This is a genomic window from Coprococcus sp. AF102-57 (genome assembly GCF_027686195.1).
GTDB lineage: Bacteria > Bacillota > Clostridia > Lachnospirales > Lachnospiraceae > Allocoprococcus > Allocoprococcus comes.
In genome coordinates, this window is record NZ_JAQCSY010000018.1 from 1 (window position 1) to 57,671 (window position 57,671).

Annotated in this window: 58 protein-coding genes (1 of these 58 running past the window's edge); 2 read left to right on the top strand and 56 right to left on the bottom strand. The window is 38.3% G+C overall.

Annotated features, from left to right (window positions below; genetic code table 11):
* Positions 1-191: 191 nt before the first annotated feature.
* The 16 genes from PGZ10_RS11560 to PGZ10_RS11635 all read right to left on the bottom strand — a co-directional run bounded on the left by PGZ10_RS11560 (position 192) and on the right by PGZ10_RS11635 (position 14,351).
* The gene (locus tag PGZ10_RS11560; RefSeq protein WP_158581115.1) at positions 192-2,768 is read right to left on the bottom strand and encodes an ABC transporter permease; all 2,577 of its coding nucleotides are present in this window, start codon (positions 2,766-2,768) and stop codon (positions 192-194) included.
* Between the two features lie 14 nt (positions 2,769-2,782).
* Positions 2,783-3,451: an ABC transporter ATP-binding protein gene (locus tag PGZ10_RS11565; RefSeq protein ID WP_117689869.1), complete on the bottom strand. Its 669-nt coding sequence runs from the start codon at positions 3,449-3,451 to the stop codon at positions 2,783-2,785.
* 85 nt (positions 3,452-3,536) lie between these two features.
* Positions 3,537-4,241, bottom strand: coding sequence for a hypothetical protein (locus tag PGZ10_RS11570; protein WP_117738816.1), 705 nt, complete (start codon positions 4,239-4,241; stop codon positions 3,537-3,539).
* 2 nt (positions 4,242-4,243) lie between these two features.
* On the bottom strand, positions 4,244-5,449 hold the full coding sequence (locus PGZ10_RS11575; RefSeq protein WP_117689867.1) for a radical SAM/SPASM domain-containing protein: 1,206 nt from the start codon (positions 5,447-5,449) through the stop codon (positions 4,244-4,246).
* Between the two features lie 15 nt (positions 5,450-5,464).
* A complete protein-coding gene (locus PGZ10_RS11580; protein WP_147330228.1) occupies positions 5,465-6,091 on the bottom strand; it encodes an ABC transporter ATP-binding protein in 627 nt (208 codons plus the stop codon).
* 5 nt (positions 6,092-6,096) lie between these two features.
* Positions 6,097-7,038 (bottom strand): ABC transporter transmembrane domain-containing protein, encoded by a 942-nt coding sequence (locus PGZ10_RS11585; protein ID WP_117738817.1) that lies wholly within the window; start codon positions 7,036-7,038, stop codon positions 6,097-6,099.
* Positions 6,995-8,038 (bottom strand): S8 family serine peptidase, encoded by a 1,044-nt coding sequence (locus tag PGZ10_RS11590; RefSeq protein WP_158581116.1) that lies wholly within the window; start codon positions 8,036-8,038, stop codon positions 6,995-6,997. The genes PGZ10_RS11585 and PGZ10_RS11590 overlap by 44 nt, the downstream gene beginning before the upstream one ends.
* Positions 8,031-9,065, bottom strand: a complete 1,035-nt coding sequence (locus PGZ10_RS11595; protein WP_117738819.1) for a radical SAM protein — start codon at positions 9,063-9,065, stop codon at positions 8,031-8,033. Before PGZ10_RS11595 ends, PGZ10_RS11590 begins: the two co-directional genes overlap by 8 nt.
* A gap of 175 nt (positions 9,066-9,240) precedes the next feature.
* Positions 9,241-9,378 (bottom strand): hypothetical protein, encoded by a 138-nt coding sequence (locus PGZ10_RS11600; RefSeq protein WP_158581117.1) that lies wholly within the window; start codon positions 9,376-9,378, stop codon positions 9,241-9,243.
* A 16-nt stretch (positions 9,379-9,394) separates the two neighbouring features.
* Positions 9,395-9,532, bottom strand: coding sequence for a hypothetical protein (locus PGZ10_RS11605; RefSeq protein WP_158581118.1), 138 nt, complete (start codon positions 9,530-9,532; stop codon positions 9,395-9,397).
* A 14-nt stretch (positions 9,533-9,546) separates the two neighbouring features.
* Positions 9,547-9,681, bottom strand: coding sequence for a hypothetical protein (locus PGZ10_RS11610; protein WP_264466055.1), 135 nt, complete (start codon positions 9,679-9,681; stop codon positions 9,547-9,549).
* A gap of 64 nt (positions 9,682-9,745) precedes the next feature.
* Positions 9,746-12,337 carry an ABC transporter permease gene (locus tag PGZ10_RS11615; protein ID WP_118697759.1) on the bottom strand — a complete coding sequence of 864 codons (2,592 nt, stop codon included), beginning with the start codon at positions 12,335-12,337 and terminating at the stop codon, positions 9,746-9,748.
* Entirely contained in the window at positions 12,334-12,996 is a 663-nt protein-coding gene (locus tag PGZ10_RS11620; protein WP_117982747.1) for an ABC transporter ATP-binding protein, read from the bottom strand. The genes PGZ10_RS11615 and PGZ10_RS11620 overlap by 4 nt, the downstream gene beginning before the upstream one ends.
* 149 nt (positions 12,997-13,145) lie before the next feature.
* Complete coding sequence (locus tag PGZ10_RS11625; protein WP_181977179.1) at positions 13,146-13,298, bottom strand: hypothetical protein; 153 nt, start codon at positions 13,296-13,298, stop codon at positions 13,146-13,148.
* 9 nt (positions 13,299-13,307) lie between these two features.
* Positions 13,308-13,442, bottom strand: coding sequence for a hypothetical protein (locus PGZ10_RS11630; protein ID WP_264466054.1), 135 nt, complete (start codon positions 13,440-13,442; stop codon positions 13,308-13,310).
* Between the two features lie 66 nt (positions 13,443-13,508).
* A complete protein-coding gene (locus tag PGZ10_RS11635) occupies positions 13,509-14,351 on the bottom strand; it encodes a zinc dependent phospholipase C family protein (RefSeq protein ID WP_117738822.1) in 843 nt (280 codons plus the stop codon).
* Positions 14,352-14,556: 205 nt separating this feature from the next.
* Here PGZ10_RS11635 and PGZ10_RS11640 point away from each other — a divergent pair, with 205 nt between their 5' ends.
* Positions 14,557-15,231 (top strand): response regulator transcription factor, encoded by a 675-nt coding sequence (locus PGZ10_RS11640; protein ID WP_117738823.1) that lies wholly within the window; start codon positions 14,557-14,559, stop codon positions 15,229-15,231.
* 1 nt (position 15,232) lies between these two features.
* Positions 15,233-16,273 (top strand): sensor histidine kinase, encoded by a 1,041-nt coding sequence (locus PGZ10_RS11645; RefSeq protein WP_117738824.1) that lies wholly within the window; start codon positions 15,233-15,235, stop codon positions 16,271-16,273.
* Positions 16,274-16,323: 50 nt separating this feature from the next.
* Here the strand turns inward: PGZ10_RS11645 and PGZ10_RS11650 are convergent, their stop codons facing one another.
* From PGZ10_RS11650 to dcm, 40 genes are all read right to left on the bottom strand, one after another.
* Positions 16,324-17,313: an alpha/beta hydrolase gene (locus tag PGZ10_RS11650; RefSeq protein WP_243108934.1), complete on the bottom strand. Its 990-nt coding sequence runs from the start codon at positions 17,311-17,313 to the stop codon at positions 16,324-16,326.
* Positions 17,297-17,740 (bottom strand): hypothetical protein, encoded by a 444-nt coding sequence (locus PGZ10_RS11655; RefSeq protein ID WP_117738825.1) that lies wholly within the window; start codon positions 17,738-17,740, stop codon positions 17,297-17,299. Before PGZ10_RS11655 ends, PGZ10_RS11650 begins: the two co-directional genes overlap by 17 nt.
* Before the next feature lie 3 nt (positions 17,741-17,743).
* Positions 17,744-18,487, bottom strand: a complete 744-nt coding sequence (locus PGZ10_RS11660; protein WP_147330229.1) for a hypothetical protein — start codon at positions 18,485-18,487, stop codon at positions 17,744-17,746.
* Positions 18,468-19,028 carry an RNA polymerase sigma factor gene (locus tag PGZ10_RS11665; protein WP_116441993.1) on the bottom strand — a complete coding sequence of 187 codons (561 nt, stop codon included), beginning with the start codon at positions 19,026-19,028 and terminating at the stop codon, positions 18,468-18,470. The genes PGZ10_RS11660 and PGZ10_RS11665 overlap by 20 nt, the downstream gene beginning before the upstream one ends.
* 246 nt (positions 19,029-19,274) lie before the next feature.
* Positions 19,275-20,585 carry a sensor histidine kinase gene (locus tag PGZ10_RS11670; protein WP_117738827.1) on the bottom strand — a complete coding sequence of 437 codons (1,311 nt, stop codon included), beginning with the start codon at positions 20,583-20,585 and terminating at the stop codon, positions 19,275-19,277.
* Entirely contained in the window at positions 20,582-21,301 is a 720-nt protein-coding gene (locus PGZ10_RS11675) for a LytR/AlgR family response regulator transcription factor (protein WP_117738828.1), read from the bottom strand. Before PGZ10_RS11675 ends, PGZ10_RS11670 begins: the two co-directional genes overlap by 4 nt.
* A 52-nt stretch (positions 21,302-21,353) precedes the next feature.
* The gene (locus PGZ10_RS11680; protein ID WP_117738829.1) at positions 21,354-21,890 is read right to left on the bottom strand and encodes a hypothetical protein; all 537 of its coding nucleotides are present in this window, start codon (positions 21,888-21,890) and stop codon (positions 21,354-21,356) included.
* Between the two features lie 195 nt (positions 21,891-22,085).
* Positions 22,086-22,682 carry an accessory gene regulator ArgB-like protein gene (locus PGZ10_RS11685; RefSeq protein WP_055056099.1) on the bottom strand — a complete coding sequence of 199 codons (597 nt, stop codon included), beginning with the start codon at positions 22,680-22,682 and terminating at the stop codon, positions 22,086-22,088.
* 125 nt (positions 22,683-22,807) lie between these two features.
* Positions 22,808-24,019: a methionine adenosyltransferase gene (gene metK / locus PGZ10_RS11690; RefSeq protein WP_055056100.1), complete on the bottom strand. Its 1,212-nt coding sequence runs from the start codon at positions 24,017-24,019 to the stop codon at positions 22,808-22,810.
* Between the two features lie 13 nt (positions 24,020-24,032).
* Positions 24,033-24,740 carry a metalloprotease family protein gene (locus PGZ10_RS11695; RefSeq protein ID WP_055056101.1) on the bottom strand — a complete coding sequence of 236 codons (708 nt, stop codon included), beginning with the start codon at positions 24,738-24,740 and terminating at the stop codon, positions 24,033-24,035.
* Entirely contained in the window at positions 24,727-25,659 is a 933-nt protein-coding gene (locus tag PGZ10_RS11700) for a radical SAM protein (RefSeq protein WP_055056102.1), read from the bottom strand. The genes PGZ10_RS11695 and PGZ10_RS11700 overlap by 14 nt, the downstream gene beginning before the upstream one ends.
* Complete coding sequence (locus PGZ10_RS11705) at positions 25,649-26,356, bottom strand: hypothetical protein (RefSeq protein ID WP_116441989.1); 708 nt, start codon at positions 26,354-26,356, stop codon at positions 25,649-25,651. Before PGZ10_RS11705 ends, PGZ10_RS11700 begins: the two co-directional genes overlap by 11 nt.
* Before the next feature lies 1 nt (position 26,357).
* Positions 26,358-26,987 (bottom strand): ATP-binding cassette domain-containing protein, encoded by a 630-nt coding sequence (locus tag PGZ10_RS11710; protein ID WP_055221587.1) that lies wholly within the window; start codon positions 26,985-26,987, stop codon positions 26,358-26,360.
* A 106-nt stretch (positions 26,988-27,093) separates the two neighbouring features.
* Positions 27,094-27,243, bottom strand: coding sequence for a hypothetical protein (locus tag PGZ10_RS11715; protein ID WP_155512670.1), 150 nt, complete (start codon positions 27,241-27,243; stop codon positions 27,094-27,096).
* A gap of 33 nt (positions 27,244-27,276) precedes the next feature.
* A complete protein-coding gene (locus PGZ10_RS11720) occupies positions 27,277-27,426 on the bottom strand; it encodes a hypothetical protein (RefSeq protein ID WP_155512671.1) in 150 nt (49 codons plus the stop codon).
* 290 nt (positions 27,427-27,716) lie between these two features.
* A complete protein-coding gene (locus PGZ10_RS11725; protein ID WP_227159868.1) occupies positions 27,717-27,971 on the bottom strand; it encodes a flagellar export protein FliJ in 255 nt (84 codons plus the stop codon).
* Positions 27,972-28,034: 63 nt separating this feature from the next.
* On the bottom strand, positions 28,035-28,643 hold the full coding sequence (locus PGZ10_RS11730) for a septation protein SpoVG family protein (RefSeq protein WP_055056105.1): 609 nt from the start codon (positions 28,641-28,643) through the stop codon (positions 28,035-28,037).
* Between the two features lie 31 nt (positions 28,644-28,674).
* On the bottom strand, positions 28,675-35,562 hold the full coding sequence (locus PGZ10_RS11735) for an N-6 DNA methylase (RefSeq protein WP_242999507.1): 6,888 nt from the start codon (positions 35,560-35,562) through the stop codon (positions 28,675-28,677).
* Positions 35,559-35,765: a DpnD/PcfM family protein gene (locus PGZ10_RS11740; protein ID WP_055056107.1), complete on the bottom strand. Its 207-nt coding sequence runs from the start codon at positions 35,763-35,765 to the stop codon at positions 35,559-35,561. Before PGZ10_RS11740 ends, PGZ10_RS11735 begins: the two co-directional genes overlap by 4 nt.
* 12 nt (positions 35,766-35,777) lie before the next feature.
* Complete coding sequence (locus tag PGZ10_RS11745; RefSeq protein WP_118697761.1) at positions 35,778-37,874, bottom strand: C40 family peptidase; 2,097 nt, start codon at positions 37,872-37,874, stop codon at positions 35,778-35,780.
* Positions 37,864-38,325 (bottom strand): hypothetical protein, encoded by a 462-nt coding sequence (locus PGZ10_RS11750; RefSeq protein WP_118697762.1) that lies wholly within the window; start codon positions 38,323-38,325, stop codon positions 37,864-37,866. The genes PGZ10_RS11745 and PGZ10_RS11750 overlap by 11 nt, the downstream gene beginning before the upstream one ends.
* 63 nt (positions 38,326-38,388) lie before the next feature.
* Positions 38,389-39,246 carry a phosphoadenosine phosphosulfate reductase family protein gene (locus tag PGZ10_RS11755; RefSeq protein WP_118697763.1) on the bottom strand — a complete coding sequence of 286 codons (858 nt, stop codon included), beginning with the start codon at positions 39,244-39,246 and terminating at the stop codon, positions 38,389-38,391.
* A 107-nt stretch (positions 39,247-39,353) separates the two neighbouring features.
* A complete protein-coding gene (locus PGZ10_RS11760; protein WP_117467690.1) occupies positions 39,354-40,694 on the bottom strand; it encodes an LPD25 domain-containing protein in 1,341 nt (446 codons plus the stop codon).
* A gap of 83 nt (positions 40,695-40,777) precedes the next feature.
* Positions 40,778-41,143: a type II toxin-antitoxin system RnlB family antitoxin gene (locus tag PGZ10_RS11765; protein WP_021650936.1), complete on the bottom strand. Its 366-nt coding sequence runs from the start codon at positions 41,141-41,143 to the stop codon at positions 40,778-40,780.
* A gap of 25 nt (positions 41,144-41,168) precedes the next feature.
* Entirely contained in the window at positions 41,169-42,608 is a 1,440-nt protein-coding gene (locus tag PGZ10_RS11770) for a ribonuclease H1 domain-containing protein (protein WP_021650937.1), read from the bottom strand.
* 168 nt (positions 42,609-42,776) lie between these two features.
* On the bottom strand, positions 42,777-43,298 hold the full coding sequence (locus tag PGZ10_RS11775) for a JAB domain-containing protein (RefSeq protein ID WP_055173282.1): 522 nt from the start codon (positions 43,296-43,298) through the stop codon (positions 42,777-42,779).
* Positions 43,282-43,404 carry a hypothetical protein gene (locus tag PGZ10_RS11780; RefSeq protein ID WP_255610470.1) on the bottom strand — a complete coding sequence of 41 codons (123 nt, stop codon included), beginning with the start codon at positions 43,402-43,404 and terminating at the stop codon, positions 43,282-43,284. The genes PGZ10_RS11775 and PGZ10_RS11780 overlap by 17 nt, the downstream gene beginning before the upstream one ends.
* Positions 43,405-43,577: 173 nt before the next feature.
* Complete coding sequence (locus PGZ10_RS11785; RefSeq protein ID WP_055173279.1) at positions 43,578-45,944, bottom strand: VirB4-like conjugal transfer ATPase, CD1110 family; 2,367 nt, start codon at positions 45,942-45,944, stop codon at positions 43,578-43,580.
* 130 nt (positions 45,945-46,074) lie between these two features.
* The gene (locus tag PGZ10_RS11790) at positions 46,075-46,575 is read right to left on the bottom strand and encodes a PrgI family protein (protein ID WP_117689847.1); all 501 of its coding nucleotides are present in this window, start codon (positions 46,573-46,575) and stop codon (positions 46,075-46,077) included.
* Positions 46,576-46,598: 23 nt separating this feature from the next.
* Positions 46,599-47,411, bottom strand: coding sequence for a DUF4313 domain-containing protein (locus PGZ10_RS11795; protein ID WP_117689846.1), 813 nt, complete (start codon positions 47,409-47,411; stop codon positions 46,599-46,601).
* Between the two features lie 17 nt (positions 47,412-47,428).
* Positions 47,429-48,373 carry a DNA-methyltransferase gene (locus PGZ10_RS11800; protein WP_233435077.1) on the bottom strand — a complete coding sequence of 315 codons (945 nt, stop codon included), beginning with the start codon at positions 48,371-48,373 and terminating at the stop codon, positions 47,429-47,431.
* A gap of 12 nt (positions 48,374-48,385) precedes the next feature.
* The gene (locus PGZ10_RS11805; protein ID WP_025577460.1) at positions 48,386-49,222 is read right to left on the bottom strand and encodes a hypothetical protein; all 837 of its coding nucleotides are present in this window, start codon (positions 49,220-49,222) and stop codon (positions 48,386-48,388) included.
* A gap of 47 nt (positions 49,223-49,269) precedes the next feature.
* Positions 49,270-49,608 carry a hypothetical protein gene (locus PGZ10_RS11810; protein WP_021651237.1) on the bottom strand — a complete coding sequence of 113 codons (339 nt, stop codon included), beginning with the start codon at positions 49,606-49,608 and terminating at the stop codon, positions 49,270-49,272.
* A 111-nt stretch (positions 49,609-49,719) separates the two neighbouring features.
* Positions 49,720-51,801, bottom strand: coding sequence for a VirD4-like conjugal transfer protein, CD1115 family (locus tag PGZ10_RS11815; protein ID WP_178105376.1), 2,082 nt, complete (start codon positions 51,799-51,801; stop codon positions 49,720-49,722).
* A 42-nt stretch (positions 51,802-51,843) separates the two neighbouring features.
* Positions 51,844-53,007: a PcfB family protein gene (locus tag PGZ10_RS11820; RefSeq protein ID WP_117689844.1), complete on the bottom strand. Its 1,164-nt coding sequence runs from the start codon at positions 53,005-53,007 to the stop codon at positions 51,844-51,846.
* 10 nt (positions 53,008-53,017) lie between these two features.
* The gene (locus PGZ10_RS11825; RefSeq protein WP_117688068.1) at positions 53,018-53,437 is read right to left on the bottom strand and encodes a hypothetical protein; all 420 of its coding nucleotides are present in this window, start codon (positions 53,435-53,437) and stop codon (positions 53,018-53,020) included.
* Positions 53,438-54,391 carry a hypothetical protein gene (locus PGZ10_RS11830; protein WP_117688067.1) on the bottom strand — a complete coding sequence of 318 codons (954 nt, stop codon included), beginning with the start codon at positions 54,389-54,391 and terminating at the stop codon, positions 53,438-53,440.
* The gene (locus PGZ10_RS11835) at positions 54,392-55,807 is read right to left on the bottom strand and encodes a relaxase/mobilization nuclease domain-containing protein (protein WP_117689843.1); all 1,416 of its coding nucleotides are present in this window, start codon (positions 55,805-55,807) and stop codon (positions 54,392-54,394) included.
* 3 nt (positions 55,808-55,810) lie between these two features.
* A complete protein-coding gene (locus PGZ10_RS11840; protein WP_072448023.1) occupies positions 55,811-56,134 on the bottom strand; it encodes a plasmid mobilization protein in 324 nt (107 codons plus the stop codon).
* A 512-nt stretch (positions 56,135-56,646) separates the two neighbouring features.
* A protein-coding gene (gene dcm, locus PGZ10_RS11845; RefSeq protein WP_117689842.1) for a DNA (cytosine-5-)-methyltransferase crosses the window boundary here: on the bottom strand, positions 56,647-57,671 show its 3' portion. It continues 499 nt past the right edge of the window; only the last 1,025 of its 1,524 coding nucleotides appear in the window; its start codon lies off the right edge, out of view; the stop codon is at positions 56,647-56,649.

The window sequence follows — 57,671 nt, forward strand, 5'->3', positions numbered from 1 at the left end:
TTCTACCTCCAACCGGTAATAATTGCATCGCAGTTATTAGTTCCTGAGTGTATACAATCATGTAGGCACTCGTCTGGATCGCAATACTGCACTTCGATGTCGAATGTTTCTTCCTGTATTACTTGCTCTAAAATCCTCATACTCTTTCGCCTCCTTTCCAAGTAATTTTATATTTAATAAACTTAAATATCCTATCCCTCAATTCTAAGTTTTTCTACAATACTGCCTTTGCTAAATACCTTATATAATAATTTAGGTAAAAATATTGTTAGTATAACAATATTTCCACCTATAAGAATAGCTGGCCATATTACCATATCAAAATGCATAAACCATGTATCTTTACAAATCGGACCAATCAATAAAAATCCCGATACTAACGAACACACTAAGCCTAAAAGAGCTGCATAAACAGAATATAGCAGACTTTCTCCTGTTATCAAAACTTTAATCTGTTTTTTGCTCATTCCCACACTTTCCATTATGGCAAATTCTCTTCTCCGACTCAAAATATTTGCAATTGTTAAATTCAAAAAATTGATAAGACCTGAAATTCCAATAATACAACTAACAACAATTCCCACTGCATAAATTGTATTTTTCATACTTTCCATATCCTGTTTTATCAACTCAGCAGAATTAAATCCAACTTTTCCTTCAAAATTTTCAACGAATACTTCAATCTCCGATGAAATTTGTTTCATATTTTTTTCATCGACATTGAATGTATAATTCATGATTGTTGGATTTTGATATAAATCTACAAATGATTTTGAGGAAAGGTAGAACATCGGTGCATCTCCTCCAACAATATTTATACCTGTCGTCATATTAGGAGCCTCATATTCTGTCGGGCTAACATACGCATGTGCAATAACCGTATAAAGTTTTTCCTCACCATCAACAAAAGCCTTTATTTTATCACCTAAATTGCATTGAAATTCTCTCGTATCTTTTGAAGTACGTGAAACTGGCAATGCTTCTATCAAGAAATTCTCTTGCTCCATTTTATGAAAAATACTATTCTGCTCTATACCTGCAATAGAGTCTACTAAATTCATTCTCTGGTAAACATTTTCATCTATTCCATAGACATTACAAATTGGAAAATTATTATTTCCCAGTATTACACGCCCATTTTCTGTAGCTACCATCTTCACTCCATTTTCAGATATAATTTCATCTTGTATTGGTGCATTATAATCAAATGTAACGTTTAAATCATCTAATGTATTTTTATATATAATCCCTTCCGCATTAATTTTAAAGTTTGCCTTAATGCTATCTATTACTTGGGGTTCTAAACCATCACTATGTCGTGTATAACCTTTTAAATTATTAAATAGATTACCACTTCCGATTTCAATATCCGCAGCACTTTGTAATCCAACCCCTTTTTCTATACTAATACTATTTGCCAGAATAAAAACTGAATTAAAAAACACACAACATAATGCAATAGATATAACAATAAAAATACTTCTTTTTTTGTTTCTTCTAAAATTATCATTTGCCATTTTAATTATGCTAAATTTATGCGTTTTTTTCTTTTTCTTATTTTTTCTTATTCCCGTTTCCTTTATAGCTACCAATGGGGAAATTTTAGATATAGTACGTAATGGTTTACCAATACTTATTTTAACCGTTGCAATCGTAAATATCGTTGCCACAACAAAAATCAACGGATTTGGTGCTATTACTATTTCTGTTTTTAAATATTCACTTGCAATAGTATTCACTGTAAACGGTAAAATAGATTTACCGATAAAATACCCTGTAACTAAACCAACTGGTATTCCTAGCACAAGTAACCACAATGTCTGGATTTTAACAAGTAATGCAATCTGAGATTGTGTCGTACCAATAGTTTTAAGTAGTCCATAATTTTTTATATCCTGCATAGCTGAAATAGAATAAATATTATTAATAAGCAAGTAGCCTGCCAAAATAAATAAAACTATAAAGATAATCACTGCGCCAATCACAGAAAAATCCAATTGTGGATTTGTAATTGAATTCACTGCACCAGATACAACATCTTTTCCTTTTTGCTCGTTAAAACCTTCAATGATCTTATTTATTTGTTGCTCCACGTTCTTTTTAGATTCAAAAATCACCTCTGAGAAATACGTTCCAGCATATTCCATGTCCTCATCGTATGTATAGGGAAACAAAGATTCATTTTTATTCATAAACTCCTCTGACACTAGCAATACACTAACTTGTGAATTTCTAGCTTCCCACCATCCGGAAACTGTCATTTCATAAACATAATGCTCTTCTCTTAAATCAAATTCTATCCTGACCTTTTCTCCTACTTTGGGTGTTACTCCTAAACTTTCTAATGCTTTATCTGTAGTAGCAATTTCATTAGCCTTTTTCGGTGCTTTCCCATGCGTTGGCCTATTAAAAGTTAATTCTTGCTCTATTTGATCCATATAATCAATTTCAACATTATGATTCTTTGTATTACTTGCAAATCCTATCGGTCTTCGACAACCACTAACTTTTATGTTGCTATTTTCCTGCAACTGCTCAAACTCATTTTTTGTTAAATATCTTATATCTCCGTCTGCTTTACTTCCCTTTTGCATCTGCATAGTAGTCTGTATTGATTGATATGTTCCCGTACAGATTGTTAACATAGAAGTAAATAGCATAGTGGTTAGTATAATTGCCAAAATAGTAATTATATTTCGTGTTTTACTTTTTCCAAAATTCTTTTTTGCAAGATTAAAGATACACTTTTTATTTCTAGTCAAATACACCGCATTCCCTCCCATTATGCGTCTATAATTTTCCCGTCCTGAATTCTAATAATTCTATCCGCCATTTGAGCCAAATTCATATTATGCGTAATCATAACAATAGTCTGACAAAATCGCTGACTTGTTTGTTTCAATAAGCCCATTACTTCAAGACTTGATTGTGTGTCAAGATTTCCTGTCGGTTCGTCAGCCAAGATGATAGCCGGTTTTGTAATCAAAGCTCTGGCAATTGCAACCCTCTGTTGTTGCCCACCTGATAGATTTCCAGGAAGATTCTCCAATTTTTTATCAATGCCCAAAATTGTAACAATTTTGTTCAAAAAATCTTTATCTATATCATTTCCGTCTAATTCCACTGGAAAGACAATATTTTCATAAACATTTAATGTTGGAATTAAATTATAATTTTGAAAAACAAAGCCAATGTTCCTTCTGCGAAAAACCGTTAGTTCTTCTTCATTTAATTGTCCTATTTTTTTGCCTTTTACTAAAACACTCCCAGAAGTTGGTATGTCTAATCCACCAATCATATTTAATAATGTAGATTTTCCACTCCCTGAAGCGCCAACAATAGCAACAAATTCACCTTCTTCTATCTCTAAAGAAACCCCATCTAAAGCTTTTGTAATATATTCACCGGAATCATAATATTTTTTCAATTCCTTTGTTTCAAGTATAGTCATGCTATTACTTCCTCCATCCTAGAATTTTTAGTTTTTATAAATCCATAACCATATAGGGTTTAAGATTTCCTTTATATCCATAATCTCACCTTCCTATGCTATTGAAAAACTCCTCTATTTCTACAGAGTCAAAATAAAATTCTGTAATTTTTCCATTCGTAATTCGATATAATGCTGGAACACCTGCAATCAGCATATCTTCATAATTTGTAATAGAAGCATAGTCAATTTCCGGTGTCTGAATATCTGTATAAATATCTCCTACCTGTGACCCAGGAAAAGCAGGAATATCGTCTGGGGTAATGGTCACAAAATTAAAACGCATTCGCTTTCCGTAATCATTCTTCATATTTTGGTATTTTTCTTCCGATTCGCCCGGTAAAAATACCTTGTTTCCATCACTGTCCACATATCCTATCTTTTTGTTATATTTGGAGCGTGTTGCTGTCCAGTTATATTTTTGTAAAGGACGATTTTCTCTTAAAGCATAATCTACAAAATATACATTATCATTTTCTGCCGCAAAATTCAGCATTTTATCTTTTACCTGATTGCAAAACGGGCACTGAACCATATAAAAATAAACGTAGTAATCCTCCTGGTTCTGATTAAACATATCCTTCAAATTGATTTTCGTAACATTTTCGTATGGATCTTCCTCAGAAGCCACAATAGCAGCCTCTTCCCCTGTTGAATAAGCAAGAACACTCTCTGCATTTAAAGATACTGTCATCACTGTAGCCGCTGTTAATAAACCTACTGTTTTTAAAAGTCTTTTTCTATTCTTCATAACTAATTCCCCCATAATAATTTTTCTAAATGTCCTTTTTGTTTTTCACAAAACTTCTGGAAGATTTCCTCGTCGCTCTGCATTCCCAGAGTAAAATTGATACAAGAATGACAGAACAGATTCACATCACAATCCTTACATTTTTCCATTCTCCAAGGTCTTAACTTTTCCAATTCCTCTTTCCATGCCGGGTTCTCAATAATTTCTGTAATTGGTGTTTCCAGCAGATTTCCCATAAAAAGATTTTCCAAATTGCTAAGTGGAGCACAAGGATATACATCTCCGTTTTCACTGATATTTAACTCCTTTTTACCAGGCTGACATAATGCACATCTTAAATGCTGCTTTTCCAATTTTTCTATGTATTCCATTGGTGGAAGCAATTCTCTTTGGTTCTCTTCTCCTCTTCCTGAAGGAGCAAATCTTCGGATCAATGGTTTTACATCTAACTCTTCACATAATTTATAAAAATCCTGATCATGTCCATAGGTATATTTTGTTTCCAGCATGGAAACAGATACTTTTTCCATTCCAGCTTCTTTTAATTTTTTGATCCCAGCAATCACCCGGTCATAAATCCCTTCTCCTCGCACTTTTGTGCAGCTATAGGAATCAAAACCATCAAGACTGACGGAAACACCATCAACATTCTTTTTAATGATTTCCATAAGCCGGTCATTCAGCAGTAACGCATTTGTAGACAAGGTAATTGCACCTTTATAATTTGCCCTTAAATATTCCAGTATCTCGCAGAAATCAGGACGGATTAACGGTTCCCCACCTGTCAGGTTAATCTGTTCTGGATTTAAAACCAACACCTGAACAATCACCTTTTTCCAGTCTTCCGTATTCATGTGATCTACTTCTTCTATACAAGCAGACGCCACACAATGTTTACATCTTAGATTACACCTATTGGTCAAAGAAAGATATACGATCTGATACGGATAGGTTATCTCATTTTTCATCTGTTCTTGCGAAATATAAAAATGAATCCGGCACAGTTTCTGAAATAACTTATAGGCATTTTTCTTTACCACAGTATCTTCTTCCTCAATGGTAAAATCCCCATTGTTCTCTTCCAGATATTTTTCAAGATACTGAAAATAAGCCTCTGAGGTTTTTACAAATCCTCCGTTTCTGGTGTTACACAAAACAACTCTTTCTTCACGTACTAAAACTTTTGCATTTGGACTTCTCATATACATATCTGGTTCCCTCCTTTACAACTCAATGATAAAGTCTGCATTTTTTTCTGCATCCGCTTCATGCGAAAATAAAATAACAATGCTATTCTGTTTCAAGTGTTCTATAATATCATAAAATTCTTTTTTAGAAACACTATCCAGGTTTGATGTAGGTTCATCAAAAATATATACAGAACGTTCTCTACATACTGTCCGGATAATACCAATTTTCTGTGCCTGCCCACCTGAAACGCTTCCAGTATCAATAAGCTCCGACTCTAATGTACGCCCCATTTCTTCCAAATCTTTATAAAATGATAATAAAGAAATATATTTTTCTACCGGAATAGAATCATTAAGAGCAATATTATTTCTTATAGTGTCACGAAAAATCGGCGGCTTTTGAAAACAAATTCCTATTGTTTCTGTAAGTATTTCCCTGGAAAGATTAGTAATGCTTTTCCCATCTAACAATATAGTTCCTGAAAAGTCATTCCAGATTTTTAACAAGATACCAGCCAGTGTACTTTTTCCTGAACCATTTTTCCCTTTAATCAGATAAATAGAGCCCTTCTCAAGATACATATTCAAATTTTTTCTATATACTTTTACATCTTTATAACTGAAATTTACATCTTTTATTTCAATTTTTGATATATCCATTTGCTTCACCCCACAATCTCATTAATTCGGTCCATTGATACTTTTGCCTTTTGGAACTGTCCAATTACAAGCATGATTGAGGACAGCGGATTAAACATTCTTTGTGTGTACATAATAATCACTGTCAGCTCTCCAAACTGTACCTGTCCCTTAATCACCATAACACCACTGATTGCCAGTACAATCAAAAAAGTAGTGGTACTAATGAGCTGCGGTACTGAACGGTTATAGGCCATTAACATATTTTGCTTTAGGATTTCATTTCGCAAAGAAGTTTCGTTCCTGCAAAATTTGTCTATATAGTAATTTCTTCCATTTAACGCCAGATACTCATAAAGGTTGCTTACAAACTCCTTAATCAGACCATTTCCAACATCCATTTTTCCCATTACTTTTCTGGACTGGCTCATGATTTTTTTGTTGAAGAAAATCTGAATAGCAATAAGAATCGGATAAATCAAAAGCATAAACCAAAAGATAACCGGATTAATCTGTATCAGGATTACCGCTGTAATAATCACAGTCACAATTTGTATCAGCAAATCAGAAAGCATACGGGAAGAGAGCATCTCTATATTATTAACATCTGCATTCATGCTGGTCATAAACAGATTTGATTTCTTCTCTATTTCCTTCCCATCAACCTGAAACATTGCTTGTATCAACAATAACTTGATTTTAACAATAAAACCATTTGACATTTTGCAAAACAGATAACTCAATGCCAATGCTACTGTAATAGATACAAGCTGGCATATAGCCATATATGCAACATTGGTAATAACCGCTCCTGGATCTTTTGCCGGAACTGCCTTATCCAGAATATTGGTAATTAACTGAGGATAAATATAAGTCACTATGGCGTCCATAGCTACCAATATAATTCCAAACAGATAACCCCATTTATACTTTCGTATCTGCTCCAAAACAACATTCTTTTTCTTCATAACACATATTCCTTCTTAAATGTTCAACCAGATTATACAGGGTACAAGCATCACCTACTTTTATGGCATGATAATCCGGTTTCGTAATTTTCAATTCCCCATATATCCCGCTGATAAAATCATAAAAATTAAAGAAATTCACTCCTGTAATTTGGGAAAGAAATGGATACCTGCTGATTTCGCCAAGGGAAGATGTGCAGCCAAACTCTAACAATCTCCTGTGTATTTTTTCCAAAATCATCTGTCCCACTTCATCAGTCTGGAGCTTTCCTACACACTCTAAATCAATTTCTTCTAAAGGATCATCTGTCTTTTCCAGTATGTTTAATGCCTCCTGTACGCTTTTTATATTCGGTGCTGTTTGCATAGCTCTGGCCAGAATACCTGCCACATAAGCATTTCCCTTTGAAGTTCCCTTAAAAAAATTATATCGTCCGGATTTTCCTGCAACAAATATCGGTGAAATATCCGCCAGAACCTGAACGTTTGCCGCCCTGTCTACAAGAATTTTTTTCTTTGCATCTGGTAATAATTTCCCCACACCAATCACACTTTTATAAATTGCCGGTATGGTATTCTTTGCATTATTACATTCCGAAGTACAGATAATCTTTCCCTGTTTTTCCAAGTCATTACAAATGTCCCTCAATTCCTTTTCCATAGCAGGATCAAGAATTTGTGTTACGGAAAGGCTCAAACAGATGAGATCCACCTGTAGTTCCCTGCACTTTTTTAATGCGGCAAGCAGTAAAGAACTGGTCGTTTTTCCTAATTCATTTACAATTTTTATAGGATAAAATTGTGTCTGCTCTGCAAATTGTAAGATACAATCAATGCAGTTGGTTCCATGACCAAAAACATCATCAAAATTTCCCTCTTCAACAATTCCATTATCTTCTGCACTTTTTTGAAAAGAGAATCCCTGAATTACATGCTGCATAATTTCCTGATTTTGTGTATCTACACCGGAGTCTACAACTGCCACTTTAGGACTATACATGGAATCCCTCCAATATATATTTATACTTTTTATAAATCCGATAAACAATATCTCTTTCATTGCACTGGAAAGCAGAAACAGTGTAGTAATCTCCGGTATATGCTTTATTAATCAGTTTACATACCTGGCTGGAGCAATTCTGTTTAAATGTACAATCTCCACACCCTGTCACCGGAATTTCGTTAATCTTATGGAGAGCCTCCAGTTTTTCCGGTTGTAATCCTTTCCAAACATCTCCCAGCCAATAATCCACTTTATCCGCAGCTAATGCACATGGGTAAATTCCACCATCCGCAGATATATGGAATGTATTTGTTCCACCGTCACAGCCAGTACGTCTTCTGAAGGTTGCCTCTTTAATATTGAATAATAAATACTGTGCTGCTTTTTTATCTTTTTCTATCATGTATTCCATGATTTTTTCGTAGTTTTCATAATATATCTGCATATCTTGCTGGTTCCATGCAGCCCCGGCATCTAATGCAAAAGTTACTACTCCCATATCCATCTGATCCAGATAAATATAATTTTCAGCCATAGCCGGAAGGGTTTCCTTATTGACAGTCATTCTGACCCGGATGTATTCACCTTGCTCTTTTAAAAACTTTAAGGTTTCCACTACTTTATCAAAGGAAGACTCACCATTTGGATAAATACGGTTTGTATCATTTGTTTTCCTATTTCCATCAATGCTTACAGAAATCTGTACCTTACCCTTTATAAAATCATAAATATCCTTCTCAAACACTGTTCCATTTGTTGTCATTGTAAAAATAATATGACCATCATACCGTTCTTTTAAGGTTTTTATAATATACCGAATAACGTCAAAATTCAGTAATGGCTCACCACCATGTAAAGCCACATTAATCCGTTTTCCTGCAGCAACAGTTGCATCAAATTTATCAGTAAAATATTTAATTGTCTGTTCTGCTGTTTCCAATGTCATTGTTTTTGGCTGCTTATGTACATAGCAGTATTTACAAGCTAAATTGCATCTTTCAGTTACCCAAAATGTAATATTCATTTGGCTTTCCCCCTTTCTTATAGAATTAGTATACTTACAAAATCTTACCAAATTATTACGCTAGAAAAATATGTATAAATACAAAAGTGTCCCTGTAGGAAAATAAATCTGCTCCTAAACCAGAAAAAGATCCTTGCCTTTAAAACAAGAATCTTTTTCTGTAATTTTTCGTTCTTTACCAGATTGTTGTCATATAGGCATCACAGTTATTGACACCTTCATGTTTGCAATCGTGATAACAATCACTTGGATCACAATACTGCACTTCAACATCAAATACAACTTCCTGGATTTTTTTCTCCATTTTTTCCATATAGCATTCCTCCGTCTTACCAGATTGTTGTCATATAGGCATCGCAATTGTTAACGCCTTCACCGTAACAATCGTGATAACAATCACTTGGGTCACAATACTGCACTTCGACATCAAATACAACTTCCTGAACTCTCTTTTCTAAATCTTTCATGGTTACGTACCTCCTTACAATACTGAAGTGAAATGTGTGTTACAATGTCCAGGTGCTGTCAAACAATCATGGGCACAATCATCTGGATCGCAATACTGAACCTCTACATCAAAAGGTTCTTCCTGCATTCTCATTTCAAGTTCTAACATATTATCCGCCTCCTTTCGCTTATATTTTGGTTTATCAGCACTTTTATGCTGTAAATCATCTTATCTACAGATTTCTGAGGCGTTCTGTAATACTTCCTTTTTCCCAAAAATAAATCCCTGCCTCAGAAGCAATAACAGCTATTATTAAATACAACACTATGACGATGGCTGCCGGAAGTAATGTAAATTGGAAAGTAAAAAGCCAAATAGAAGAACAAATACCCATGACTGCTGTCATACCGATTAGTGTTGCAAGTATAAATCCACCAATTGCAGCATAAAAAACATATCCTACACTCTCCCTTATAATCAGTTCACGCAACTGTTTCTTTGTTGCACCTATACTTCTAAATGTTGCTAATTCTCGGTTTCGCACAATTAGGTTTGTAAAAATAATATTCACAAGATTTACAATTCCAATTACACCTAAAATTCCTCCGATTAAGACACATAAAATTCTAATCAGTGTTTTGTAGTTTTCGATTTCGGAGTGCCTTTGCTCTGTAGTTTCAAATCCTACATCAGCAAATTCTTGTGAAATCTGATTCAACATTCTTCGCACAGCAGGAGCATCTTTCTCATCTGCATCAAAAGAATAATTCACTAAATTACCTTTTCCATACAATTCTTTAAATAAACCTTCTCCTAAATAAAGCCAAGGACCTAAAATAGTATCATCACCAGTTACACTACTACCTGATATTTGCTCTGAATCTATTACCAAAATTTGAGATATTACTTCTACTTTTTTTAATGGTTTTCCGTTCTTATAAATCGTTACTGTTTCCCCAATATCCGGTGAATTTTCTAAATTATCACTGCTATAAGTACCTTTTGTAGTTTTGAAAACGGCAACTAAAATATAATCTCCACTTTTTAATTTTTCTTTAATGGTAACAATATTTTTTTCCCCATCTAAAATCTCCATTTTATCAACAAAATTTTCAGAAACACCGCACACATTACATAATGCTTTTTCGTCTTTTGATAATGTTACCTGTCCATAGTTTGTTATTGCTTCATTCGTAATTACTCCATCAACTTCTACATTGGGCATATATTCTTTTATTTCAACGCCTTCACTGCCCCATTCAAAACTTATGTCAGAATTATCTACTGTATTTTTATATAGTCTAGTAGCATTTCGGACTATAGAATTTTTCTCTACTTGCTCTATAGCTTCTTCATTCAATGCTGCCGAAGATCTAACATATCCAACACTCGGATTTAAAGTATCTTTAGATGCAATTAAATAATCCCTCCGCATTTGTGCATTAATATATTTTTCTTCATCAAAACTATTAGAGATAATCCACAAAGAGTTGACAAATATAATACTTAATATAAGAGAAGTAAACACTAAAATCGTTCTCTTTTTGTTTCTTTGCAAATTACTCTTTGCTATGTTCTTAATGGATCGAATATCCTTTTCTGCAGTTTTTTTCTTTATCTCTGTATATTTTGCTGTTTCAATTGCAGAATACTTTGCCGCTTTTTTGGAAGGTCTTCTCATGCTTAAAAATACTGTAATCAATACAAAGATAATTGTTAAAATAAAAATAGCTGGATGCACTGATTGTACAATGGTAATTTCTTCCTCACTATATTCCCAATTTTTCAGAATAACTGGTAACAAAAGTACACCTAGTCCATATCCCAGAAGCAAACCAACTGGAATACCTATAAGAGATAAAAGAAACATCTGTCTTCTCATTAATTGCTTAATCTGTTTACCTGTCATTCCAATCGTTTTCATTATTCCAAATTGCTGGATATCCTGCATAACACCTATATCAAAAATATTATAAATCAGCAAATATCCACATAAAACAAATAAAGCTGCGAAAAAGAATAGTGAAAGAATAGTTCCCGTATTTCCATCTTCTGAATATAATACATAGTTCACTGCTATGTGAATATATTCTCTTCCATTAGAATCCTCTGTTTGTCCTCCAAGGCTTTTCACATACGCTTTAAGGTTCTGCTCAATATCCTTTGTGTTCTTCATGCAAACGCTTGCATAATACGTTCCTGATACTTCTTTATCATCATCATAAGTATTCTCTGTCACTTCAGGATTATGTTCTAAAAATGCTTCTGATACAATTAAAAAATCGACCTTAGAATTACCCGTATACCAACCTGCCAATCGCATATCAAACTTATATTCCTGATTTCTCAGTGTAAAAGATACCGGAACATGACTTCCTATTTCTTTTTCTATCCCCAGTTCTTCCAATGCTTGCTCCGATAATAGCACTTCTTTCTCATCTTCCGGCATCTTCCCCTCTTCCAATGAAAGGTAATACGCTTCCATACCTGTTTTATCCAGATAGTCTATTTCAATAGGCCTCTTTGTTTCTCCTTCCAGAAATGCAATCGGAATCCTTCCTCCGACACTTTCAAATAAATCTGCGTCTTGAACTTTCTGAAACTGTTCTTTATTTAAATATCGAAGCTCTGCATCTGCTTTTAATCCTGAAAGTCTTAACTGTGTTTCCTGGATGGATTGCATACCGCCAAATCCAATTTCCAATACGGATGTAAATAAAATGGTAGTTAACGTAATCGCCAATACAAGAAGAAGATTTCTCTTCCTATGTACTTTCAAATTTCCCTGAACCATTTCTTTGATTATTTTCTTTTCATTACTCATACGATTTTACCATCTCTCATTCTTATAATCCTTGATGCCGTTTCTGCAATTTCTTTACTATGGGTTATCATGATAATCGTCTGATTGTAACGCTCCCCTGACTCCCTAAGCAGCCTAAGAACCTCTTCGCTTGATTCACTATCCAGGTTTCCTGTCGGCTCGTCTGCTAAGACAATATCCGGCTTCGTGATCATTGCCCTGGCAATGGCAACCCTCTGCTGCTGTCCACCTGATAAGGTGTTTGGTAAATTTTTCAGCTTATTTTTAATACCCAGGATTTCTACAATTTCTTCAAAATATACTTCATCAATTTTACTGTTTCCCAGATAAAGCGGTAACAATATATTACTTTTTACATTAAGTGTTTGAAGCAGGTTATAATTCTGAAATACAAATCCGATATGCTTTCTTCGATACACCGTCAGTTCTTCCGATTTCATTTTTGTTATATCTTTTCCATGTATCAGAACGCTTCCCTCTGTCGGATTATCCAATCCGCCCAGCATATTTAATAATGTTGTCTTGCCGCAGCCTGACGGTCCAACAACAGCTATGAACTCGCCTTCTTCAACAGAAAGATTGACATGATCTAATGCCTTTACACAAATCTCTCCATTACGGTAATACTTTTTTAAATCTGATGTTTTCACCAATTCCATGTTTCTCACCTCTCCTTGTTTTATTTCATCATAATATCTAGTTCTTACCCAATTATTACATTGCAAAAAATTTTCAAAGAAAAGAAGGAGACTCCCTACCTTAGTAAAAAGTTTCCTTCTATATAATTCACTAATTAAATTCCTGTTAATTAAAACATGGTTGTAAAATGATAATTGCAGTGATTTGCTGCATCTTGGCAATCAAGATAGCAATCATCTGGATTACAATACTGTACTTCTACATCAAACAATTCTTCCTGAATTCTTCCTGAATTCTTTTCTCCATTTTTTCCATATAACATTCCTCCGTCCTACCAGATCTCCATAATATGCGCATTGCAATAATTTGGTGCTGTTTGGCAATCATGCCAGCAATCATCTGGATCACAATACTGTACTTCTACATCAAAGTTTTCGTTCTGCATTTTCTTTTCCAGTTCTTTCATTGTCCCGTCCTCCTTTCCTTGATATTTTATGATTTTAAAGTGTGACGTCACCACAAATCATCTTATTTAGTAAATACCTACTTCCTTACCAAATTTGTAAATATACTTGCTTACTGTCTTTATTGCATTTTGAACGGACTGATTTCCGGCTGAGCTATAGGTATCTTTATTCTGTGCCAGTCCAGCCAATGCTTTAGCATCTTTTGCAGCACTATAAAGCATATCTCCTACTGCTGTATTCTCAGCACTACTATAAACATTTGTGCCAAAACTATTCCCTGCTATGGTATATTCTGTACGGTGTTTGTCCACATACTTTTCAAAATCTGAGTGATTACTATTTACTGCTGTCAGATTGGAAGCATGATGTGGCTCATTCAAATCTGATACATAATGTGTTCCCTTTCCTAAGTATTCCATAGCCTTATCTGTATATCCATCTTTATATGCTGCAACTGCACTTTGATAATAGGTTTCTGCTCTGGTTCGTGCTGTAGGATTTTTCTGTCCCATCCAGTTTTTTCCGGTATCTGGATCATAGAAATGTCCTGCAAACGTGCCATAATCTGTTTCATTTCCTAATACGTCCGGCCAATCTGTATATTCGCATATCACAGCAGCCTTTGTGTTTAATATACTGGCACCTTTATCGTTATTTAAAATCTTCAAGGCATTCGATACGATATACTGGTGTGTATGATCTACCCCGCCGCTGCTAAAGCGCTCATCCGGATTTTCTACATGCTCAATGGGTGCGCCTGGTCCGTAAATTTCATCTGAACCATTCGAAATATCAAGAACCTGTTGCGGTAAATCCTGGGATTCCGCTGCCGATACCGTCCATGATGGCGATACAGAAACACCTACCAAAACCATTGCCAAAAGTACCCCTAGTTTTTTACATTTCATATCTAGTACCTCCCATTTTTTCTTATCAGTATATCCGTAGATTCTTACCAAATTATTACAATTAGTGCATTTAAAAAAATATTTTATCTGAAAAAATCATTATTTACTTTTGCATTTTTTACAATTATAATACATCTTGAAAACCGTAAACGCTCTTTATGGTATAGAAAAACTTAGAAATTTAGAACAGAAGGAGTGGGAAACTATGCACCGTATCTTAATTATTGAAGATGATTTCTCCTTAAATAATACCCTGGCTTATAACTTGCGGACAGCGGGCTATACTGTTGACTCTGCATATAATGCAAAAGAAGCCTTTAAATATTTAAAACAGTATCATTACATTCTTCTGATTTTGGATATTAACCTTCCTGACGGAAATGGATTTGAATTATATTCAGAGTTGAAAGAAAAATCAAATGCCAGTATTATCTTTTTAACCGCAAATGATTTAGAAAATGACATAGTGAAAGGATTTGACCTGGGTGCTGATGACTATATTACAAAGCCTTTTTCACCTGTCGTCTTACAAAAGAAAATAGCTGTTTTAACAAAATATATCACAGAAAAACAAAAGGAAACCATATATGAAGACGGTAATCTCTGCATCAATTTCTCGCAAATGACTGCGACACTGGACAAAGTTCCCCTGGAATTATCCCCTTTGGAGTACCGTATTCTGCAATATTTTATTGTGAATAAAAAGCATATTTTAAAGCGGGATCAGCTTCTTGAGCATCTCTGGGATTTCTCCGAAAACTTTGTAGGTGATACTTCCCTAAATACTGCTATTAGCAGACTCCGAAAGAAAATCGAAGCCAGCGGGCATCGTTATATAAAAACAATCTATGGAACTGGATATATGTGGATAGGTGACTGATATGAAAAAAACATTTTCTTTAAAAAAAATATATATTATAGTTTCCCTGCTATTTCTATTGATATTTTCAGGAACCTGTATCATATTGCGTACACTTACATCAGATCCTAAAGTATTTTTACTTTTTACCGTTTTCACTTTCCTTCTGCTTATCTGTGTATTTATTCTCTTTTGTACGATTTTCCACAAGCTCACCTTGTTTACTCGTGAACTTCATAAAACATTGGACAGTATGATTGAAGGAACCTATTTTTCCCCTGATGAAAAGTATGACGAAACTTTACTATCACAGATCAATCATCATTTAGGAAGATTGTACAGTATATTGGAAAACACAAAAAACTCTGTAAATGCCGAAAAGGTACAGCTCCAGCAGCTAATTTCTGATATTTCTCATCAGTTAAAAACCCCCATGACTACGCTGTGCCTGACAGAGTCCGCTATGGAAAAAGCCATTACAAAACCGCAGGAACTAAAGACTTTATTTCACACAAATACCGCACATTTGAACAAGCTGGAATTTTTAATCTCTTCCCTTGTAAAAATATCCCGTTTGGAAACAGGTGTGATAAAACTATCCCCAAGTTATCAAACGATTGGTGACACCATTCTCATGGCTCTGGAAAATATCGTCTTAGCGGCTGATCAGAAGAACATTCAAATAACTTTTAATTATTCAGAAGACTTTAAGGCGTATCATGATCCCAAATGGACTTCCGAAGCGCTGTATAATATCCTGGATAATGCTGTAAAATACACGAATGAAAACGGACATATTTCCATAGAACTTTTTACCCTGGAAAACTATACCAAAATAGCAATCACTGATTCCGGTATCGGCATCAAAGAATCGGAAATCCCAAAACTTTTCCAACGCTTCTACCGTTCTCCTTCTGTCAAAAACTTTCCGGGAGTTGGTGTTGGGCTGCATCTGGCACAAGACATTATCAGCCGACAATATGGTTTTATCCATGTGCTTTCTACTCTTCATGTAGGCAGTACCTTTGAAGTTTGGCTTATCAACTCAGACTCTCCTAAATAAAGAAAAATGCCGCTACAGGTTTAGTATCACCCGTAACGGTATTTTTCTGTCTAATTTATAAATTTAGCAACATAATAATTTATTCTTTCCTTCTGCTCAAAATGCAGATAATGTCCCCCTTTTAACATTACCAATCTGTTTTCCTGATTATCACCTAACACACTTCTATGCAACTTCTCCCATCCTGGAAAAATTTCACAATTGTCTTTTGAAACAAAGTTTAGCACTGGCACTTCTTTCGGAAATTTCATGTTCCGCACTATCTTCAGATTATTTTCTACCTGTTTTAATTCATTCATTACAGTCTTGTTATAAGAAGTATCAAGGGAAAGTATCCGAAAAACTTCTAAGTCTTCCTGTGAATAAGAATAATTCTGGTCTGCATAGATAGCCTTTTCCGGATTTCCAATTGAAAATATCCGGCTAATTCCCAACACATTTTTTGTTTTACTTAAATAGGCCATCAGAAGATTTAATTTTGTTGTATCAAAGGGTTCATTCTCATTTTGCTTTGGTACAGAAGAATCTATCCCTATAAAACCACGAACTTCCTCTGGATAAGTATTAGCATAATACAGAGAATACAATCCGCTAATAGAATGAGCCATCAGATAATATCGGTGAACTCCAATCTCCTCTAAACAGGCATGTAATTCCTCTACGATATTCTCTATGCTTCTCTCTGTATCTGCGGGATCAGACAGTCCATAGCCAAAAGGCTCCACTGTAATCACTTTATATGTCTTTCCTAATTCCTCAGCTAAAGGTCTAAACTCTAATACCGGAGAAGGAGATCCCAGTCCTGGGAGTAACACAATAACGGGGGATTCTTCTGCTTGCAAACCAGCAATTTCCACAGTCATCTTTTTCCCATTGACTTTAACTGCATTGCCATAAGCTGCTTGTACCTTTGGTATTTCTCTCTTTTTACAAAAATAATTCCATGTGCTCCCCATGCAGCATAGAATCAGAATTACAATAGCCAACCACTTTATTATTTTAAATATTTTCCTTCTCATAATTTTAGAAACAAATTTCACCTCCCGTTACTTTCACTGTTTTAGATCCACTATTAGTTACATAGAATCTATAGTATCCACTAGACAGTATTGTAAATGATGTTTTATGGGAAGTTCCTGAACCGCTATACTTTTGGGTTCTACTTCCATTCTGATTGATATACCCCATCTTTACAGAGGAAGATACATTCAAGTTTACCCGAAAAGTAACAGTAGTACCTCCACTCACATAAAACATAGAACCATTGGAGTCATAAAAAGATACCGTTTTCCCACTTTCAATACTAATTTGCTGTAGTCCCATTCTATCCTCTATCTGATCTTTATATAAATCTTCTCTACAAATACTATAAGTTGTTATATTTCTTACATTATCGGCTGCTGAAACTGGCATAGCAACCAGGCAAATAAGCCCTAATATTCCCAAAAATATTCTTGTTTTTTTCATCTTTCACTTTCCCCTTTCTACAGTCAATATTCCTTGCGAAATCGTTACTCTGTCACTAGATACATTTTTTAAATATACACCATATTGTCCTGATTTAGGAATATCCAGGATTATCTTATTTTCTGTTTCTGATATAACCTTCTCATCTATCACCTCTCCATTAAAAATATATCCAATCTCTAATGTTCTTGCTTCACCTCTCTCATCACTATCAGACTGTATGAAATCTAATATAAAAACATCCCCTGTTTTCATATCCCAAGTATCTCCATCAAAATCTGTAAGGACAATCATGGTTCCGTTATCCAAATAACACTCTGGCACTGATCCGTTACGCTCTGTTTTTAATTCCATAATATATTTTGCAATAGGAATTCCATCTTTATATAAATTTTCTGGTAAAATGATGTCCGTTTCCACTTCCATTTGTATAGCTCCGCTGTTTTCCTTTTCATATAAAGCAAGTCCGTTCTGATTTTCTAAAACCACTTCCTCATTATTTTTGATTTCACCTGCAGATTTTAAAACTTCATGTGCCCCAACAGTGATTCCTCCAATTCCCATTGCCGCTGCCAAAACAGCTATATATCTCCTGCGATTTCTTTTGGCTTTGGTGTGACCTATCTCAAGAAAAACAATTTCTTTTATTCGCTTCTCACTTTCAATATTTTTATGTTGCATTTCATTTTCAAATAGCTCACAGGAATTATCAAACATTTCACTTATTTTAAACTTCACTGGCATCATATCCCTCCTCCAGAAGAATCCTTTTCAGAGTTTCTCTTCCTCTCCGCAGACGGGTCTTTACTGTTTGAGGATTCATTTTTAATGTTTCTGCAATCTCTTCTATTTTTTTATACCGATAATAATACATAATAAAAATTTTTCTATCCGTCTCTCTTAATTTCTCCAATGTTCTTCCAATGATCAACTGTTGCTCTTTCTGTAAAATCAAGTGCTCTACATCACCATCAATCAAAAGAATATCATCATTAAGTTCCAGAATTTCTCCACGATAAGCTCTTAACCAATCTTTCGCTTTATTTCTTGCAATCATTCCCAGATACGATTTGACACTGCTGTACTTTTTATAATTAATCCTTTCTGCTGTCAGCCATAGGGAAATAAAAGTATCTGCAACCACCTCCTCTATATCTTCCTTGGTACCTTTTTTATGCAGTAATTCCCAGACGATACATGTGATATAGGAACTATATAAATCAATGATTTTTCCCAATGCCCATTCATCTTTCCTCTTCAGTTTTCTCATTAAAATAATTTCATCCATTGTCCAAATCCCATCTGTCTGTTTTTTATCAATACGGAAAGGATTGGAGTTTGGTTTCGTTCTATTTCAAAATATTGAATAAAAAAAAGAATATCGCTTTTGCAACATTCTTTTTTTATTCTCTATATCACCGATTATAAGTGTCCTACTATTCTTTTATAATATAATTAAATGTCTTTAATTTCATTTACTACGTTTTTCCATCAAAACATAAAAATAAGATTGTAATTTCCCACTTTGGCTACTTTAATTTGTATTTTTTTCAAAAAACAACATAATTTTTACTATGAATTGTTTTTCCTCATTTATGCACTTTAGTGTACCATTATATTTTTCAACTGCATCTTTTACACTCGGAAGTCCCCAACCATGAAATTCTCTATTTTTCTTTGTTGTTGAAGGAAAATGTGCAAATGACTCTTTATTTTCTTCACACGCATTAGAAACCTTTATAAGTAAAAAGTGATTAATCCGGCGTATAGTCAACGAAATATTTCCAGGTATTTTCAATTTTTCAGAAGCTTCAATCGCATTATCCAATAAGTTTGCCAATATTGTGCACATATCATGTGGTTTAATATTGGTATTCTGCGGGAATTCCACATTCACATTACAGGTAATTCCTTTTTCCTTCATTTTTCCCAATTTACTATTAATCACTACGTCAACAACGTCTATTCCTGTCCAAGTAGTTTTCGATAATTGCATTATTGGGCGACTTATTTCTGTAATATAATTCTTTGCCTCCAACGTTTTTTCTTCATCTAAAAGCTGATATAATACATTCAAATGGTTATTTAAATCATGGTATAGCTTTGCATTACCTGTATAAATTTCATTAATAGTTTTATAATTTTCTTCGAGCAGTTCATTTCGCATTTCTGCAAAATCTAATTTCATTTTTTCTTCTTTGCTTTCTATTACAAAATAAACTGTAAAAAAAAGTAATGACCAAAGAGCTATAAATACAAACCACACACCTGCCATTGTATAATTAAATGCCTTAAGTGTTTGATTAACTAAGTATACAAATCCCAAAAATCCCGCACAGGATATAATTAAAATTGTATATACATAGTTCTTCTTCAATGAAAAAGAATATAAATATTTCTTTATCATAAAATACAGCAGTATCCATAAAAACTTTATAACACAAATCATTACTACACGTAAAATTCCTCTTGTAGAAACTAGCGCGGTAAATGTATCATAGCCACCATGAAAATTCGATACAAGAGTAAAAATCAAAAAGTCGAAACAGCTTAAACATAATACATAAAAACTTGCGATTGAAAATAGTTCTATATACTTTCTCCTGTAGATAATTTTAGCGGTAATACTCATATATAATACAAATAATATAATCGTAAAATAAGAAAATATTGATACATGATTGCAAATTTGTATTAATACAGTTCCTATTATTGCTAATTCTCTATCTAATATAAAGTTTTGCTTTCCTCGTTGCTTATATAACAAAATACTATATATTTTATATAATACAAATACTTCAACAGAACTTGCTAAAATTTCAATTCCATTATATACAATATTCATATCTGTTCACTCCAGAAGTCACTTAACTTCGTTTTTATTTGTTCCAGTTTTGCCTGGCTTGCTGGCAAACGAATTCCATTCTTCAGTTCTACAATTCCATCTTTTATTCCCATAATATGGGCTAGATTAACAATATCCCCACGATCAACATATACAAAATCATCAGATCGAAATTCTTTAAACACCTGTGTAAGACTCTTTCTTACCTTGGTCACTGAATTATCTAATAATGTTATTACAGAATTTTTTCCTTCTCTTTGAATATACAAAATCTTATGATAAGGTATTTTTTCTACTCTAGTTGGTGTTTTTATTGCATAAAATTCATCTGTCTGTATCTTTATCATATTGATAGCATCCTTCAACGCCTGTGGTAACCTAGAGCCTATTGAGTTTTTGGGTATATATCTAAAGATTGACAATTCAAATGCATCTACGGCATATTTTAAATGTGATGTAATAAATATGATTAGCACTTCCGGTAAATACCTTTTAACATATGCAGCTAAATTTATACCGTCTATATTAGGCATTTCAATGTCACTAAGGATTAGATCATAATATTTCCCTTCCTGAATATCATATTGTAAATTCTCACTCTGAGTATAAACCGTTATGTCTGCAAATTCGTTACTCTTTTTTAAAAATTCCATTACTTTTTTCTTTAATATTTCTACTGTTTTTTCGTTATCATCACATATAGCAATGTAAATCATGATACGCCTCCTTATGAGCAATCACTTTATTATAGCAGATTCTAGTGATTTGTTAAATCATAAATGTATAAAAAATTCCTCTCCTTAAATCATGGAAAAACATTTCTTTTTCATTTATTACCAATTCATACATGTCTTTTGTTACTGCGCATTTATAATAATAAATCCCTGTTTCATGTTGCTTTACTTTTGTTATAATATCTGCTACTACCTCATCTATTTTCATTTCTTGATGCGGAGATGCTGGCCACTTTTTTATCATAGATCGTACCTGAGTTTTATTCAATTTTACCTTTTTTGCAAAGTAAAATTTTTGGGGGAATTTTAACTCTCTTGTAGTTCCTAACTCTTTTAAAACAAGGTCAAAAACATCTTTCCCTTCTTCATACGGAAATCCCATTTCTAAATAAGCCTGTATATGCAAAATTGAAGTTTCTAAATACTTAATATTTTCTGTGTTTTGATAGTATTGATACAACTGAAAAACAGCATCAATAAATGTATCTTTTACGGACATATCTTTATATTGTACACTTCCTGCTGCTAATTTAATTGCTTCAATATATACTCCATTCTCTCTTATCTGCATTTCTATTCCTCCCTATATACTTCATTTAGCATAAAAGATGCCGGAATATCAACACTCTGGCATCTTTTATTTATATACATGTATTAACTTTACCTTATTTCAGACATTCCGGTAATTTAGGCTGATATGAAAGACAAACAGATGCACAATTTGCTCCCCATATTGCACAAGCTTCTATACACATAGCAAGAAATTTCATAGTCCTATAACTCCTTTCTTTGTATACAATAAAAATTTAGGTTTATCAGTAATCAGCATAAATACTGCTACCAAACAAATACTTAATACCATCATACCCATGATCTCTTTATCTACTACTGATAAAAATAATGCAGCAAAGACATTTATGTTCAAAATATTCCTAGCCATAATCTTACACCGACTTTTTTTATTTTCACCAATAGGCTGATTTTCATTAACCACCGGTGCATGGATAGCAATATAGTAACTACTTAATACTAGCAAAATCAACCATATTTCTAATGGAAGCTTTGTATAAATTATATTGTTAAAAAGTAATAAAAATAAATACGAAATGTTACTAATCAAAAAGCATCTAAAATATGTAACTGCATGATATCCACCCGTAAATACTCTCAATGGTGCAAACACCAATAGGAATATTACACCTAATTTAAATTCGTGTAATAAACCTGACACAATCAATATTGAACTTATTCCAATCATTGTTGACAAAATAATTTCTATGCCATAAGTATAAACAGCTTCTTTTCTCCTTTCCGAGCCATCTGCTATTCTTTTTGCAAGTTTACTGGACACTTTATTTAACACTTTTAATCCCTCCCTATGTCATGAATTATAGCAAAACCTTTTGCTTTTTTCTTATTATGTCCATAAATTCAGGGATTTTTGTCCACGAATTCTTTTTCGTCTTCTCCAGCGCATAACAAAAGGCACTAATCAGTGCCTTTTTCTGTATCATTCTTATATTTTTTTAAATCCTCTACCTTATCTAATCTTTCCCATGGTAAATCTAAATCTAATCTTCCAAAATGTCCATATGCTGACACCTGCTTATATATAGGCTGTCTTAAATCAAGCATTTTTATAATACCAGTAGGACTCAAGTCAAAATTATCTCTTATAATATGAATTAACATATCCTCTGGCAATTCACCTGTTCCAAATGTATTAATTCCTATTGAGATTGGCTTTGCTACACCAATCGCATATGAAAGTTGAATTTCACATTTATGTGCCAAATCTGCCGCTACAATATTTTTAGCAATATAACGAGCTGCATATGCTGCTGACCTATCTACTTTTGTACAATCCTTTCCAGAAAAAGCTCCTCCGCCATGATGAGCATATCCTCCATATGTGTCCACAATAATTTTCCGCCCTGTTAAACCACTATCACCATGCGGTCCACCAATTACAAAACGTCCCGTAGGATTTACGTAAAATTTGGTTTCAGAATCTACCATTCTCTGAGGTAAAACACAATCGAAGACATAATGTTTAATGTCTTTTTGTATCTGTTCCTGAGATATTTCAGGATCGTGCTGTGTAGACAAAACCACCGCTTCTAATCGTACAGGTTTCCCTTGCTCATTATACTCTACTGTAACCTGCGTTTTCCCATCTGGTCTAAGATAAGCAAGAGTTCCATTTTTGCGGACTTTCGCAAGCTGTCTAGCTAATTTATGAGCCAACGAAATAGCATACGGCATAAATTCATCTGTTTCATTCGTTGCATAACCGAACATCATCCCCTGATCACCGGCACCTAACATACTTTTTGCATTTTCGCACTCATTCTGCTCTTTTACTTCTAATGCTTCATTTACCCCCTGTGCAATATCCTTAGACTGCTCATCAATACATGTAATAACTCCACAGGTATCAGCATCAAATCCATATTTTCCCCTTGTGTATCCAATGTTACGAAGGGTTTCTCTAACAATCTGAGGAATATCAATATATGCTTGCGTTGTTATCTCCCCCATAACTAATACTAATCCTGTAGTTATACTGGTTTCGCAGGCAACACGACTCATTGGATCTTTTTCAATCAGTGCATCTAATATCGCATCGGAAATTGCATCACAAATTTTATCTGGATGTCCCTCGGTAACTGATTCTGATGTAAATAATATCTTTTCCATATTTTTCTCCTCCCTATTGTGATAACCATGAAAAAATCCCTAAAACGCCAAACATAATTATACCTCTAATAGCATCTTCTAATGTGGTAGCTACTTTGTCTTTTTTTATATTTGTTTTATTGAATAATGTAACAACTGCATAATATCCATCACTTTTTACTATTGGAATGAAATTCACCAGCACATTAGAAATCACCAAATAACAATACGGTAGCTGTTTTGGAAAAAATAATAGTACAAGCAATACATAAATACAATTCATAAAATTTCCAGCCAGATAAATTGCAATCCTTTTGTATTTAGAAACCATATAGCTATATGAAGTATCTACATAAAATGCAGGCCAAATAAACATAAATTTAAACCCTATTTTGACTCGACTTTTAGGATAAAATTTTTTCAAAAATAATACATGTCCAAGTTCATGAATAAATATATTTATTATTAAAACTAAAGTTGCTGGAAGAAAATTTACATCTATAATAGAATACGTTGTAGTTCTAAAATATAAATATAATGTCAGAAGAATCATGAAAATCATTCCCATCATATATAGTATATTATCTTTATCATTTTTTACGAACTCCAGTTTTTCCTTTCCGAACAGTGAATCAAATGTTGCATTATCCAATTTAAAGAAATTATTATTTTTTTCTACAATCGTAAAATCTCTTTTACTGTCCTGAGCTATGGTATATTCTTCATATTTAAATATTTTCAAAATATCCTTCTTCCTTCAGCAATCTTAAAAACCAATCATCTTTAAATAAAAATCCACATAACTCACACGGAGAAGTCAAACTCTGCGGATATTCTATATTCTTTTTCTTTAATAATTCCAAAAATGGTGTAAAACCTTCTGTATAGATTTTATGTAAAACCTTATTATAATCTATAGACTGAATGATTGCACTCAAGCTCTCTTCATGTAAATTTCCCATTAATAAAAGCGTATTTTCTACGACTTGTGAGCAACATGGATATACTTCTAACTTTGCATTAATCAATAATGTTCGATCTAAAAGTCCAATACAGCGCGCTTCATGTTTCTTCAAATCAATAACTTTTATAAACTGGGAATCAGAAAATATCTCTGCTGATCCGGTATTAATAACTGGTTGATATGCATAATTTGTCTTAAAGGCATGTTCCCCCATCTCATTGATAATATCACCTGGCTGAATACCATCTTTTAAGAAGCAACCAACAATTTCCGTACTTACCTCTAAATCATTTGCAATATCTACAATATTTAAGATATTCTGCAAATCAATAAATTCCTTATGAAATTGATCATAACTAAAGGAAATCATTTTTATCTTAGATTTATTTCTTTCAATAAAATTTCTTGCCTTATTGATGTCCTTTCCCCAGAATCCATTAGTTTTAATTGTAATTCCAACTTTTCTACCATAATCAAAATTAATTATATGCTCTACCAAATCAGGATATAGCATAGGTTCACCGCCAGTCACACCAATGAGATCTATAGACGGACATTCCTTAATATTTTTTAGAATCAAATCTAATTCCTCTATTGTAAGAGTTTTACCTCTTACAAGCCCTCTTGAGTCACAACACATTTTACATCTTGCATTACAATTTTCAGTTAATAAAATTCCACATCCTTTAAATTCCATTTTTTTCCCATCTCCTTCTAAAAATAAAAATTATACATAATACAGTAGCAAATAATGCTATTGAATATAAAATATTTTCTTGAATCATCAAATAATCGCTATTTCGTGTATTAAAGTACTGGTTAAACTTTATGAAAACAGGATTTGAAGCGTCATACCTAACCAAAAAGCTCAATTTGGGGTTAGCAATCGAAGCCACCATTGAAAATAACCAAAAAGCAAAATTTACTACATAGGCTCCAATAACACTTTTAAACAAAAATCCCCACATACTTGCCAATAATATTTCATAAATAATTGCACTTTCGAAGTAGAACAAAGTTGCCAAAGTATAAGAGAAATCCTGATACACAATACTTATACCTATAACTCCACCAAAAACAATAATACTCATCCAAGCTAATATCACCGCAATTTTTGTCAAAAAATAGCGAAGCCAATTGTATCCCATAAGTTTATAAAATAGGATATTTTTATTTTTGTAATCTGATACAAAAGACTGAATAATCAATACTGGAAAAATAAGCATTCCAAACTGTGTGATTACCGTATAAATGCTAACGTATAGCTCACTAATTGTCGGATTGGAAATCTTATCCAGACTTACAAGTAGTACATATCCTAGAACAAAACAGATTGCTACAGTAAGTAAATAAAATAAAAAAAAGTGATTTTTTATATTTTTTCTTATTTCCATATTATTCCCCCCTTATATACATAGCTACAATCTCGTCTTTAGAAGCAATTTCTGTAATTTCCAGATTGTTAATATAATAGTATTTCCCTTCCATATATTCTAAATCAGATAAATTATGTGTAATATTGATAATAACCGCTTCATGAGTTTTCTTATATTCCATAAGGAATTCATACAAATCTATAGAACTATTTTTATCCAAAGCATTTGTAAATTCATCTAATATAATCACTTTAGGGTCTGCTGATAAAAACGCCAATAATTTTATTTTTTGCTTCTGACCATCACTCATCTTCTTGATTTGCAAGTTTTTAGATACTTTATTTAATTTTAACAGGTCATATAAACCCATAATTTTCTGTGCTTCAAATTTCTTTTTTAATAATTTTATCACATCATCAAGAGTAAACTCTGCCGGAATATTACTACTGCTTCCAATAAGAATTGCCTCCTGATTTTCTTCAATTTTTCCCTCAAATTCTAACATTCCTACACATGTTTTAGCAAAACTTGATTTTCCAGCGCCATTGCTTCCTAAAATATGGTTTATATATTTCTTATCAAATGAAATGTTTACATTTTCAAGTAGCTTTTTTTTCCCTACTTTCAAACTATAATTAATCAGTTTCATTGCAGTATCCTTTCCAAATAGGTGTTTATAAAATATATGAAGCATTCTATAAACACCTATTTCTCATAAAATATGATAAGTCTACAAATCTCTCGTCTTTTTATATTTAGTGTCCTTTACTACCAACGACAGCTTTAAGGGTAGCGACAATGAAGTACCACATGCTGTTAATATTTTCCAGTTTTAAGGCCTCCATTTTCTGATCCATAACCTCTTTTTTTGTTTCGTTATTTTCTTTAAATTCATTAATTTTCATCTCTAATTCCTCCATTTTAAATCAATTTTTTTATTAGTGTCCCTTACTACCAACAACTGCCTTAAGAGTTGCAACAATGAAATACCACATACTATTGATATTTTCCAGCTTTAAGGCTTCCATCTTTTTCTCCATAACTTCCTTTTTATTTTCATTGTTTTCTTTAAAATCGTTAATTTTCATTTTTATACCCAACCTTTCTTCTTTTCACTAACTATTTTTTACACTTTACAGTGTTTTCAAAATTTCTATTCCCTTTTGCTTAATATATTTTTGTGGGACTTCTTGTTTTCTCTGAAACCATTGATGTATTTCTTACCTCCCTGTGTTTATTCCTAATCCATATGTATTAGATGTTTTGTAGTATAGCACTCAATACAAATAATAGTTATTTTTGTCCACCAAATATTATTTTTATGACCACAAAAAATGCCGCTACAGGTTTATCACCCGTAACGGCATTTTCCTTTATTTTATTCCGCTTTTTCTTCATTACCGGATTTTAAATATGTCATGACCTCTTCCACTGTTTTTCCGGAAGCAAGTAAGGCGCTAAAGATTTCATCTTTCTGTTTATCTTCAATCTTCTTCCTAAGTTCTTTTGCTTTCAAACGCAGTTCTTTTAATTCTGCCTCTGTTGTTTTAATCTCCTGCTCTGTCTTCATAAGCATTTCTTCAAGAGAAAGATTCTCTACTTTTTTACGTCTTGGCATACTGTTTCCTCCCATGCTGATATCTCCTTCATTCTACCATTATTGTTCCAAAAATACCAGTCTTTTTATGAATCGCTCCTATCTCCCTCTTCGCTGCTGTTTCTGGCTTTTGGCATATTCCATCTTTTTATTGTATTCGTCCATGATTGCACTTTCCAGATCTGCCTTAAATTCTGCATTGACTGCATGGGCAATATCCTCCCTCTCTCCTTTTGCAGAATTTTTCTGAGGCATACCTACAAAAGTTTTTCCGTTCCATGCCTGGATCACATGAAGCTGCTGGATTGCCAATACGTCCTGCAGACGAATGGCTACATCTGCCTTAAATGTATCGCTTCCCTGTACCGGATTTACACTCAGATTGTAATACAGCTCTTCCTCTCCCCAACAGCCCTTACAGTCTGTTTTCGTTTCTGTCATATTCTCATAGGCTTCCCTTACGGTATCCAACACTTCCTTTTGAAATTCCTTATCCGTAAACCGGAAAAAAGGAACATACTCCCCTGTTTCATAATCTCTGTAACGGGGCATATCGAGATACAGATTTCCCTTCGAGGACTCTTTAATTGCAAGGCTTTTCACACAGAAGGCCTCATCAAAGGTAATGGTAGCAAATCCTTTCAGGTTATTGATTTTTCCTTCTTCCTGTTTCAATTCCGGTTTATATACTCTGATATTATATTCCATATTGTGATCTCCTTTTCTACTCTATTTTTCGTTACCGAACTGCTGTCTGGCATGGAAGATTTTTAGTTTCCTCCTGCACTTCCACACACTCCTCCTGGTCCTTGATTTCCAGTTCTGCATCAATCTCCATCTGCCGGGTAATATTCTCTTTTAAAAGCTCCTCATACGGGAAGGGCTTTTCATATTCCTGCTTTGCATTTTTTATCTCATTTTCGCAGGTCTTAATTTCTTTTTGAACGTCCTCCACTGCTTTATCAAGGGCATTCAAGCGGTTTTCTATACGGACCATGTTACCGGAGTCACTGCTTTTTAACTCCACACTATACTCCTTCTCTCCCTGAAGGAACAAGATCGGTCCCAGCATATCATTTTGGACAGATACCTGAAACCCCTTATATATACCGACTTCGTGCCTGGTAAAAGCTGTTACCCCTTCTATAATCCCACGCAGAACTTCACCTGCTTCTTTGTGTTTTTCATAAACTTTTCCCTGCAGCGTGATTGCAAACCCCGGCTGTACTTCCATAGCCTGGTTCCTGCGCTCCAAATCCTTTTGAAGTAATTGCAGTTCTCCCTTCAGGCTTTGTATCCTTTTCGGATACTGGAAAGTGACCGCATCTTGCAGGGTAAACCGTTTCCCTTCATGTGCAGCTTTTAGAATTCTCAGACGTGCCACTTCATTATCTACTTGTATTTTTTCCATAATCAGGGGATTTTCAGAAGCTACCGCTTTAATCTCTGCAAAATTTAATACGGTTTCATCTATATCCTCACAGATCCTTGCCAGTTCCCGGCTGGTAAATACCTGGCTGATAAACCGCTGTTTTGTTTCTACAATGCCCCATAAATAAGCATCAAAAGAACCCTTTGTTACATAGCGGTAAATATTGACTTCCTCATTTTCATTCCCCTGGCGGATAATGCGCCCTTCCCGCTGTTCAATATCAGAAGGTTTCCAGGGGCAGTCGATATGATGAGCCGCCACCATTCTGGTCTGGATATTGGTTCCTACCCCCAGTTTTTCGGTACTTCCTATAATAATCCGTTTCCTTCCGGCTCTGACATCGGAAAACATACGGTCCCTCTGTTCATCTGTTTTTGCATCATGGATAAAACAGATTTCTTCCTCTGGAACACCTCTGGTAATCAGTTCCTGTTTTAAATAATCATAGACGGTAAACGCTTTCCCAGGTCCGGGTGTCCCAATATCCGAAAAAACAATCTGGGTTCCTTTCTGTTCCTGGGACTGTACATATTCCTGGTAAATGTTTTCTACTGCTTTATTCAGTTTGGAATCCGAATCTACCGGAGCATAACTGTCCAAAAGCCGGGGATCTGTACCCAAAAGCCTTGCTTCCCCGGTAATCCGGAGCATATTGTCGTCCTTTGGATCTACCACACCTCTATGGATTGCTTCTGCCCTTTCCACCATTTCCTGCATACGTTCTTTGACATAATCAGAGGCTTCCGATACTACAACCTTATATTTTCCGTCCTTTAATTCTGGCCGCTTAATATCTAGCATATCAGGCAGAATAATGTCTGCTACTTCTTTAAACAGGTGTATCAGTTCCGGCAGATTGATAAACTTATTAAACCTGGTCCGCATCCGGTAACCAGTACCTTCCGGTGCCAGTTCCAAAGAGCTGGTAACTTCCCCAAACACAGAAGCCCATGCATCAAAATGGTAAATCCCCTTTTCGTGAAGCCGCCTTTCCTGCAGATATAACTGCATCACATAAAGTTCCACCATTGAGTTTGACAGAGGGGTTCCCGTTGCCATAATGACGCCCCTTCCCTGATTTTTTTCGTTGATATACTGGATTTTCATACGCATATCCATAGCCCTCTGGGAACCGCTGGAACCCAGACCCGCAACATTGTTCATTTTCGTAAAAATTTCCAAGTTCTTGAACAGGTGCGCTTCATCTACAAATAAGGCATCTACGCCTGTTTCTTCAAAGTACATCACATCATCTTTGATTTCTTCATTGTTCAGTTCTTCGATTTTCTGCAACAGTTTTTTCTTTCTGCTTTCCATCTGCTTTATGGACCAGTTCTTTCCCTCTTCTTCCCTTGCCCGGTTAATGGCTTCTACCAGTTGCTCTGCCTGCTCTTCCATCATGGCTCTTTGCCGGTCAGGGGAAATGGCAATTCGTTGGAACTGAGTATGGCCAATAATAATACAGTCATAATCCCCTGTTGCCATTCTGGCAATCATACGCCTGCGGTTTTCCTTCTGAAAATCTTCTTTTCTGGTAATCAGGATCTTCGCATCTGGGTAGGCGCGCAAAAATTCTGCTCCCATCTGGAAGGTCAGGTGGTTCGGAACGGTAAGAAGGGGTTTCGTTGCCAGCCCCAGCCTCCTCATCTCCATACAGATGCAGATCATTTCCAGAGATTTACCAGCGCCTACCGTATGGGCAAGCAAGGTATTTCCTCCACACAGCAATGCCCTTGCCACAGCATTTTTCTGATAAGGACGCAGCTTTAGCAGAGGGTTCAGTCCCGGCAGTTTTAAATAAGAGCCATCATAGCTTCGTTGTCTGTCGCAGTTAAAGGTTTCATTGTAAAAATCCACATATTTTTTTCTGCGCTCCGGCTCCTTAAAAATCCAGTCCCGGAAGGCTTCTTTTATCTGCTCCGCCTTATCCCTGGCAAGCATGGTTTCCTTCCGATTAATCACATAACGCACCTTTTCCCCTTCCTGCACCCGGTCCCTTATGGTCACAATCCGGCTGTTTAACAGTTCCTCTATAATGCTGATCGCATCCATAAATCTTGTGCCATAGGTTTCCCTGGTACGAATGGTTCCTCCAAAAAAATTTCCCCTGTCAATATGGTAAGACATATCTGCATCTAAGCGCTCAATCTTGAGGGCATGGCCACTATGAGCGCAATAGTTTCTCTGGTTGCTCTCCGGGATTTCCAAAAGCTCATAGATAAACTGTTCGTAATCCTCATTTTCAATCCAGGTTGTTCCCAGTTTTACACTGATCTCAGGCGCTGTCAGTTCTTTTGGCTGTACCTTTTCCAGTGCTTCCACGTTGTCTACAAACAAGGGATTATTCTGCGCATAAATCCTAGCAGTACGGAGCTTCTGCCGCACATTGCCGCTTAAATACTCATCTGCGGTTTCCCACCCTGCATTGGGATCTTCTTCTTTTGCCAGTACCGGGTTCTGGTAGATTAACCCTTTTAATTCCTGGAGCATTTCTTTCCTGTTTCCCGGATAAAGAGAGAGCATATAGGGAATATCCACCCGGTTATATTCTGACAGACTGATATGCAATGCTTCCTGGGCATTTTCCACTTTGTCTATCACATCTCTGGGGCGTATGGTCCTTTTGTAAAAAATATCAGCTTTGGTTACATTTTTGTCCTCGTCAACCACTTCCAGGGAAGAAAGCAGGGGATAATCATTGTCCTGCCGGAACGCCATTTTATTTGTCCGGTCACAGAAATATCCATGCGTTTTCACAAAGGCATCATACAAACGGTTTAACTGTTCCTGTGCCTTTTTCAGTTCCTGGTCAGAACAATTTTCCTGCTGTATCTGTAAAATTTCACGCACCAGAAGGCGGATCTTATGCATGGCACGTATCCGACGCTTCACACTTTCCTTTACCTGGCTCCGGTATAAAGACTCCCCTTCCCGGTAATATACTTCGTCCTGTATCACCGTAAACGTATAATTAGGTATCTCTGGAGAAGCAACTAAGACGTCCTGCTCTTCCTTCTTTTTTTCTGCTATGCTTTCTTCATAACAGTTTTTAGGAAGCTCTCCAACTGCGTCCAAAATTCCTTTTTCCAGGTCAAAGTCTTCCGCTTCATTGACCAGGGCTGTATATTTGGAATCTTTCCCGAAAAACTGTTCAAACCAGACCATTTTCCCAAGCATCATTTCCGGGTGTTCCAGATAATACTCATTCACCGGCACCATGTCTTCTGTAAGCCCTGTATAAGTCCAGATCGGCTCCCCAATCGAAGGCTCTGCTTTTTTCTGAAAAAACAAAAGGTCACTGGTAACTGCGGTATTGGCGCTCTTTCCAAAAGAATCTGCCGGAAGCCGGACTGCCCCTAAAAGGTCTGCCTGTTCTGCCAGATTTTTTCTCACAGTGCTGTCATTTTTATCCAACGTTCCTTTTGAAGTTACCACTGCCAAAATGCCTCCTGGCCGAAGGAGGTCCAGGCTTTTCCGGATAAAATAATCATGGACTTTCAGCTTCATCTTTTTATATCGGGGATCATACAAGCGGAAGTCCCCAAAAGGCACGTTTCCCACAATCACATCAAAGCTGTTATCCTCAAATTCCGTTTTTTCAAATCCTTTGATCTGGATACTGGCTGAAGGGTGGAGCTTTTGTGCAATCCTTCCGCTTATGGCATCAATCTCCACACCATAAAGCTGGGATTTTTGCATATTTTCCGGAAGACCATGAAAAAAGTTTCCAATCCCCATAGCCGGTTCCAGAATTTTTCCCTTCTGGAATCCAAACTGCTCCAGGGCTTTATAAACACCCCGCACGACTTCCGGCGGCGTATAAAAAGAACTGTTGACACTGGCCCTTGCCTGGGCGTATTCTTCTGCGGTCAACAGTTCCTTCAATTCCTGATATTCTTTTTTCCACTCCGGGCGTTTACTGTTAAAAGCATTTGGCAACCCGCCCCACCCTACATACCCCGCAAGAATTTCCTGTTCTTCTTTTGTGGCATTTCTCTCTTCCTGCTCCAGTGTTTTTAAGATACGGATCGCCCGGATATTTTTCTGATACCGGCTTTTATCCCCACCGGTAAACTGAAGCCACCCTTCTGGGTAATAATAATCTCCGGCTTCTACCTTACCTTCTGTCTGGACAGAGGTTCTTCCTTCCTGCCAAAGCTCTTCTTTTTTAAGAATTTCGCTATATTCTTCCCATAATGCAGGAAACCAGGGAAGCAGACGGTACATATTCTTCTGCTGCTCTAAGGTTTCTGAATCTTCGGTATAGGCAATCTGGTCCTCCTCTGCCAGATGTGCAGTAAGCCCGCCAAACTGATCCCAGGAAAGTTCCTGCAGAAAATCTTGGCTTTCCGGCAGGGTGATCTTAATCCCATTTTCCTGAATACAAAGCTCATAGCTTCCATGTTCTGTCCGCACCAGATAATAAGGCTGGCCTTCCGGTACTTCCCGAAGCAAAAGCATCTTCAAAAAATGGTCTTTTTCTTCCGGTAGCTGATTAGTCGTATAGACCAGACAGAGCATTTTCTTTAAAATATCCGCCTGGATATTCTGTTTATAAAAGGCTATGCCAATCTCTTCTAATGGGATTGGTTCCTTTTCCTCAATCACTTCCTGCACTTTCTCTGGCTGTAAGGTTTCTTCCTCTGTTTCTTCCCCATTTTCTAAGGCTTCCTCCGATACAGATAACAAAGGAAGATAGGTCCCTTTTTCAATCCGTTTCCCAATTTCCAAAGAAACTTCGTCCCAGTACCAGAACGCCTCCTTCATGGAAGTTCCCTCACTCCAAAGAATATAAAAACCACTGGAACCGCTTTCTGCGGTCAGGATACCGTCTTTTGTATGGGCTTCTCTTTTTACATCTCCATACAATTCATAAAGATAGGCTTCCCGGTCTGTTTCCTCTGGATTGTTCCGGTAAAACTCATAAATTTTATATGGTATCTCCTGCCCTGTCATTTCCAGAAGGATTTTCTCTTTCTGCCAGTTTTCCGGCTGTGCAGGTTCTATCTCCCCAGACAGAAAAGGAACCGCCGAAGCAGTTCCTTTCTCTGTATCCTCTTCTGTTTTTTCCTGTTTTATCCGATCCTGGGGTGAATGATCTCCTCCATAACCTGTTTCTGCGCTTCCATGTCCGCCTGTATCCGAAGGTTGGTCATTTCCAACGTATTGTAAGGGTCGGTCCTGTCCTCTCTGGTCCAGGTCTTCAGAAGACTTTCTGCCAGTTTCTCGTGGTATTCCTCCGCTTCTGTCTGGATTTTCATAAGCCGCTCCATCAGTTTCCCGGACAGGAGCATCATTTCGTATTGTGCCTGGTCCGTTCTCTTCATTTCCTGTGCTGCGATCCTGCCGTAACGGTTCAGGGACGCCAGTATCTTCTCCTCGCTCATCACGCCCTCTAAGACTGGTATCTGTACGCCATTCATTTCCCTGTACTGGATTCCTGCGATCCCTTCCATAATACTGCCTCCTTTCAAGGTCTATGTTCTTCATGGTCCTTGCAATCTGTAACACAATCCGCCCAGATAAATGGGATACTAACCGTCCTGTCCGGTACAGAACCTCCTCATTCTCTGAAAAACCGCAGATAAAAGAAAAATCCAGGGTGTCATCTCGGATACCGCAGCGGCTTTCCACCGCATAACAGACACTGTTTACAAGAAACTCTGTAATCTGGTTTTCTTTTACCTCCTGTCCCTCTCCGGTAAGGACAGCCAGCTTCTGCAAGGATTTTAAAATTTCATATTCCTCTTCTATCATAAACCAAACAATTGTTCTTGTAAAGGCGTCTAAAGAATTTTTAAACTTTTTTTCCTGTTCGTAGATTTCCGGGAACAGCTCCCTTGCCAGCAGTCTGCGGTTTGTCCCATTCACCTGCCAGTTCCAGGGCCGGATTCCCTGTCCCTTTACATCTTGAATATCATAAACATGGGTAACTCCTTCCCCGAAAATTTTGGAAGGAAATACTGCAATTCCTTTACTTCCTCTGGCAACCGGCAAATCCATTTCCAGCCAGGCATCATATCCTGCAAGAACGGACGCATCTGGGCGCTGGGCATATACCATACAGGTATTTAAGAAGTCCAACTGATACAAGCGCCCCATGCAGGAAAGAAAATTTTTCCAGGAATCCTCCGACTCTGAAATCCAGTGTATGGTTTCCTCATACAGTTCCCGTACTTTTGTGATATGCTTCATCTGCTGTTCCTTCTTTCTTTTACAGGTACCAGTTCTTTTGCAGAAATATCACGATAGGAAAAATCATCTGCCCCCAGCACGATTTTTTCTGCATAATAATCTGCTTCTGCTTTTGCAGTTGCCTCCAGTTCATTCCTGCCCCGGTATCTTACTTTTTTCTCCAGGACTTCTGTTATGGTCACTTCATATTCTTTTTCGTCCATGCTTCTCCTTTCTTACTGCAAGCGGCTGGGTCTTCCATACAGCCCAATGTTCGACGGATTGAACGGGTCATTCACTACTCCACGTCTGCTGTTGGCTGCATGTACCATTCTGCCATTACCAACATAAATTGCCACATGGGAAATATTGCGGAACTGCCCATTCTGCTCATAAGAATAAAAAATCAGATCTCCCGGCTCCAGTTCGCCTTCTGTAACTTCCAACCCATGTGTTACCATAAATTCTCCCTGGGTAGAGGCAATCGCCGGAAGGGAAATGCCTACCTCCTGATACAACCGCTGTACCAGGGAACTGCAATCATAATATCCTTCCTCATACCGGTGTTCCTGACTGTATTTGCAGCCTACCTTCGTCAGTGCCAGATTTGCAACGTCACTTCCTACGCCAAAGGAAGGGATCTCATTTCGGAATTCCTCACTCATGACTTCCCTTAAAAGTTCTTCTTCTTTTTCGGTCAGCTTTCCAAGTGCAATATAGTCCTCATAATTCAGGTTCTTGACGTAGCAGCCCTTCTTTGTTACCGTAATCTCATTTTCGTCCCCATCTGCCAGAAACGCTTCAAAAGTCTGATGTCCCCAGGCAGACGCAGTTGCATGATCTGCACAGAAAACATCAAATTGTACCCCATACCGGTCAAATGCTCCGGTATCTTCTACGGTATATTCAATCCCGTTCATAATGATCCTGGTTCCCATAGGGACAAAGGGGTTTTGTGCATCTACTGCAATGGTATGGTCCGGTTTTGGCATGACACCGGAGGCTGTAGGTCCTCCTGCCCACTGTCCACAACAGATACTGCACTGGCAATAACCGCTGGTGACAACATTTCCCAGGCTTTCCCCTGCCTTTATGGTGGTGGTTATGGTCGTGTTTTCAAAACTGTTCATTTCATCAAAGATTTCCTTCAGCTTGTCCTTATGCCGCTGATCCATATCCACACCTATATCCCCGGTTCCATACTTCACCATATAAACCATTAAAGTATCATAGTAATTACTCACATAATTCCCGTTTTTCTCATGGAGATAGGTAACTGCCCCATCTTCCCCATTTTGTCCAAGTTTTGTATTAAAGTCCATGTAGTAACCGCTTAAAACTTCTCGGACGGTAGGGTTCTCCTCAGACGGATTTGGCATGAACGCACCAAGTGGCGAACAGTATAAGAGGAAAAAGATAATCACTACAGGGATTGCCACCACAAGAAGAATACTGAACAGCGGAGCCAAAAGCGCCCCGGCAAACTGGACCACCTTCAGCATAAACACAGAGGCTTTCATCTTTACAATATCTTTTGCCACCTGTGCCAAACTGTCCTGCTGCCCATTTCCGGTGAGCTTATTGATCATATACTGGATTTTTCTCTGCCGGACTGCCTGTTTTTTCTGTTTCTCCATCTGTTTCTTTTTCACTGTTCTTGTTTGTCTGTAAAACTGCTTATTGGTGATCTTCCCATCTGCCTGTTTTACCTTTAATTCCTGCTCTGCCTTTCTATAATTCCGATCCTTCCACAGCTTTTCTGCCGGTTTTGTTGCTGTCCCCATGACATAAAGGGAATCATTGACTTCCTCCCCGCCCTCTAACTGGGTCAATATAGCAGCCTCTCCCCGGCGTACCCCTTTTATGGCAGTCTGCTTCGCCAGGGAAGATTTTTTTGTTTCCGCCAGCTTTGCAGCCTGTTCCCTCCGATACTGTTCCTTCGCCTGGAAACCAGCAGAGGGCTGACTGTTTGGTGCTACCCCCTGTTTCATCTGATCCGGCTGTAAGGTTCCCGGTACAGATACGGTGCTTTTGGCCTTTCCATTTTGTTTTCTATCTTCTGCTGCTCCCCGGATTGCTGCCTCTTTCCCGGCTTGCTTTTTCTTTTCCTTTTGTTTTTCAAACAGCGCTTCTCTGCCCTGCTTCGGCTGTTTCCCTTTTTCTGCCCCTTCTTTTTTCTTTCTCTGCCCTAAAAGATCGGCCACCGGCTTAGAGGTAAAAGCAGCTTTCTTTTCCTTTGCAGATAAAATAGGATTTTTCTTATGCACCGTCACCTGGGCTTCTTTTTTTAATTTCAGCTCCGGCTCTTTTTCTTTTTTTTCCTTAATCTCCAAAGCAGTCCCCCTCTCCGGGGTTTAATTCTTCTGCCTGATACCAGAGCGCCTGAAACAGATACCCCTGTTCCTTTTCTCTGGGTGGTGGACCGTACTCCTTTTCCAATTCCTGAAAGGCTTCCATAAGGTTTCCGGAAAATTCCTGGTAATCATCTTCTGTCAGGATATATTTTTCACTGAACAGTACCTGCTCCAATTCCCCCACTTCTACCAAATGGTCTATGTCTTCCGGGGAAAGTGGCGGTCCCAGTCTGTCATAAGTCTTTTCTTTCAGGTAGGAAAACTGATAAAGTTCCGTCTGCTGCGGTAAAACCTTCTCCTTACTGCCATCAAAGAGCAAAAAAATAGCTTCCGCTTTTAAGAAAACGGAAACCTCAGCTTGCTCACCATATTTTAGTGCCTGCTCCTTAGAAGGAAACTCCAGCCAGTCCGGAATACGGATTTCCAGCATCCAGGCTTCATACTGCAGTCCAAAAGATAATTGATATTTTGCGATAATTCCTCCTCCCTTCCACTACAAATAGTCATAATAAATCTCATTGGTATCTTCATGAAAGGACAATTCATACTGTCCGGGGATACCAGGATCCTCCATCCACCAACGGAAAAAAGCATCTACATCTGACCATAAGCGGGAATTGCACTGCCTTCCTGCAGCTTTCCTTAACTCCAGCATTTTAGCAAAAGCCCGCCGGTAAGCCCTCTCATAGGTCGGGAAGATGCGGAACTCCCGGTATCTTTGTTTTCCTGCCATAGGACAGCCTACACAGCCAACCCAGTGAAATCCCATTTCGTAAAGAGGGTTCATGGGTATTTTCTCTGCCTGGATATACTCCCAGACCTGCTGGTCACTCCAGTCAACAATGGGATTGCATACGTGTTTGCCCCTTGACAGGCATGATTCAAAGAGTCGCCTGGTATCATCATTATCATTATTTAAAATAATGGCACGTTTTTTTCCATTTGGGACAAAGTTTTCATAAATCCCCCTGTTTTTCCTCCGCTTTCGGCTTTCTGCCCACCGGACACCTGTGGTGATAAAACGCCCAGCCCCACCATTTTCTTTTAGAACCTCACAACAATACCGGATAGTCCTGGTAGGAGGGATCATTTTCATGGGGATCAGGCTCCACATAGTTATCCGCTGCCCTTTATAGTAAGGTTTATTGATACTACAAGTTATACCGGCCTGTTCTGCCTTCTGAAACTGTTCCCTCACATAATAAATAGTCTGTGGGGCATCTGCAGTAGTCAGGTTGTGCATCAGTTCAAATGGCACGCCGGAACGCCGTACCAGTTCCCTGCATACGGCGCTGTCTTTTCCTCCACTGTCCGTCACTACCAAAGAAAGCCCATAATGTTGCAGGGACATCTGGCTGGCAGTGCGGATACGTTCTATTGCTGTTTTTTCTAAATCCAATTTTTTTCAGGAGGGAAGATATCTTTTACATGGCCAAAACTCCGCCTCCTTTCCTAATTTTATCTGCCGCCCCTTTTTGGCGGCTCATATCCATTTGCTGCATACGCTTCTACGGTCATACCGTATGACTCTGCTTCCTGTCGTATCTCTTCCATAACCTGTTCTTTGTATGATTTATCCGGACAGGCAGTTGCAAAATCCCGGATATCCGGCATACAAGGCAGCTCCTTCCCTGTATTTAATGCAATCCTGCTTTCCCGGATATAGGCAAGCATGGCTTCCTGATATGCTTTTCGTGATGCGTCCCCCTGCGTCAGTAAAGGGACTTTCTTTTCTATTTCCTGTTCTTCCAGAACCGCTGTTTCCAGTTTTTCCAGGTTGCAGAAATACTGAAGGGTAGGAAGCATCTCCTCCAGTACCCATCTCATTTGCTGTTGTTCATGTTCCCATTCTTCTGTTGTCCTGGCGGTCTGTTTCATAAGCTGCTGCCCTTCTTCTGTATGGAGATAATAATCTGCAAATGCTTTTACATGATCCAGCAGATTTCCTTCCCCGTCACCAAAATCCTGGCGCCCGGTATAAGACATGACTTCCCCCTCTGAGAGAAAACAGATTTCAAAATGTGTTTTGTAATAACCTGCCATATCTTTCTCTTCCACTGCCTGCCGATCCAGCTTTCCGAACAATTCTACCGCTTGATTTAATGGCATGGCTTCTTCCAATGGAATGTCCGGGTGTTCACTGATCCGCACATACACAAAGGGTTTCAAGTCCACCGGCGGAATAAGTTTTACCTGTTCCAGTGTTGTCTTTAGCTTGTCTGCCTGTTCTTTCAACTCTGATTTCTGCTCAAATATCTTGCTTCCCAGCCACCTGCTGTATTCCTCTTTTCCGTCTTGACATAAGGCTTTCCATATAATAGCTTCCTTATGTTCTGCTTCTTTCGGATAAAAGGTATGGTAAAAATCAGGGTCAAGATTTTTTTCCAGTTTAATCATTTCATCTGCAAAAACAGTAGCCTCCAAGGTTTTCTCTGTTAAAAGCCCTTTGGTATCAATGACTTTTGTTTCCGGAAGATAAGCACTCAGTTCCCTGGCAGCTATAAAAACCTCTGGGTATTGGTTTTGATCATAGATATCTCTCAAAAGATCCACATCCAACTCCCCGTTATAAACCAGGGAAAATTCCAATGGAATACCATCTTCTTCCTCCACATGAAGCCCAATTCCTTTTCCTGCATTCAACCTTTCAGAAGGAATACTCTGATAGATCTTTACTGCCTCTTCTGCACTGTGGATATCCTCCCTGTATTCTCCATAGCGGTTAAATTCCATACATTCTGCCACATAATACGTTGTCAAACGTCCGGTGGCATTCTCGCCCATCTCACCTTTTTCCACGTAGCAATACCTCCTTTTTATGCACAAAAAAAGCACTACCGTTTTTAGCGATAATGCTCTTTGTGTTACTTCTTATTTTCTTTTTAAATGATACAGCCATGCTCAATCAGCTTCTGCTGTCTGGTCGTTAAAATAGAATATTCAAGGCTTTCCCTGTCTTGATGCAAGTAAAAACAAACAGGTTCCCTTAATTTGCTCTTTTTCGGAACAAGCTCAAAGGCAAATTGCCCACTGTCAAACCGGGCACCATCAAAGTATCCCTGAATAAACCGTTCTTCCGTATTCCCACTATGTAGCAATTCATCAATCATTACTACACCGATATAGTGTTTTTCCCTTAGCGAAGCCTCAATCTCTGCAAGGTAATCAAAAGGAGGCTCGCTAGTCTTCATAACCACAAGAATATTTTCTTTTTCTTCACTTATCACAATCATATCAAAGTTATTCATCTAACTTACTCCTTTCTCCTAATTTCTAAATCACTTCATAATATTCATCAATAATCGCCAATGCTCTTTTAATCAAATCATGAGCACCTTTTATATCCAGCATCTTTGTAGTATCAATTGGTGCTGTAGGGTCATCCCAATGTTCTATTGGATGGCGATTGCTGTTATAAAACGTATAAATATTTCCAATATACTTTACCTGCTCAGGCTTTGCATTTCCATATCTCTCTGGTTTCAGCTTATATTTTACACCTATTTTATCAAACATATCAAAATGATTTTCTTTGATGTACTGCGCATTTGGTATAATACCACATTCTATTAATGCTATTTTTAATTGTGCTTCTACAACACGAATTGCCGGCTGAGCCAAATATGTTCCATCAAACATATCATCTGTGACCTTTAAATTATACACAGCCTGATGAAGAGATCTTTCCATTTTCTTAGACGGTAGCTTATCATAAGCATTTGGCATATAAAACTGAAATTCAGAGCGAACCTCGTCTTTATCTATGTTAAGATTATATGTGTCATTAAAAATTTTAGGAATTTCTTCTACTTCTATTAATTCAGTAATATATCCAATAATAGTAGAAAATAACACTTCTGGTCTTCCTTGCATTACTACTTTATTATGCTTTTGATAATGTGTCACAACTACTCTATCTTTACTTTTGTTACATTTTAAAGAAACTGCTTTTCCATGAGCAATCTTTTTTTCATCTATAATTAGATTGTCTTTTCCAATTTCATCAACAGCAAGTGCTATAACTGTTGACAAATCTTCATCTGAAATTCCCTCAACTGTAAACCAAAAATCGCCTCTTTTAACTTTAGGAATCCCATTACCTTCTGTTAAAGCAGCTTTGGCTAATTTATCTGCTTCTTCATTATAATGATCTCCAGAATGAGCTTTTACCTTTTGATAAGAAATTTTTAGAATATCTGATTTACTCTTCATAAAATTTGCATATTTCTGAGTAAGTGTATTCTTTGCCTTCCATTCTCCTTGAGCCCACTTTTCAATTCCTTCATAATCATAACGAAGTTCTAAGTTATGATAACCATTCTTAATTGCCCATTGTACTGCATACATAGCACCAAGCATTTCACCAGCAACATTTCTAATTGCTAAAGAGTCCGGTTCATTTCCATTTCCTGATTCTCTAATAGTTTCTCCTCTTGGTGTAAGAATAATACACCCAAAAGCATATTTTCCTATTTTCTCATCAAAACTACCATCTACATATACAACTAACTGGTTTGTTGTGTTCTCTTCTATATCTACTTTTTTAATTTCTTGTATCCTATTCTCTAAATAGTTTTTCGCTTCCTCTTCTGTTTCAAAACCTTTATACTCTGCTCCCGGATATCCACTTACCGACTCTTTACACTCATTCCATGAATAAAACAAACCGGTTTGCTTACCCTTTTTTACAGCATAAACTTTTTTCTTTGCCATGTATACTCCTTCAAGATTTGGGATTATAGCATAATACAACCTGTTCGTCAAGAATTTTATGTTTACACTTTGACGATATTTGTCTATTTAGCTACTTTTATTTTCTGTTTCTTATTTTATTATACATGTTCTGTCAAAACCAGTCAATGTATTTCACTGTTGCAATAATTAATGTACCTTCTCTTTCTCACTCTTTACATAAGGAAGAGATTGCTCTGCTGCTACTTCTTCCATTTGAAAGTATTCTGGCAGTATGTTTTCTTCCCTGAAACTAAAATACCGGTTCTCAGCCACCACGATATGATCCAACACCTCAATCCCCATAAGATTGCCGGCTTCTGCCAATCGCTTTGTCACTTCTATATCATGCCTGCTTGGTTCTGGATCACCGGAAGGGTGGTTATGTGCCAAAATGATACTGCTGGCATTGGATAAAATCGCAGATTTGAATACTTCTCTTGGGTGAACCAGTACACTATTTAACGTTCCCATACCTACTACGTTGACATTAATAACCTGGTTTTTTGTCCGAAGGTTTAAAATACAGAACATTTCCCGGTCACAATCTTTTAAAAAATCCTGAAAGAGTTCTGCCACATCACAGGGATTTTTTAATTCTTTACTACTGTATAGAGGAGGTTCTTCCACCAGGCGTATACTTACCACATCTATTTTATGTGTCTTCTCCATGTTCTTCCTTTCCAAAACAAATCTCCAGCATAATTCCCTCCGGCAGATTTTTTAAAAGTCTTTCCAACTGTTCTAAATTCATTTCTATTTGATATGTTTCAGCCATTCTGCCACCTTTCCCATGATATACAAAAAGAGTGCCTGATAAAAGAACTGCACTCTTTTTGTCCTATCCTTTTTCTACTTTACCGACTTATAATTTTTGCTGTTGCCTAATTTTTTCTCGTCTGTCATACCTTTTCCTTTACAGATAAAAGAAAAAGTTCCTTTCAGATTACATTACTCCTGCTTTGTCTGCAACGCCTTTTCGTGAAGGTTGGTATTGAAAAGCGCATACAGCGGATTGGCTTCTTTTTCCATACGGTTATCAAATGGAATACAGGTATTTCCATACTTAATGATCCCCGTACCGGAAGGAGAATTATCTACATATTTTAATTGTGCTTCTGGAATTCCTGCTGCAGTGGATAATTCCTGACTGTCTACATTGGACTGCTTTAACAGGGCAATAAACTCACTGTTCCCCAGCATGGTCATGGCTGTATAGTTCTGCAGCATATCAACCAAATTTTGGGTGATTCCTGTGCATAGTCCCCCTTGCTTCCTCACTTTTTTCCAGAGGCTGAACAAAAATTTCGCACTATACTCCCGGTCAAGAACCGTATGGAACTCATCTATATAAAGCCAGGTTGCCCTTCCTTTCTTTGCGTTTTCTGCAATCCTGGCACTGATATTTTCCAGCATGACCAGAGTGGAAATGGCTCCCAGCTCTTTCCCCAGGTCCCTGGTACCATAGACAATGAACCTTGCCTGTACATTCACATTGGTATGGTTATTGAAAATATTTAAAGAGCCATTTACAAACAGCTCCAACGATAAAGCAATGTCCTTTGCCTCTTCTTCTGGCTGCTCCAACAATAACTCATAAAATTCTGACATGGTAGGGATATGCTTTTCCCTTGCCTTTGCAATGTCGATATACAGCTTTCGTACACAACGGTCTATAATGGATTTATGGCGGCTGTTTAGATTATCCCCGTAACATTGTTCACACAGCCCCAGCATAAATTCCCCTTTATCTCGGATATATCCCTGGGAATCGTTTAAATCCAGCGCCCAGACATCCATCTCCAAAGGATTGATGTAATTCTTTGTATAGGTAGACAGGTTAATGATTGCCGCCTGGTTTCCCAGGGCTTCTGCAATATCAAAATATTCCAGTGTCGGATCGATACAGATAATATCATCATCTGTTCCTAAGAACACCTGCAGCATTTCCGACTTACTGAAATAGGATTTTCCGGAGCCGGGGACACCGAATACCATTCCATTTCCATTTGCCAGTTTTTTCCGGTTTCCAATGCAAAGGTTATGAGAAACCTGGTTAATGCCATAGCAGACGCCGGACTTTTCGTTTAATTCCTGTACATTAAAGGGAAGAAGGGCTGCAATATCCCTGGTGAGCATGGTCCGCATTGTGCTGATCTGCCGGTTTCCCACTGGAAGTATGGTATTCATAGCTTCCCTCTGCTGATAATAGTGGGTTTCAATCTGGCACATGCGTCCATTGCCGATATTTTTAATGGTTTCGGTTACACTGTCTAACTCCTTCTTGTCCTCTGCCATGATCAAGAAATTAACCCCTGTATAAAACAGGTTCTGGTCATTTTCCCGCACGTCGTCCATAAGATTTACAATCTTCTCCTTCTGGACTTTCTTGATATGAGAAATGTCACTGGAAAAGTCGTTATTTTTATTACGGACTCTCTGCTGCTTTAAAATATCATTTTCAATGCCCAGATATTTCTTCTGAAGAACCTTATTTGCCAGTTCTTTTGGTACTGGTACAATGCAGATTGTAGTGATGCTATGAACCGGAAGACTGGTAATCTCATTTAAAAAGGTATCCGATAAAGAAGACGGATATTTTTTAATGAATAATGCCCTGCATTTTTTCCGTTCCGTTTCAAAATAACCTGGGTAAAACTGCATATACCCTGGTGAAATATCATTTTTAGGATCACCGCCCTTTTTTAACGCCTGTCTGAAATCAAAGGAGAATTGTTCTTCTTCCCCTATACGGTAAAAATTGAAAAGTACCCGCAGCCGCTCTTCTGCATTTAATTCTTCAATGCAGGAACCAAGTTCTCCAAAGTTCTGTTTTAAGGTAGCTTCAAAAGTGGCAAAAAATGCTTTTGCCTGTTCGTAGGATTTCCGTTCTACACATACAGTCAGCAGTTTTTCCTGCTCAATCCCCTGCCTTCCATCTACAATGCGCTTTTCAATAATCTGATTATAACTTCCACGCAGCCAGTTAAAACCATCTCCTTTTTCCTGGAAAAGTACATGCTCCCGGAAATCCTGCATATTTTTATTCCGATTAAAAATGGTAATAAGAAAATATATATCAATGGCATTTACCGTCTTACAATACTGCTTTAAAATCCGCATCTGTTCTTCTGCACCTGCGGTTACATAGTTAATATCCAAAAAACGGTATGTCCTGGAATATATCCCCTTCCCTACTTCAAAAATGCCATTTTCTGCAATTCTCCCAATCCCCATGACTTCCTGAAGATATTTCGGGGATTTTACTGCTTTATCTGCTTTTTTTAACTGGTCAAACTTATCTGAAAAAATTGACAATCTCTAATTTCCTCCTTTCAGGCAGATGGGACCACAAACACAGCAGCTTCCATCTGCCGCTACATGTCTGTGTATCCCTCTCCTGAAATGGAGAGCAGGCGCTATTTCACGCCTTGATTGAATATTCTGGTCAACGGTACATCTTATACCACACCGCTGCTGCCGCACCAAGTACAATCATCACTACCGTTACAATTCCCATACGGATTGCCTTCTTTTTCACCACGTTGACATCACCACCTTTCTTCTCTTTTTTATGTTCCTTTTTCCTTTGCTGTACTTCCCGTTCTTCTTCCTGACGGGTTTCCATATAAATCTGTTTCAGTTCCTGCACCGATTCCGTAGAGCCATACACCAAAGGGCGGTTAAAAAAGGAAAAATAAATCATCTTCCCTGCAAACTGCCAGAATGTCAGCCCATGATAGTTATAAAACCCAGTCAGTGCCAGAGGTACAACAAAAGGGGTTGCCACATAACAGCTCAAAGTAATCCCGATTTTTTCATACAAAAGCAGGACAATCCCAGTTCCTACGCCCAATGCCAATGCCGAAAACAAAAACTGTTTTGCTGTAAGTCCTAGAACCAGGGATTCTTTATAATGCTGTAGGTCCTCACTTAATTCAATCTCCATACATAACCTCCTGTATCTGTTTTTTATCTGCTCTGTCTTCGCTCTTCCTGCATGGTTTTCTGTAATCCATGTTGATTGCAAAAGGCGGCAACCCCAGCCTGGTCAAACTTACGCAGCTCCTCCAGATGAAATTTCACCACCGCGTACTGCCCCATACCGGATTGTGCCTTCCAGGGAAGCAAAGTTCCCAGTCCATGCTCCTGAATAAATTGGATATTTTCCTTACTAAAATCACCGCTGATACAGGCAGTTCCAGGTTCCAGGCAATATCCGGGAAGGTTTACGGTCAAATCTGAAAACGGTTCCCACGCCCCATCTTCCTTACTATACAGTTCCACATAAAGGTTCTGGTTCATTGCGTAATAATCTACCCGCAATGCCAGTTCTTCGGTTTCATACGCCCATTGAAAATCTGCTGTTTTGATTTCCTTTTGAAATTCTGGATTTTTTACTTCTCCCCGTTCCTGGTATGCCTGCTCATAGGCTGCATATCCCTCCGGGTCCAATTTCTTTAAAGTTTCTTCCTGAAATTCAAACAGTGGATATTCCATACAACCAGAACAGCAAATTTCTTCTTTTAACTGTCCAAGCCCGTTTTTTTTGATAAATTCTACGATCTGCTCCAGATCATAGCCTGGGAGCAAAAAGGTCTGGTTCTTTTCCAGCGGAATTCCCATATCTGTGGTCAATTCAAAAAGTTTCCATATCTCTTCCTCTTTTTCCGTAAACACACAAACTTTGATGTTTTTATCAGCCGGATAAGTTGCAACTTCCAGCCAGACCTCATAGATCTCCCCATTGCCAAAATCCAGGCTGAGTTTTTCTTCCTGTTCCATTTACATATCCTCCCTTCTTACCGGCTCCTGCTCTTTGCAGACAGAAGCCTTTCTTTTCCCTTTTCAAAATATTCTTCATTAATTTCAATGCAGATTGCATTCCGTTCATTTAAAAGTGCTGCTTCCCCCAGGGAAAACGAACCTGCAAACTGATCCAGTACCCACTCCTTTTCTTCTGTTACAAATCCAAGGATCTGCTGCAAAAGTTGCACTGGTTTTTCTGCCTGATGAATACGGGAGTTTTTCCCTGGCGGTTCAATGTCAAAGACCGTTGGAAGCATTCCCCTGGCGCCTGACATATAGTGGGATATTCCTGGCTCCGCCTTATCCTTTTTCGCATCTGGGCGTAAATTCCTGGCTTTTCCTTTCGTAAAAAATGCAATCTCTTCCGTATTTTTAGATTTTCTTCCCGTATTGGCAACGAAATTTCCTTTTTTCCAGGCGACTTTTGCATAATATTCAAGTCCTGCTTCTTTCGCCATTTTTTTCATCTGATAGAGGTATTCATAATTTTCCCCATTTTCTTCCGGCATGAACTCTACCAGAAAACACCCTTTTTTCAACACCCGGTATTTTTCATCAAAGTCTTCCTGCGTATATTGAAAACATTCATAGGCGGCAAAATCCCGGTTTCCCCCTTTCAGGCTTTTTTTCAGGTCATAAGCATGGTCTGTAATAATGGCATCTATACTGTTATCTTTTAAAAAGCTCAAATCCCTGCCATTTCCCTGAACCAGCATACAAGTTACCTCTTCTCCGTCCTGTTCTTTGGTAACCGTATAGACTCCTTTGGCTATCCTGGAAAAAAGCCCCTTTTCTATTCCCTCATAAATTCTTGCCCGGATACTGGGTTCTTTTACCTCTTTTACCTGTTCTACACAAGCCACTGCTTCTTTAAGGCTGAAGCATTCTGCGTCCTGAAAATATTCAAATAGTGTCATCTGTATCCCTTTTTCCTGCACAATCCTTTCCTCCTACAATCCCAGTGCCCTGGAAGTCAGGTTCTGCGCTCCTTTTACAGTGCCTACCGTCAGCGCAACCGTAAAGGTCATTTCCCCCAAATAAATCAGGGTTTTGGCCCAGTCCTCATAATCTCCGGTAAAGGTCGGAAGTCCGGAGGAAATAAACTGGTTACACAAAAGAATTGCCAGCGCCATTGTGACTGCCTCAAAAACGACACTGATAAAATATTTCATATAGGCTACAAAGGTATTGCTAAGCCCCCGGTTTCCAGCCAGGGTACTGCTGGCAATCGCCCCAAAAGGTACAATTACCATAATTTTCAAAAAGCGGAAATAAACATTGTACAGCAGGAAGAAACCACAGATAATAACGATTAAAGACAGGAAAACAGCAAGTATCAGGAACACGATACTGGTTCCAAATCCCAAATCTTTGATCACTTCTGCCTGCGCCGGGTCAATGGATAACTCCACACTCTGGTTTTGCCCCAAATGCCCCACCAGGTTTCCACAGGAAGTAAACAGGGCTTTCATAATGGTAATGTTATAAGATACCAGCCACTGTGCAATGGCAACCCGGATAAACATACGGAGGATTGCTTCAAACCGGATTTCTTCCCGGATATCTACCGACTCTGCACAAAACCCAATGACGAAAAAAAGGACTACCAGGGCAGAGCCTATCCCAACAAAAAGGGGTTCAATCCCTTCAATGATCCCCCAGGGCCCGCCTCCTTTGAACCCGGTAGGGGACTGTCCTAAAAGTTCAAATACGAGGCTGACCTGGTTATTCCAAAATCCAAACACGATTTCCAAAAGTGCAAGGATCGCCTCTCCTAAATTAAACATCACTTCACCTCTCTTCTTATCTGCTTATCTCAAAAAGAAGAATGGTTTTAGCTAATTCCCAGGAAAGTAAGAACGGAGGAAATGGCTGCCATAATAAGCCCTGCAACAATTCCTTTAATGGCACTGTTCATAGAAGAACTGTCCTGCTGTTGGTAAGCCTGTGCAAATTCCATCACGTTTTTTGCCAGGATAATCACACCCACCGCACCGATAATACTGATCACCAGTGTCTTTAAATTCATAAGCGGCTGTGTTACGTCACTTACCCCGGAAGCCATGACAGTCTGGGGGAACAGGGAAACAGTGGCAGCGCTTACTGCCAGGACTCCCAGTAGAGATTTTTTCAAGCGGTTCTGTTTCTTTCTGATAACCTCTTTGATCTTCATATCTTTTTACTCCTTTTCATGTGATTAATACCGCATTACGCAAAAAGACAGATTTTTGAAAACCTGCCCTGCGTAATGCAAAAACTACAGGTTTCCAAAAATCTGCCTTCTTTAATCCGAGGCTGTTTCTTTTGTAAATTTTTTACGGATTTCCTTCATCTTTTCAGCACTGTTTTTTGTATCTGCCATTTGAAGGATTTTATCATACGAAATTCCAGCACCAATGGCAAGCATGATTTCTCCCAACTGTTCCTCATTATAAACATGGCTTTCCAATAATTCAGAAAGTTTTTCTTCCTCTGTCTGTACCGGTTTTTCCGTTTTCTTCGGCGGCCTCACCTCCTCTACCGTTCTCTTCTTCTGGTTCTCTTTCAGCTCTTCCTCCGAAAAAATCTTCTTAGGAATAGGCTCATAAGAAAAAATTTCATCAAAAGACAGTTCCACAATCTGAACATCTTCTCCCTGTTCCTTTTTCTTCTTATAATAATCCAGGGATTCTTCACTTAAAATCTGTACCGCCTGTTTTTGGGCAGCCATTCTGTCATGGATATAAGGCGCAGCCCCGCCATCTTCTGTTTCCGAAAATCTGGAGTGTGCAAAAGTATTGTATTTCTTATCAATAATAGGATCACAACCCCTGATTAACAAAATACACTCTGAGTTATCCAGCTTTCGGGTTTCGTCCGGTGTCAAAAGCTCACGCCCCAGCACATCATAATTCCGGGAACTGCTCCCTTGCCGGCCTTTGGTTTCCCCACTGCTTTTTTTATCAATGGTTCCTTTTCCCAGGGACTCACTGATATACTTATGCGTGGACTGTTCATTCCCACCAAGATATACCAGAGAATCACAATTACCCGGTATGGTTTCCCAGGTTTTCTCAAACAAAGCCTTGATCTGGGCAAGGTTTTGGATAAAAATGGTACATGAAATATTCCTGGAACGCATGGTACTAAGGAGGCTGCAGTAGTCATCTGGCAATGGCACGTTGGCAAATTCGTCCAGCATAAAATTGACGTTAATGGGAAGTTTTCCATTGTAATGGAAGTCTGCCTGGTAATACAATTCCTGGAAAATCTGGGAATAAAGCATACCAATTAAAAAGGCATAACTCTTATCCGAATCCGGCGTTACACAAAAAAGTGCAGTCTTCCGGTTTCTGTCCCCGTCAACACCAAGCCCAATCTCCTCAATCTCCATTTCATCATGATCCAGAATCCGCAAAATTTGTGGGTTCTGTAACAATCCCAGCCTTGCATTTGCGGAAATGATGATACTCCTTACCGTATCTCCGGCACCCCGGACCACTTTATTATACTGGATTAAAGCAGGGTGATTGCTTCCCTTTTTTCTCTCCAGTCTGCGGAAACGCCGGTCTAAATCAGAAGGGGAACCGTCTGCATGGACTTCCGCCTCATTCAAAAGCTGCAGAACCATACGGAAATTCCTTTTCTCCATTTCACACTCCTGCCACACATAAAGAAAAATGGCCTGCAAGTACAAAGACTCGGCTTTCTCCCAGAATGGATCACTGGGCTGTGCGTTTTTCGGTGTGGTATTATTGATCAGGTTGGTAACCAGTTTTACAATATCTGTTTCAGAGCGGATATAGCGGAATGGATTATATCCGTTAGACTGCTCCATTTCCACCAGGTTCAGCACCCGTATCCGGTATCCATGCGCTTTCAGCATACCTCCGCAGCATCTTAAAATCTCCCCTTTGGGATCTGTAATGATCTGGGAAGCCCTGCTTAACTGAAGGAGATTGGGTTTCACCATGAACAAGGTTTTTCCAGCGCCGCTTCCTCCGATTACCAGGACATTTAGGTTTCTCCTGGTCTTTCTGGTATTCATGGACAGCCTGACATTCTGGGATAAGATCAGGTTATTGTGTTCATCTTTATCCGCAAACTGCTTTGCCACTTTTTTCGGATCTGCAAAAACAGCGGTACCAAATTCCTGTCCCGGCATATAGTTTTTCCGGCTGGTGACATACATGACCATACCAATCACATATACAAAAATCCCCAAAATGATTGCTTTTAAGGAAGTTTCGTTCCAATAATTGGCAAACGGGGCTACCATCACCTGATCCAGACGGTTTAAAAAATAATTGATATCCTTTCCGGGCTGATAACACACGTTCAAGAGATAACCTCCATAGCCGGAAGCTATGCCACCAATAAGATACATGCCCCAGGACTGTTTCTTCTTTTTCTGAATTGCTCCGGTTCTCTACCTCCTTTGCCCCTGTATGGTTCTTCTCCCTGCTTCCAGGTTCTGTTGTGCCTTCCTGTAATTCTGCTCCCTTCTTCTGCGTATCTTTTCCTGCTCCTGTCTGGCGCGTTCCCTGTGTACCGGGTCATAGCTTTCCCTATATAAATCTTCCCCCGAAGTTTTTCTAAGAAAACGGTCCTCCAGGTCTAAAATTGCATACTCCTTCTTCTTTTCCAATCCTGCAAAAATCGTCTTATGGTCATTAATCCAGCTAATTTCCGATTTATCCAGCCAGATAAATTCATTCTTACGGTACGGAATCCTGGTTTTGATATGATGCTCTGTTTCTTCATATACCAGCTTCTGGTCTATGGTAATGGCATTCACACCTGGATTGTTCCGTTTCTCCTTTTGGATACGCCGAATGACCTGCATCTTTTCTTCTGTTTCCTGGCTGCTTCCAGTGCTGCGTCTTTTGGCTTCCTCTTCCCCAAACAACTGTTTCCACTGCTGGGAATCTACCAATTCTTCAACCTGTTCCGGTGTCCTGGTCAGTGTCACCGTACCTTCCTTCCCTTTCTCCAAAATCCCCTGTTCTTCCATGTAGCAGATAATCGGCCAGATCTGAAGCCAGGTCATATTCAGACGGGAACGGACATCACTGATCTTCTCCACCTGGTTTTTCGCCAGCTCCCGCGCAACCAGTTCACACTCCTTCGACTCCGGCAGGGCAGGCTTTTTTACTTCTTCTACCAACTGCTCTACCTTATCCGGCTCTGCATTTTCATAGTATTCATCTAACGTCCCAATATTGGAATGTTCAATTTTTGCCATCATGGACTGAATACGGGGCGCTGCCTGGGAATGGAACAAAATTTCACTCATACCGTCCTTCTCATTTAAATCCGGCAAAATGGAATATAAAATCCCATACTTATTTGCCAGGGCTTTTACCCGCTCCAGGTCTTTTGTTTCAAAACGGAAAACCTGTAAATCGCCTCCCATTTTCAGGAGCTTTTGTACAGAAGTTTTCCCTGACAGTTTTTCCTGATCCAGAACTTTTTTAAATACCGCACAAATATCTTTTACAAACTGCCAGCCTGTATTTCCCATTTTCAGAATGATTTCTGCGCCTTCAAAGGAAACTTTAATAATCTGCGCCGCATCTTGTATTTCACTCATGCTCTCCCTCCTATCCCATTGCCCTGTCCTTTTTTACTGGAACAGCCGCCTTTATTTTTCCTTCTGTAAGCATGGCTTCCAGGTCATACTGGATATTTTCCTGTTTTAAGAGAGCCTCCAGCATGTGGTTTGCTTTTTCCTTTTCATAGGTCATATATTGAAGCTGAAAAATATAATTCTCAATCTGCAAAATATTTTCCGGAACCTGAAAAAACGGTTCAAGGTAATGGGAAAGGATACGCTCTTTTTCTTCCTTTCCTGCATGAGGCGCCTGTAACTGCAAAATAATTTTTTCTACCTCTTCCATAGACTCCTTATGAAAAGCAATACGGTACAAATCCTGTTTCTGCTCCCTGGTAAGAAAGGGCTGTTCCTTTTCGGCAGCTTCCAAAAGGGAAAATGTTTTTACCACATGTTCAAGTTCTGCCATTTACACACCCGCCTTCCGTTTCCGCATCAAAAGGATAATTTCCCGCATTTTTTTCATTCTCTCCGGTGAAGGGCTGTTCTCCATCACCTGCAGGATTTCTGCATCTGCCAGCCCGCTTTCTACGCACTGGCGGATTTCTTCCAACTGCTCTGCGGACAGGTTATATTCCAGGATCTTCTCCACAACACTTTTCGGTACTTTTTTCCCAAGCATGGCAATCCCAAGCATCCGGCGCTTACTTTTTTGCAGCCCTTCTGCTGTTTGTATGCTTTTTTCTTCCAATACCACTTTTGTTTCCCTGGAAGCAGCTTCTGTCTTTTCCCTGTGTTTTTCTGCTTCTTTTTTCAGATCCTGAATTTCCTGCTCTTTCTTTGCCAGCTTTTCTTTTAATTCCTGTATGTTTTTATCTTTGTATTGCAGGTTCTCATACAGGTCTTTGATCTCCTGGTTTTTCTCTTCAACAACATGCTCCTTTACCAGAGAGGACAAGGCTGTAAAACGGTCATTGCTTTCCCGAAACTGCTGAATGGATTGTTCCATGATCCCCATAAGATTTTTCATATAAGAACGCATTTCTTCATCTTTCGGAACCTCTTTTTTTGCCTTTGACTCTTCCAGTTGTATCCGCATAGTCCGCATACGACTGGCCGGCAGTTCATTTCCGGCATAGGTTTTCACCTCTTCCAGATCCAGCCCGTTTTTTAAGCCCTCTACGATTTCCCGTACCTGGAACTGGTTATAATTTCCTTCACATAAAAAGTCGATTTCCCCAATCCCTTCCATAAGCCCTATGATGATTGCTTTCATCACCGGGGCTTCCTGGTTGCTCTTAACTACCTTCTGGATATCCGAAACAGGAAGACCAAAATCCAGCCCCATAGAAACTGCGTCTATCTGTTCCTCTTTTAAAACTTTCCGGCATTCTTCCAGATACCGTTGTCCTTCTACTGTCATTTACCCTCCTTTTCCTCTGCCCCTCGCAGACGGTTTCCTATTCTTTTCCTTCTGCTGTGCTTCCAACTTTTCTTTTTCTTCTGCTTTTTCACGCAGACGCTCTGCAATCCTTTTTTCTTTTAAGATTTTTTTCCGTTCGATCCGCAAACGCTCCTCTTTCTCAAAGAAATAAGCGTCTGTCTGTTCTGCCTCAGACAAGGAATATCCCATTTCTTTTAACTGCCCAAGAAGGTTTTGGTATGTCTGGTGGTCTTGAAAAAATTCCTGATACCCTTCCTGATAAAGTTCTGCTTCCATCTGTTTTTCCTGCAGCTTATTGAGAAGCAGAAGCATTTCCTCATAAGGAACCATTTCTTTTCGTAGCTGCTTTCTTGCCCTGCTGTTTTCCCAAAGCTGTTCCTTTGTTGCATCAGAAATGGCTTTCAACTGCGCCTTATCCTGTATGCGATAAGCTGCCAGAAAATCAAATTCCTCCTGCAATTTTTTCAATTCATGGATTGCTGCCCTGTATTTCCAGGTTTTAGAGTCTGCCATTGGTTTCCCCTGCCGGTACCTGCGAAGAAAACGTTCCTTCTGGTATCTGGTCAAATGCCGCTCCCGGTATGGGATAAACACATACGTCCATTCTACCGGTATCTCCTCTCCGGTCATTTCCGGGATTGGAAGGCGTCCAAAACGCTGCCGAAGCCTTTCCTCTGTATATTCTTCCCCTAGCTGGTCAAGCCGTCTTGCCCTTCCTGCTCCGGGTTCCCGAACAGAAAGGTGCTTTCTCCCCCGCAACTCATATCCCATGCTGAAAAGATTTTCAAGAAACTCCTCATAAGAACCTGCGTCCTGTAATGCCTGGTCCACATCTCTTCTGATCCGCCTGTCCCGTTCAGAAAGAGATTTTTCTTCCTGTCCTTTTTGTTTGCGTTTTTCCTTTACTTCTTCCAGCTCCAGCACAGATAAACCATGCTCCCTGCATATCCGGTTGGTCAGAGGCTGGATACTGTTTTCCCAATCCCCGTTTTTATAATCGTATTTATATCCCGTAGTACAGCGTACTGAATTAAAAATAATGTGCCCATGAATATGGTCCGTATCATTATGGACTGCATAAACCGCTTCAAAATCCTTCCCAAGAAATTCTGCCACAAACTCTCCTACCACTTGGAAGGCTTCTTCTTCCGAAACCTCATCTTCCTCAAACGAAAGAATGAAATGGTAGCCCTGCCTTTTATCCAGCTTTCCAAAATGACGTTTAGTATCTACCATCTGGGATAATGCCTGTTCAGGAATACAGTTATGTCCACAGACATAGCGGCCATGTTCTGTTTTCTCCGGGTTCATAATATAGCGAAGACCGTTTGCCAGATGTTTTGCCGGATAACCCGTTTTTGCCTGTTTCATGTGCAGGCACTTTGTAATTGCCATAACCTACAGCCTTTCCTGCACCTGGCTTACCAGTGTTTTTATCTGCTTCAAAAACACATACAGACGGTGTTTATCTTCCCTGGAATAAAGGGCGCTGTTATTGTTATGGGTAATCTGGTTGATGTTTACACCAATCCGGTTGATTTCCTGGTTCATGCGTTCCAGTTCCTTGCGGATTTCCGGGTAATCCCTGGGACGGTTGGTAATCAGCATACGAAGATACTGGGAATCAGAAAGCCCCATCTTTTCTGCCTGTTTTTGTAACTCTTCCAGCTCCCACCGATACAGCCGGATTTCTTTTCTACATTTCATTGTTTCTTTTTTCATGCTCCCCCTTTCCTTATCTTTATCACAGATTTCATCTACCGATTTCTACTTCAACGCTATCTGCTGTCAACTCCTAAGACCTGCTATCGGTCACTGTATAACTTCCCGGCGTCCGGACTGGCTATGCCAGTCCTCTGCAAGATACGGATTTTACCGTACAAAATCCCATCTTGTTAGGGGGCACCCCCTAATACCCCGGATAAAATAGATAGCACAACGCAGATACTGATAGCAGACCTGCGTTCCATATAGGGAAAAACCGATAGCAGTTCCAAACATCTGCTATCGGTTTTTCCACTTCCTACTTCTATTTCTGCTAACAAAACCCCAGTTCTGTTAGCAAATCTGCCAGCCTCCTGTGTCTGATGTGACAGCAGTTCTTCCATTCTGCTATCAACGCCTTTTGTACAGACTCCTTGCAAGCTGCTTCTTCTTCCGCAATTTCTCTCTTTCCAACAAGTATGGGAAGACTCTCTATGGACCATTTGCCGCTTTGGGTTTCTCTTATGAAATTATTGGTTTACCTGTTCTTCCAAACGCTCCAATGCCTTTTCAAAAGCTCCAATCCCACTGAAAAAGGAAGAAAGCCGGATATCCTCAAACAGATATGGCATGGCTTTGTATAGTTTCAGAAAAATATAGTACAGCACATCAACAACAATGGAATTTCCTGCCTGTTTGTAAAGCTGGCTGTTGCTTATGCCTGCTTCTTTTGCTTTCCAAAAATCCGCATCGGAAAAGCCCATAAGCCGGAAGCATTCTAAAGGTGTCAGCCTCCGGATACGGAACAAAGACTCTAAGCGGTGTATTCCATTTGATGTCGTAAGCGTAGGGCAGAGTTCCCCATGCTCCTGTACCCTTCCCCGTTTTTCCACAGACGGATAACTAAGATTTACAACACCATTTTCCAAACATTCCTCATAACCTTTCTGTGTCTTTTGACGTACCAGAATGATATTATCTTTTTGCACAGAAGTAAGGGTATGGCAGACTTCTTTTTCTCCCAGTTCCAAAGTCTGCACAATCCGGCCTTCCCGATCATACCTGCCCCGGATTGCTCCTGGACATTTTTCTACAATCTTTGGTTGGTCATGCCCTGCTAAAACCGCACCGCTGCTTCCTAAAGGGGAATAAATAACCCCGCTTGAACCATAGCCGGTATGAATATCTCCCACTTGAAGAATTTTGGGCTGCTGTCCGCCACCACCACAGGCAGTTACCGTAGGGCAGCACCCGTCTGGCAGATAAACCCGTCCAGTCTGTTCAAACACCCCTTTGATATTTCCGGCCCGTTTTACCCGGTTTTCCCGAAAAGCCTTCAGGCTTTTTTCGTCCGGCTCAAACAAAAGCGCTTTTCTCTCTTCCATATCTTCAATCAAGCGGCGTACTTTTTCCTGGGATAAGTAGTATTTTTCCTCTACCGTATCCTCCAGAATATCCATAAGGCACTGGAAGGACTCCAGCGGTTCCGGAAACTGGAATGTTCCATTATCCATTTCCTTCTGTATCAAAATCAGATATACCCGTTCCCTGTTCT

What these genes read in the sequence shown, in the direction of transcription:
- PGZ10_RS11565 (WP_117689869.1), bottom strand. Translation starts at nt 3,451, where the DNA reads ATGACTATACTTGAAACAAAGGAATTGAAAAAATATTATGATTCCGGT.
- PGZ10_RS11570 (WP_117738816.1), bottom strand. Translation starts at nt 4,241, where the DNA reads ATGAAGAATAGAAAAAGACTTTTAAAAACAGTAGGTTTATTAACAGCG.
- PGZ10_RS11575 (WP_117689867.1), bottom strand. Translation starts at nt 5,449, where the DNA reads ATGTATATGAGAAGTCCAAATGCAAAAGTTTTAGTACGTGAAGAAAGA.
- PGZ10_RS11580 (WP_147330228.1), bottom strand. Translation starts at nt 6,091, where the DNA reads ATGGATATATCAAAAATTGAAATAAAAGATGTAAATTTCAGTTATAAA.
- PGZ10_RS11585 (WP_117738817.1), bottom strand. Translation starts at nt 7,038, where the DNA reads ATGAAGAAAAAGAATGTTGTTTTGGAGCAGATACGAAAGTATAAATGG.
- PGZ10_RS11590 (WP_158581116.1), bottom strand. Translation starts at nt 8,038, where the DNA reads ATGTATAGTCCTAAAGTGGCAGTTGTAGACTCCGGTGTAGATACACAA.
- PGZ10_RS11595 (WP_117738819.1), bottom strand. Translation starts at nt 9,065, where the DNA reads ATGAATATTACATTTTGGGTAACTGAAAGATGCAATTTAGCTTGTAAA.
- PGZ10_RS11600 (WP_158581117.1), bottom strand. Translation starts at nt 9,378, where the DNA reads ATGGAAAAAATGGAGAAAAAAATCCAGGAAGTTGTATTTGATGTTGAA.
- PGZ10_RS11605 (WP_158581118.1), bottom strand. Translation starts at nt 9,532, where the DNA reads ATGAAAGATTTAGAAAAGAGAGTTCAGGAAGTTGTATTTGATGTCGAA.
- PGZ10_RS11610 (WP_264466055.1), bottom strand. Translation starts at nt 9,681, where the DNA reads ATGTTAGAACTTGAAATGAGAATGCAGGAAGAACCTTTTGATGTAGAG.
- PGZ10_RS11615 (WP_118697759.1), bottom strand. Translation starts at nt 12,337, where the DNA reads ATGAGTAATGAAAAGAAAATAATCAAAGAAATGGTTCAGGGAAATTTG.
- PGZ10_RS11620 (WP_117982747.1), bottom strand. Translation starts at nt 12,996, where the DNA reads ATGGAATTGGTGAAAACATCAGATTTAAAAAAGTATTACCGTAATGGA.
- PGZ10_RS11625 (WP_181977179.1), bottom strand. Translation starts at nt 13,298, where the DNA reads ATGTTATATGGAAAAAATGGAGAAAAGAATTCAGGAAGAATTCAGGAA.
- PGZ10_RS11630 (WP_264466054.1), bottom strand. Translation starts at nt 13,442, where the DNA reads ATGAAAGAACTGGAAAAGAAAATGCAGAACGAAAACTTTGATGTAGAA.
- PGZ10_RS11635 (WP_117738822.1), bottom strand. Translation starts at nt 14,351, where the DNA reads ATGAAATGTAAAAAACTAGGGGTACTTTTGGCAATGGTTTTGGTAGGT.
- PGZ10_RS11640 (WP_117738823.1), top strand. Translation starts at nt 14,557, where the DNA reads ATGCACCGTATCTTAATTATTGAAGATGATTTCTCCTTAAATAATACC.
- PGZ10_RS11645 (WP_117738824.1), top strand. Translation starts at nt 15,233, where the DNA reads ATGAAAAAAACATTTTCTTTAAAAAAAATATATATTATAGTTTCCCTG.
- PGZ10_RS11655 (WP_117738825.1), bottom strand. Translation starts at nt 17,740, where the DNA reads ATGAAAAAAACAAGAATATTTTTGGGAATATTAGGGCTTATTTGCCTG.
- PGZ10_RS11660 (WP_147330229.1), bottom strand. Translation starts at nt 18,487, where the DNA reads ATGATGCCAGTGAAGTTTAAAATAAGTGAAATGTTTGATAATTCCTGT.
- PGZ10_RS11665 (WP_116441993.1), bottom strand. Translation starts at nt 19,028, where the DNA reads ATGGATGAAATTATTTTAATGAGAAAACTGAAGAGGAAAGATGAATGG.
- PGZ10_RS11670 (WP_117738827.1), bottom strand. Translation starts at nt 20,585, where the DNA reads ATGAATATTGTATATAATGGAATTGAAATTTTAGCAAGTTCTGTTGAA.
- PGZ10_RS11675 (WP_117738828.1), bottom strand. Translation starts at nt 21,301, where the DNA reads ATGATTTACATTGCTATATGTGATGATAACGAAAAAACAGTAGAAATA.
- PGZ10_RS11680 (WP_117738829.1), bottom strand. Translation starts at nt 21,890, where the DNA reads ATGCAGATAAGAGAGAATGGAGTATATATTGAAGCAATTAAATTAGCA.
- metK (WP_055056100.1), bottom strand. Translation starts at nt 24,019, where the DNA reads ATGGAAAAGATATTATTTACATCAGAATCAGTTACCGAGGGACATCCA.
- PGZ10_RS11700 (WP_055056102.1), bottom strand. Translation starts at nt 25,659, where the DNA reads ATGGAATTTAAAGGATGTGGAATTTTATTAACTGAAAATTGTAATGCA.
- PGZ10_RS11705 (WP_116441989.1), bottom strand. Translation starts at nt 26,356, where the DNA reads ATGGAAATAAGAAAAAATATAAAAAATCACTTTTTTTTATTTTATTTA.
- PGZ10_RS11710 (WP_055221587.1), bottom strand. Translation starts at nt 26,987, where the DNA reads ATGAAACTGATTAATTATAGTTTGAAAGTAGGGAAAAAAAAGCTACTT.
- PGZ10_RS11715 (WP_155512670.1), bottom strand. Translation starts at nt 27,243, where the DNA reads ATGAAAATTAATGAATTTAAAGAAAATAACGAAACAAAAAAAGAGGTT.
- PGZ10_RS11720 (WP_155512671.1), bottom strand. Translation starts at nt 27,426, where the DNA reads ATGAAAATTAACGATTTTAAAGAAAACAATGAAAATAAAAAGGAAGTT.
- PGZ10_RS11725 (WP_227159868.1), bottom strand. Translation starts at nt 27,971, where the DNA reads ATGGGAGGAAACAGTATGCCAAGACGTAAAAAAGTAGAGAATCTTTCT.
- PGZ10_RS11730 (WP_055056105.1), bottom strand. Translation starts at nt 28,643, where the DNA reads ATGGAATATAATATCAGAGTATATAAACCGGAATTGAAACAGGAAGAA.
- PGZ10_RS11735 (WP_242999507.1), bottom strand. Translation starts at nt 35,562, where the DNA reads ATGAAGCATATCACAAAAGTACGGGAACTGTATGAGGAAACCATACAC.
- PGZ10_RS11740 (WP_055056107.1), bottom strand. Translation starts at nt 35,765, where the DNA reads ATGGACGAAAAAGAATATGAAGTGACCATAACAGAAGTCCTGGAGAAA.
- PGZ10_RS11750 (WP_118697762.1), bottom strand. Translation starts at nt 38,325, where the DNA reads ATGCTGGAAATCCGTATTCCGGACTGGCTGGAGTTTCCTTCTAAGGAG.
- PGZ10_RS11755 (WP_118697763.1), bottom strand. Translation starts at nt 39,246, where the DNA reads ATGTCCCTGCAACATTATGGGCTTTCTTTGGTAGTGACGGACAGTGGA.
- PGZ10_RS11765 (WP_021650936.1), bottom strand. Translation starts at nt 41,143, where the DNA reads ATGAATAACTTTGATATGATTGTGATAAGTGAAGAAAAAGAAAATATT.
- PGZ10_RS11770 (WP_021650937.1), bottom strand. Translation starts at nt 42,608, where the DNA reads ATGGCAAAGAAAAAAGTTTATGCTGTAAAAAAGGGTAAGCAAACCGGT.
- PGZ10_RS11775 (WP_055173282.1), bottom strand. Translation starts at nt 43,298, where the DNA reads ATGGAGAAGACACATAAAATAGATGTGGTAAGTATACGCCTGGTGGAA.
- PGZ10_RS11780 (WP_255610470.1), bottom strand. Translation starts at nt 43,404, where the DNA reads ATGGCTGAAACATATCAAATAGAAATGAATTTAGAACAGTTGGAAAGA.
- PGZ10_RS11790 (WP_117689847.1), bottom strand. Translation starts at nt 46,575, where the DNA reads ATGGAGATTGAATTAAGTGAGGACCTACAGCATTATAAAGAATCCCTG.
- PGZ10_RS11795 (WP_117689846.1), bottom strand. Translation starts at nt 47,411, where the DNA reads ATGGAACAGGAAGAAAAACTCAGCCTGGATTTTGGCAATGGGGAGATC.
- PGZ10_RS11805 (WP_025577460.1), bottom strand. Translation starts at nt 49,222, where the DNA reads ATGTTTAATTTAGGAGAGGCGATCCTTGCACTTTTGGAAATCGTGTTT.
- PGZ10_RS11810 (WP_021651237.1), bottom strand. Translation starts at nt 49,608, where the DNA reads ATGAAGATCAAAGAGGTTATCAGAAAGAAACAGAACCGCTTGAAAAAA.
- PGZ10_RS11815 (WP_178105376.1), bottom strand. Translation starts at nt 51,801, where the DNA reads ATGTATCTTATTGGTGGCATAGCTTCCGGCTATGGAGGTTATCTCTTG.
- PGZ10_RS11820 (WP_117689844.1), bottom strand. Translation starts at nt 53,007, where the DNA reads ATGAGTGAAATACAAGATGCGGCGCAGATTATTAAAGTTTCCTTTGAA.
- PGZ10_RS11825 (WP_117688068.1), bottom strand. Translation starts at nt 53,437, where the DNA reads ATGGCAGAACTTGAACATGTGGTAAAAACATTTTCCCTTTTGGAAGCT.
- PGZ10_RS11830 (WP_117688067.1), bottom strand. Translation starts at nt 54,391, where the DNA reads ATGACAGTAGAAGGACAACGGTATCTGGAAGAATGCCGGAAAGTTTTA.
- PGZ10_RS11835 (WP_117689843.1), bottom strand. Translation starts at nt 55,807, where the DNA reads ATGGCAATTACAAAGTGCCTGCACATGAAACAGGCAAAAACGGGTTAT.
- PGZ10_RS11840 (WP_072448023.1), bottom strand. Translation starts at nt 56,134, where the DNA reads ATGAAAAAAGAAACAATGAAATGTAGAAAAGAAATCCGGCTGTATCGG.